A 45,094-nucleotide genomic window follows, 5' to 3' on the forward strand; every position below is an offset into this window, starting at 1 on the left:
GATAACGCGGAAGTTTACCGATTGGCTTAGGATGATAATAAACAAGATGCCAAAGTATTTCCAGTAATTTTTTAGTGGCTTAGCCACTAGTGTAGGGTTTTCCATAGCTATCGCTTGGTCGATAGTGCGTGCTTGAGTGACTATGTGTGGCATGAGGACGAATAAAACCGTTGAGATGATAAGACCCACTATGGTGAAAGCTGCCAGTCCATGAGGACCTACTGTATAGGCAATAGAGCCTGCAAAGAGTGGGCCGATGGCAAAACCGGAGCTACCGCCGATGGCGAAGGTACCCATGGCTTTACCTTTTTTGCCACCTCCGAGGCGATTCATAATCTTCGCTCCTTCAGGGTGGAAGATAGAGGAGCCTACACCAGCTAAGGTAGCACAAACAAGTAAGCTTTCATAGGAGGTTACAAAACCCATGGCACCTGTGCTACAAGCAGAGAGCAGAACACCTAAGGCGATGAGCCGTGGCTGATTGATCTTGTCAGAGACATAACCTAATAATGGCTGTAACAATGAAGATAATGCTGTATTGGCTAATATGAGAAAGCCTGCTTGCTCTAAACTAAGTCCATAAGTGTAGATAAATAATGGCAAGAGGGCAGGTAATACACTTTGACAGGAGTCGTTAATCATATGACTCACCGTAATGAGATAAGGGTAATATTTTTTCATAGTAGTGGTCCCTTCGCAAAAAAGTTAGCGCTTTATATATTTTATATGGCAGAGGAGGAGGGATTTGAACCCCCGCGCCGGTTGCCCGACCTACCGCATTTCGAGTGCGGACCCTTCAGCCTCTTGGGTACTCCTCCGTGTTTTACGGCGCTCTTTAAAAAAGTCTTTCATGATTTGACTACATTCATCACCAAGGACCCCCGATGCTAATTCGGGTTCATGATTTAAACCAGGGTGAGAGAGTACATTGAAAAGAGACTCTACAGCGCCTCCTTTGTAATCACTTGCACCATATACAACACGGTCAATACGACTGTTGATGATGGCTCCAGCGCACATCGGACACGGCTCTATCGTAACATACAGGGTACAACCAGTCAACCGCCAGCGCTTGAGTACATCGCATGCTTCGCGGATGACGAGCACCTCTGCATGAGCCGTTGCATCGTGATCTAATTCGCGGCGATTATGGTGGCGTGAAATGATTGTATTGTTTTGAACTAAAATGGCGCCGATAGGAATTTCTCCTAGAGCATAAGCTTTGTGGGCCTCCTCTAGGGCAAAACCCATAAAATATTCATCACGGCTACGCTCATCCATATTTTTAATCTCTATAGGTGTAATGTTTTTTGTCATTCTCATACCTCTTAATGTATAATATCTTACATAAAGTCTATCATAGTGTGCGAAGTTATGCGAATAGATTGTGTGAGGGTATTATGGATATTATTTGGTATATATTTGATATGATTGGCACTATTGCCTTTGCTATCTCCGGAGCACTTGTTGGGGTGGCGCGGAGAATGGATATATTTGGTATGGCTGTATTGGCACTGGCCACGGCAATCGGTGGTGGAATTGTACGTGATGTTCTCTTGGGGTATTTTCCGCCGAATTCGTTACGCAATATTGTATATGTAACTGTGGTTATTTCCGTAACAATTATCGTATTTATTATCTATAACAGCCGTTATCGCAAGCATGCTATGGGCCCTCGTAGCCGAGCAAGCTATTTATTAGCCGATGCAGTCGGGTTGGCATCTTTTACTGTAACCGGAGCATCTGCAGGATTTAAACTATATCCTGAGTTGCCAATTTTCATTGTTTTATTAGGAACTATTACTGCTGTTGGTGGTGGTATTATCCGAGATATGCTGGCTCAACGGATTCCGTCTGTTTTAAAAGAAGATGTGTATGCTCTACCTAGTGTTATTGGGGGCATCGTTTATTACTTAATGGTTATTTCTAACTGGGTTGGAGAGGCTGTATATGGTGCGTTTACCGTTGTACTAGTTATCCGTTTACTAGCTATTAAATATAATTGGAGCTTACCCAAAGTGCGCTAAAGCTAAAGGCACTGCATTTGAGAAATAACAGGTAAATGATATAATTATACTATTAAGTATTTCATAAAAGTGTCAGAAAAAAAGAGTATTATATAAGAGTTAATTTTCGAGTCGAGAGTACTCGTGTACACAGAAGGAGATTTGCTTTATGACAAATAAATGGTTGAAAGTAGCATTAATGGTTACAGCCATTGCTACAGGTACATCCATCAAAATTGATGCAGAAACCGTATTATATGTACCTCAAGATGATCGTCCTGTAAGTTTGCAATATACAGTTGATACAGCTCGTGAGGCGGGTATGACTGTGTTGACACCACCTCAACACTTGATTTCTGGTAAGACGTACCAAGGTCAAGCTGATCAAATTATGGCTTGGGTAGAGCAAAATGCAGGTCGTGCTGATGTTATGGTATTAAGTACAGATACTCTTATTTATGGAGGTCTTGTAGATTCTCGTAAACATAATATTCCTCTTAGCACATTGCAAAATCGCTTGAAACGTATTGAAGGTTTAAAAGCGCGTAATAAAAATGTACGCATCTATGGATTTGGTACCGTAATGCGTTCCCCACGCGCGAGTGGTGGTGGTACTGAACCGGCCTACTATGCGGAATATGGCCCAACTATCTTCCAAATCGCTGCATTACAAGATAAATTAGATTCTGGCTCTTTAACGCAAGAAGAAACTCAAAAATTGATGAGCCTACAAGCCTCTGTTCCTGTGGAATACTTGCAAGACTGGTTTGACCGCCGTCAAAAAAATATGAAAATCAACAAAGAGTTGATTGATGAAACTCGCAGTGGTGTATTCGACTACTTTGCATTAGGTCATGATGATACATCTCAATTATCTCAATCCGCTCTAGAAGGTCGTTACCTTAACAAATATTCCAAGGATATTTCTGTTGAAAAATACGGTAGCTTCCCTGGTGCTGACCAACTTGGTCTCTTATTGATGGCGCGTTCCCGTACCGATGTGAGCACAGAAAAACCTACATTCTCCGTAATTTATCCACTCGGTGGCGGAGGTAAAACATTACCAGGTTACGAAGATCAAACGATTGATAAAACAATTGCTCAACACGTTGAGGCTGTAGGTGGCACGATGGTGACACAAGGTAAACCAACTGTATTATTGGCTGTTAATACACCTCTTACTACGAGTACAGGCGAGTCTGAAAACTTCGAAAACTTCCCAATGATCTCTAACTCTACAAATGCTTTCGTAGATCGCATTCAACAAGCTGTTGACTCTGGTGTGAACGTAAGCGTTGCAGATATTGCTTTCAATAATGGCGCAGATAATACATTGGTATCCGCTATGTATAAACGAGATTTGTTGTACAAAATCGGTGCGTATAATGGTTGGAATACAGCAAGTAACACAGTAGGTTACGCTATTGCTCAAGGATTATTGCTTAAATCTATGAGTCCAGAAGGTCATCGTGATATGTTGACGCAACAATATTTGGATAACTGGGCATATCAAGCAAATATCCGCAAAGATATTTATCGTATGCAAGATTCTATCAGAACAGACAATGTTCGTTACTCTGGTGAATTAAATGAACGTCTTGAAAGTTATTTAGGTGAACGCATTCAAGATTTCGCTGAAAAATACCTTAAAATCAATCCTCGTACAGTAAAAGCTACATTCCCATGGGGACGTCTATTTGAAACGGATATCACTGTTTATGACAAACCAGTGGTACCACTTGAAAAAGAATTACGCTTGAAACGAGAAGCTGAAGCAAAAGCTAAGGCTGAAGCAGAAGCTAAGGCTAAGGCAGAAGCGGCTGCTAAAGCAAATGGTCAGGCTGTACCAGCTCAACCGGCACAACCTGAAAAAGCTGCAACACCTCAACCCCCTACATCTACATCTCCGGTAGTTAAACAACCAGCTACAGAGTCTCAAGGTCCACGTGTGGTACCGACACCTGCAGTGGCACCTGGTCAATAGTGAATAGGCAATGGCTATGAAAAAAGCGTTTTTACCGGAAATTACTTATATGCGAGGCCTCTGTATGCTCGGTGTTATCGGCATTCATGTAGGATCTTACGCATTGCAAAATCCTTTTGTAAATTTAGAACTCATCAGCGTGTTAGAAATTCTCTCTCGCTTTGGAGTGCCTGCGTTTTTCTTCCTCTCTGCATTTGGCTTGTTTTATCATACCTCGGTAGAGGGACCATTCTCATATAAGGAATTTATGCACCGCCGCATTCAGGTGGTGCTATTTCCATATATTACGTGGTCCATCTTTTACTTGCTATATACAGGGATGACAGCTCATAACCTTGGCAATTTACATCCAGGGCCGTTGGCGATAAATCTACTCTTTGGTACCTCTATGTATCATCTATATTTTATGGTTATTTTGCTATGGTTCTACGTGATGATGCCATTATGGCGGGCCATGGTGAAAGTCATCTTAAAACGGCCTGTATTTTGGTTGGTGTTACTATTTGTCATCCAAGTTGGTATCGATTATGTTTCGTCTTACATGCTTGGCCGTTGGGTAACAGAAAATCTAAGCAATCAGCCAGTTCTTAAATATCTTTTTGATATGCGACTCAACTATTGGGTTATTCATTATGTGTGGATTTTCCTTTTAGGTGCCGTATGTGCTGAACGATATGAACCCGTCTGCGAATATATGTGGCGTTATCGTTACCTTTTAGGCGTCAGCGCGGTAAGCTCCATATTGTTGATGCTTGGCTCCTATTACTATGTCATGGACGTATGGCATTACACTGTGTTAGAAGCAATTTACACGGTACATCAAATGAGTCCTATGGGCGTTCTTTATACAGGATTGGGAACGATGTTTAGTTTGTTCCTATTCCAAAGGCTACCTATGAATGTGACGATGGAGTCCATTTGGTCTGAGATAGGCGATAAATCGTATGGTATTTATTTATCACATCCATTTTGGTTGTTAATCATTTCGGGTGTGATGGCTAAATATAATCTCTTGTATACGGTGTCCAACGTGTTAATTATGTATATTATGGCGTTGGGATTATCCTATTTGTCTACGGTGGCTCTTAATTATATGCCTAAATCTATCCGTAAATTTATACTGGGGCATTAGTCTAGTATGGGAACTATTGTATAGAGAAACCTAATTGGTACTAGTACTCTAATGGTGTACCTAGTTTTAGTTATTTCTGTAGTGCTGATTTAGTATTAAAATAATATTTGTTATACATCCGCTAGGATATAGTTTTTAACTATGGTATCCTAGCGGATTTTTGTATATCGAATTAATATCTTTCACAAAGTAAAGTGTGAAAATTTGAAAGTAATTGTGTTATAATAAGTCCATGATGATTACCACTTGATAGAGTAACGAAATAGAAAAAGAGGTGCTCCTATGCAAGAATTAACATATTTTAACGGTGAATTCGTCGAACCAGGTGCCAAAGTTATCAGCATTGATGACCGTGGCTATTTATTTGGTGACTCTGTATATGAAGTTGTTCGCGTCGTAAAAGGCCGTTGCTTCGCTTTGTCTTACCACCAAGATCGCTTGTATCGCTCTATGCGTGAAATGGATATCCCTGTAAAAATGACCCCTGATGATTTGACAGAATTGCACGAAATTTTGATCGAGCAAAGTGAAATCAAAGAGGGCTATATTTATTTACAAATCTCTCGTGGTGTAGCACCACGTCATCATGCTTATGATCGCTCTAAATTAGAACCACAAATGCTTATGTCTATCCGTACCTTGGATTTAGATGAAGTCAATAAATTGGGTGAAGGTGTAAAAGCGATAGCTTTGCCTGATGAACGTTGGGAACATGTAGATATTAAGACCACTAACTTGATCCCGAATATTTTGGCGCAAACAAAAGCAGAAAAGAAATTTGCCTATACAGCCATCTTGTTCCGTGATGGCATTTGTACAGAGGGCGCTACATCTAATGTGTTTGCTGTTAAAGATGGTATCTTGTACACGCATCCAGCGGATAATCATATCTTAAAAGGTATTACGCGCCAAATGATCTTAACCCGTGTAGCACCATCTTTAGGTATTACCATTATTGAGAAAGAATTTGACCGCACCTTTGTAGATGAAGCGGACGAACTATTCTTTACCGATACAATTGGTGGTGTCATCCCAATTACTAAGCTAGACAGAAATCCAGTATCTGGTGGTAAACCAGGTGCTATTACACTTCGTCTACGCGAAGCACTAGAAAAATTGATGGAAGAAGGACTACCTTGATAGATAAGCTGCTTTCATCAAATGTTAAACATTTACCTTAAGAAAGGAAATTATTTTGATACAATTAGAACACATTAGTAAAGTCTATGAAGGCGCTACTCGTGTGGAAGCGTTGAAAGATATTAGCCTAAATGTGAAAGAAGGCGAAATCTTTGGCATTATCGGTCAATCCGGTGCCGGTAAATCCACATTGATTCGTTGCATCAATATGCTCGAAGCACCTACATCTGGCTCTGTTATCGTAAATGGTACAGATTTAACAACACTTAGCAAATCTGATTTGCGTAAAGCGCGCAAAGATATTGGCATGATTTTCCAACATTTTAACCTATTGTCCTCTCGTACCGTATATGACAATGTGGCATTTCCGTTGGAATTACAAGGAATGAGCAAATCTGAAATCAAGGAACGCATTACGCCAATTCTTGATATCGTAGGCCTTACAGACCGGATGAACAACTATCCATCTCAATTGTCTGGTGGTCAAAAACAACGTGTTGGTATTGCTCGTGCTTTAGCGTCTAATCCAAAGGTTCTCCTTTGTGACGAAGCTACATCTGCCCTTGATCCTCAAACAACAGATTCTATTTTGAAATTGTTGAAAAATATTAACGAGAAGATGGGGCTCACTATTGTGCTCATTACACATGAGATGCACGTTATCCGTGAAATCTGTGATCGCGTGGCGGTTATTGAAGGCGGCATAATACTTGAAGAAGGTAGCACGGTTGAAGTATTCACACATCCTCGCGAAAATACGACAAAAGAGTTTATTAGCTCTGTAGTGAGTGATAACTTACCTCCAGAAGCATTGGAACACTTGGAATTACATGATCAATGGATTGCAGGGACAGCACCTTTAGTGCGCCTCAAATTTACAGGACAAGCAACAGATGAGCCTGTAGTAGCAGGCCTTGTGAGACGCTTTAATTTAGATGTAAGCATCCTTTTTGGCGGCATTGATTACATCCAAAATACGAGCGTTGGTCGCCTCATCGTTATCTTGAATGGTGACCCAGAAAATGCGCAAGAAGGTTTGGACTACATCAAAACGTTACCAATTGAAAGCGAGGTGATCGGTTATGTCAGAGCAAATCATTAATCTACTCATAACTGGTACCCTTGATACATTGCAAATGACGATAATTTCTACTGTAATGGCAATGTTATTAGGTATTCCTCTTGGTGTTGTTCTGGTTGTTACTTCTAAAGGTCATATCTTGGAAAATGTAACACTCAATAAAGTATTGGGTGCCATTGTCAATGCAACGCGTTCTGTACCTTTCATCATCTTGATGGTTGCTATCATTCCGTTTACTCGTATGGTGGTAGGTACATCCATTGGTACAACTGCAGCATGCGTGCCGTTGACCATTGCGGCAATTCCATTTTTGGCACGCCTTGTAGAAACGTCTATTAAGGACATCAATTTTGGCGTTATCGAGGCGGCTCAATCCATGGGGGCAAGCCCATTACAAATCATTTGGAAAGTATTATTACCAGAAGCATTGCCAACAATTATTGACAATGTAACGGTTCTTATCGTTAACCTCATCGGTTACTCTGCGATGGCTGGTGCTATTGGTGGTGGTGGCCTTGGGGATATTGCTATCCGATATGGTTACCAACGTTTCCAAGCCGATATTATGATCACTACAATCATCATCTTGATTGTATTGGTACAAGTTGTACAAATGATTGGTGATGCTTGGTCTAAAGCGATGAATAAGAAGTAGGAGGATCCTATGAGTATCAATGAAAAATTGAGAAGTCAACAAAATGACGAATTGTTCACCGCCATTTTAACGCTTGAAAATACAGAGGAATGCTATGCATTTTTTGAAGATATCTGTACGATTAACGAATTAAAAGCATTATCTCAACGCTTACAAGTAGCAAAAATGCTTCGCGCAGGGGATAGCTATGAGAAAATCGTAGAAGAAACAGGTGCGAGTACTGCAACGATTAGTCGTGTAAAGCGCTGTTTAGTATATGGTGCAGATGGTTATACATTGGCTCTCGATCGTCTAGGTGCAAAATAAAATAAATTAGCATGACAACGGTGGCCTTTGGCGACCGTTGATGTGCTATCTGTAGGAGGTTTATTATGGAGTGGCTCATTACGGTAACAGGTTTACCATTTGATATCCTTATACTCGTTTTACTCGCCGTAGCTGGTGCGTTTGCTGGCTTTGTAGACTCCATTGTAGGCGGGGGAGGCCTCATTTCTGTACCTGCCATGTTATTAACAAATCTTCCACCTAGTGTGGCTCTAGGCAGTAATAAATTATCCAGTATCTTTGGTGCTGGCAGTGCATCGATTACATTTTTGAGAAATCACATGGTTGATTTTTCCCTAGTTCGTAAATTACTGCCTTTTACCTTTGTGGGTTCTATGCTTGGTACCTTGGCGGTTGTTTCTTTACCACCGCTATATGTAAAGCCTATTATTATCATATTACTTGTTTGTGTAACACTCTTTGTGGTGTTCAAAAAAGACTGGGGTGAAATCAATCGTACATCTCAGGTAGCAGGAAAAGCGCTATATATTTGTATGGCTTTTGCTCTTGGCATTGGTATATATGACGGCTTTATTGGTCCTGGTACAGGTACATTTCTGATTATGGGCTTTATCTTTACAGGCTTTGATTTTTTACATGCATCTGCTAATGCAAAAATATTGAATTTTACTAGTAATTTGGCGTCTTTATTGGTATTTTTATATTTAGGACACGTCAATGTTAAGTATGGCCTTGCCACCGGGGCGGGTCAAATTATTGGCGCTTATGTAGGATCGCACCTCGCCATTGCAAAAGGCTCATCTTTGGTGCGAGTTGTATTCTTGTCGGTAACGACAGTTATGTTGTTGAAATTAGTCTATGACTATGTTTCAACTTTATAGGAGGGCAAGGTATGCCTCATAAAAGTGATGTACAAGTGGCATTGATCAGTGGTGGTACATCGGGTATTGGATTTGCTACGGCAAAGCTTTTACTCAAAGAAGGTTGGTGTGTAGTCATCAATGGTAGAAATGAAAAAGTTGGTCAAAAGGCTAAAACTAAGCTACGTCGTTATTCATCTAAGGTACAATATATTCAAGGTGATGTATCTAAAATTGAGGATTGTCAGCGAATTGTAAAAGAAACAGTAGATTTGTTTGGTGGAGTGTCTGCTCTTGTAACAGCTGCAGGCTACTATGAAGAAGAGTTGCTAGCTGATGTTACAGAGGCAGCTTTTGATGAAATGTTTGGGACTAATGTAAAAGGTACTGTATTCTTATGTCAAGCGGCGCTTCCCTATTTACGATCATCAAAGGGCAGTATTGTAACAATCGCTAGTGATGCAGGTTTACAAGGTAATGTAGCGTGTTCTGTATATGGTGCATCAAAGGGGGCTGTAGTGAGCTTTACAAAATCTCTATCCCTTGAAATGGCACCTCACAGTGTTCGTGTAAACTGTGTGTGTCCTGGTGATGTAGATACATCATTAGTGGACAAACAGATTGCTAATGCCAATCAAGATGCGGCAGCTGCAAAGGCTGAAATGGGCCAACATTACCCACTAGGTCGCATTGCTAAGCCCCATGAAATTGGCGAAGTAATTGTATTTTTGTTGAGTAATAAGGCTTCTTTTGTGACAGGTGCAGCATGGACAATCGATGGGGGACTCACAAGTTGGTAATATAGAAAATATTAGAAGCTGTTATATATGGATAATTAGAAAAATTCATTTCACTTCTATCAATAGAATGGTATAATAATACTAATAATAAGACCTATAGTTGGTTCACAACAAAGGAGAATACTTATGGCAGAATATAATGGCGTAACACTTGAGCCACTTATGGATGGATCTCAAGATCGTGACTATCAAGTTGAACAATTTATTTTCTGGGGGGCAGGTCGTGCGGCAGCATTGGCATTATCCTCTAAATTCAGCAGTGTCGCTTTGTGCGCCAATGCTACGTACATGGTAACTCGTATTGCTCATCTTTATGACGTAGAATTGCAAGCTGGTGCTGTAGTTGGTTTAGTAGGTGGTCTTAGCACAGCTGTAGGTACAGCTGCAGTATCCCTTCTAATTCCAATTAAAGCTGTTCGCGTTCCTGTAGCTATCGGTTTAACTTATGCTATTGGTAAAATTGCAAATATTTGGATTCAAGATGGTATGCCTTCTGATATCGAACGTTACAAACCGATGGTTGCTGAATTCCTTGAAAATGGTAAAGCTATTGCTTCTGAAATCGTTCGTGATGCAAGTGCTAGTATTCCATTCACTCAAGGTCAACGTGACGTATGGGCTGGGATTGCTAATGAAACAGGTCTTGCTAAAGAATCTTTAAAGCAAGTTTACGAAGAAAAAGTAACACCTGCCATCAATAAATGGAATAATGAAACAAAATATCAAATTCATGATAACGCAGCAGAAGTTGTAGCAAAGGTTTCTGATGCAGCGAAAGAAAAACTTGATTCTGCTAAAGAAGGTATTGAAGTAGCTAAAGAATTCGCAAAAGGTGGTGTAGAAGTAGCAAAAGCTTCTGCACAGGTAGCAGTAGAAACTGCAAAAACTAAAGCTTCTGATGCTGTAGAGACAGCAAAAGATGTTGCTACAAACACTGTTAACACAGCGAAAGATAAAATTGGCGGTTTGCGTAAATAAACGCTGAAGGATTATTATTACTATGAATCCATTTAAGATTATTAAATATGGTAAGTATTTTAGCGAATCAAGATTTTTAGGGTTTCTTGGTCGATATGGTAAGAAACTTGCCTTTGTACAACAAGCAGTAACCTTGTTCCTTTGTTTTCGCGACAAGGACACTCCCAAATATGTAAAAGCGGTCATTGCAGGTGCCTTAGGATATTTGGTATTACCTATTGATATTGTACCGGATACGATTGCTGTATTAGGTTGGGTAGATGATGTGGCAGTACTCGGATTAGCCTTTAAGATTGCGAATCGTTATATCAAAACGAGTCATCAAGAAGAGGCAAAAAAATTCTTTCCATTTGGTAGCAGTCGCTAACTTTTACCATTTTAGGCAGTTTGATCCATAGTGATTGAACTGCCTTTATTTATTTGACACACTAAAGTAATAGATATAGAATAAAAATTGTATACTATTTAAAAAGGACAGAATTTATGCATATTGCTTCAGTAAATGTACGATTTTATGAAACTGATATGATGGGGATTGCTCACCATAGTAATCATTTTAGATGGTTTGAAATGGCGCGCATTGAATTCCTTCGTAAGATCGGTGTCACTTTGTGGGATATGATGAATGAGGATATTGTATTTCCCATCATGAATGTATCTTGCAATTATAAAGAACCTGCGAATTTCGATGATGAACTTCACATCGAAACGTATTTGGTTAAGATGACGAGGGCTCAAATGGTGTTTCGCTATCGCATGCGCCGTGCTAGTGATGGTGCAATACTTGCTACGGGGGAAACTAAGAACGCCTTTATGTCAAAATTAACAGGAAAAATTGTGCGATTAGACGATACTTTCTATCTGCCTATGTTAGCAGCTGTTGAGGAGATGCCGCATGAGTAATGTACAACAATTGCCTATCGGTGTATTTGACTCTGGTGTAGGCGGACTATCTGTGTTAAAGGTATTACAAGAACAATTTCCTAACGAAGATTTTATCTATATCGGTGATAATGCGAATAATCCTGTAGGTAATCGCAGTGATGATGAAATCACTTATTTAGCGTGCCGTATTGCGGAGACGCTAGAAAAGCAGCCTGTTAAGTTGATGGTGATTGCTTGTAACACCTTCACCGTTGTGGCTCTTGATGCGGTACGTGAACTTGTATCTGTGCCAGTTATTGGTGTATCACAAGGTGTAAAAACAGCTATTAATAAAAGTAAAAGCAAGACTATCGGTATTATGGCGACCGTGGCCACTGTAAATAGTCATATTCATAAGCATGTGGCTTTAGAAGTTGATCATGAGGTTTTTGTTTGGGAACAACCTTGTCCAGAGTTGGCGGGGCTTATTGAACAAGGTCATTTAGATGATTACTTTGTTCGTGAAGTATGCAAGGATTATTTAGAACCTTTATTATCTCGAGAAATTGAGGTTGTTGTTTTGGGGTGTACTCATTTTCCATTTGTACAACCTTTACTAGAGGAACTAACATCGTGTCGCATTCAGTTCATTGATCCTGCTTTTGAAACAAGTGAATTGGTTCGTCACAGACTAGAGAGTAAAAATCTTTTCAATCATCAAGATACTGTAGGCACCGTGACATTGTATTTTACAAAGGATGTCGAACTTGGTGATACGTTGAGTGCATCCTTCCTTGATACAAGCCGTCGTACCATTGAACATATTACATTATAAAGGAGATACCCTATGTGGTTTTATAACATCCTCAGTGCAGTAATAGCTATTATTGTGGCTGTTGCAGCTCTGTACTTATTATTCCGTTTGTTTGTGTTGAAACAAGGTAATGAAAATATTGTCTTATTAGCGAAACGGGCAACGAACTTCCAAGTGTCTGATCGTAGTTTTGAGTCCATTACTTTGTTCTGTGATATACCATTTGTAAATAAAGGGCGCCAATTGGGCACAATAATGGACTTATTTCCACGTCCATTATTACCGGAAGAACATTTTGATGCCGTTAAAGTAAATGCTTGGGCTATGGATATTAATCGTCCGCGTCAAGATGGATATTTTGAAGCTATAATTATCAAACCACGCAAAGGTGGCACAATTCGTGTATATGTTACATTAACAGGTAAAACTGGCAATATTCGAGAAGATATTAAGGGATTCCCTTATATGGACATCGATATTTACTACCAAATCGTAGGCCGGACAGACTATCATATTGATAAACAGCGTATTCGTTTGACTGCTGAAGAAGTTCAAGCAGCAATGGTTCAATAAGGAGGCATAACAATGGCAGAATTAGAGTTAGTATGTGTGCCAACACGTATCCTTACAGATAATGATGACATCGTTGATGCTATCGTTGAATTTGGCGGACATAATATTGGACCTGAAGATATCGTATGCGTTGCTGAATCTGTAGTAGCTATTACGCAAGGTCGTTTTACACGTCCTGAAGAGCTAAATGTGTGCTGGCAAGCTCGTTTAATTAATCGTTTTATCCATCCAGATGGATCCATGGCATCTATTTATGGTATGCAATCGGCTATGAATTTGGATGGTAAATGGAAGGTATTAGGTGCTTTTATTTTAGGCGCTATTGCTAAAATTTTCCGTAAACCAGGGGTATTCTATGCAATTGCTCGGGCTGCATCCTTAACAGATGATGTAACGGGGACTATGCCTCCATTTGATAAGCACATTGTATTTGGTCCAAAGGATCCGGATAAAGTGGCTGAGAAAATTGTATCTCGCACTGGTTGTTACGGTGCCGTTGTAGCTGATGTTAATGATTTGAAACGGTCCGCTATTTTAGGTACAAGTCGTGGAATTGACGCTAAAAAAATTGCACAATTGTTGATTGATAATCCATTTGGTAACGATAGTCAAATGACTCCGATTGTTATCATCAAAAATTACGCATCTGTATCTGGTAAATAACAGAAGGCTGTACTCATCACATAGAGATGGGTACAGCTTTTTTATATAATGAGCCTGAATATGGACTATACGCAGATTTGAATAGGGATTGCATATTAGATCAAATAGAGAGTATATGGTAGCTTAAATGGAGTTTTCTTTACTACGTTTTGAGTTTGTATGGATTCTTTATTAATACTAAAAGGAGGTTATATGTTACTAGGGTTAGACGTAGGTGGAACTTTTACCGATGCGGTTATCATTGATGCCCATCGTGTAGTGGCAACTGCGAAGAGGCGGACTACAAAGGATAATCTAATGAATGGTATAGGTGAGGCCTTAGATGCGGTTTTGGAGGGCTATGATACATCAAATATTGAACAAGTAACCTTATCTACTACCGTGGTGACAAATACCATCGTAGAAGCGAAGGAGCAAGTAGTAGATCTCTATGTGATTACAGGTCCAGGCCGTAATGTAGATGATATATTCCCCGTGGAACCTATATATCTTCAAGGTTATACAGATCATAGAGGTATCGTTGTAGAGCGTACCCCTGCTGATGCTGTACGTGGTATAGCCAACATGGTTCAAGCACGTAGTGGTACCGATTTGGCTGCTGTGTCCGCTAAATTTGGGGTGCGGAATCCTCAAGAAGAACTATCTATTACAGAGGAATTGAAAAATACGTATCATACAATTTCTAATGGCAGTTTATTAAGTGGTTCTTTAAATTTCCCTCGTCGTACTATTAGTGCTTATTTTAATAGCGCTGTGACACCCGTATTTACGGTGTTTAAGAAAAATGTTGAAGATGCTCTCAGTGCACGGAATATATTGGCTCCACTTCACATTTTAAAGGCCGATGGTGGTTCTCTACCTATGGAGCATATGGTGAGTCGTCCAGTAGAGACTGCCTTTACAGGCCCTGCTGCAACAGTTCTTGGACTATCGGCTCTCGGCGTTATAGGTAATAAGCATACAGTGGCTCTAGATATTGGGGGTACTACAACGGATATATCCCTTTGGAAGCATGGTAAACCATTGATGACAAAAAATGGTGTATCTATCCGTGAGTATCCAAGTGCAGTGCGATCCTTCGCCGTTACTTCCGTCGGTATTGGTGGGGAATCTGTAATTCGCCTTAAAAATGGTAATCTTACCGTAGGTCCTGAACGAGTGGGACCATCAGTGGCTCTAGGTGGGATAGAACCTACCTTGGGGGATGCACTTATCGTGCTCGGTCATGCAAACTATGGTGACTTTAATCTGGCATCACGAGCTTTACAAGATTTAGCGGATGCTATACAGGCTACATTACGATCTAATAATGTAAATACTTCAAATAATCAATTAACTCTTATTAAGACTGCCTCTGATGTAGCACGACTAATCGTAGAAAAAGCGTTGCAAACGATTCAACATGGTATTAACGAGGTCGTAAAAGTAGAAAATAAACGACCTATTTATGTGGTAGCAGATATTGTAAATCCTGATGTATTTGTACCAGAACATATCGTTGTGGTAGGGGGCACAGCACCAAGTTTAGGTCCGAGTATCGGGGAGTATCTAGAGTTACCTGTTACGATTCCTGAGAATGCTGCCGTAGCAAATGCTATAGGCGCTGCACTAGCTTTATCTACCATCGAACTCACTGTTCATGTAGACACAAAACGTCGGTTGCTAGTCATTCCTGAATTAGGTGTTAAACAACAAAAATGTACTTTGAAACGAGCGGAACAAGTTGTGGAACGAGCAAAAGAAACTCTTAGTGAAGAGGCGATACGTTTAGGTTTAGATACGGTGCAAGAGATAGAGGTCATTAGCATTGAGGATTTCCCTGTAGTAGAGGGATGGCAATCTATGGAGCGTTTAATTACTGTGAAAGTACAACTGGCGGCGGGGGTGAAACACTATGTGGAATAAAGGACTATCCTATCGAGAGCGTCATGGTATTCTGAATATGGATACTAAACAGGATGAGGCTACGAGCTCTACTATTAATAAAGCTAAATATCATCACAGTTTAGGCCTTGTCTTTTTCCCTGCTTTTGACTGGAAAATTTCTGAAACACATCCTGAACGACAAGAGCGTTTACTCTATACGCGAGATCAAATCGTAGAGGAAGGTTTATTAGATATACCCAATATTAGAGAATATAATCCAATAGTAGCGGATTGGGATACAATAGAGCGAGTTCACGTTGGCGCTCCAGATTTAGAGTCTTGGGTGACGGAAGCCCATCGTGTATCTGCTGGAGGTGCTATTGCGGCAGCTGATGCGGTCATACGTGGTGAAGTAGATCGTGCCTTTGCGTTAGTAAGACCACCAGGTCACCATGCGATGGCTATGGTTCATGGTATTCGTGGCTTCTGTACGATTAATATTGAAGCCGTTATGATTCAACACATACGTCAAACTTATGGAATCAAACGCGTTGCCGTAGTAGATACCGATGTACACCATGGTGATGGTTCTCAAGATGTGTTTTACCATGATCCTGATACGTTGTATATTAGCTTCCATCAAGATGGACGTACTTTATATCCTGGCACAGGATTTATGGATGAATTTGGTGGACCTCAGGCCATCGGTGGTAATATAGATATTCCACTACCGCCAGGTACCGGTGACGAAGGCTTGATGAAGGTCATGCGTGAGCTTGTATTGCCTATCCTTGAAGAGTTTGATCCAGATATTGTCATTAATTCGGCTGGGCAAGATAATCACTTTAGTGATCCGTTGGCTAATATGCAGGTAACTGCAAAGGGCTATGCAGAGCTAGTCGATTTATTACAAGCAGATATAGCAGTCTTAGAAGGAGGCTATTCCGTACAGGAAGCATTACCATACGTGAATACAGGTATCATTTTATCCATGGCAGGCCTTGATTACAGTAAGGTCGTAGAACCTGCCTTTGACCCTGTTAAATATAAGCAAAGTCAAAGTGTAACAAATTATATAGATGAGCTTATCGCTAAGTGGAAGGTACAATGGGCTAATCGATATCGTATAGCAGAAGAAGAACGTGCTGGTGTAGGTGATATTTGGTCAAATCGTTACAATGTGTATTACGATGAAACGGGCGTACAAGAGGAGCGCCTTGAAAGGGTGCGCATGTACGAAGACAAGGTAGGCTGGCATAGCGTGCTTTCACGAGGACAATACGGCCCGTATGGGCCGCAAAGCGTATATGCTATGTTCATCCCTTGGCAAGCAGATGAAGGGACGCGTCAAGATGCTATTGTAGAAGCAAAACGAGCTAAAGCAGAAGGGGGAGCCAGCCGTTACGTTGTGGTAGATCCACTCGGTGACGGACAATATGAATTATAATGTTAATCTCCGTAAATAATAATGCGAGTTATCATGTTAGAATCGTAAATTATAATATGATTCATAATGCTGAAAAATAGAAAAACTATGATATAATATAAGAAATAACGCCCCTTTGTGTAAGGGGCGTTCTAATATTTAGTTTTAGAATGGCGAGGTTCCTATGCGCAGCGATAATAGAACAGCGGGTCAATTGCGACCTATTAAAATAACACGGAATTTTACAGAGTTTGCAGAAGGTTCTGTACTTATTGAGTGTGGTAAGACCAAGGTTATCTGTACAGCTACTGTTGAAGATTCTGTGCCACGCTGGCTAAAAGGTTCTGGGCAAGGATGGGTAACTGCGGAATACTCATTATTGCCACGTTCTACGCAAACTCGCGTGAGCCGTGAGGCTGCAAAGGGAAAACAAACAGGACGGACTGTAGAAATTCAACGCCTTATCAGTCGTGCATTGCGTGCTGTTGTAGACCTTGAAGCATTAGGAGAACGTTCTATCACTATCGACTGCGATGTGATTCAAGCGGATGGCGGTACACGAACAGCATCTATTACAGGTGCCTTTGTAGCCCTCGTTGATGCGGTGGACTTCACCTTTGGCGGAACTGGCAAATTTCCAATTACTGACTTCTGTGCAGCCATCTCCGTAGGCATTGGTCCTGAAGGTCCCATTACGGACCTTTGTTACGAAGAGGATAGTGCCGCCATTGTAGATATGAATGTAGTCCGTACCGGTTCTGGTAATATGGTTGAAGTACAAGGTACAGGTGAACACGGTATATTTAATCGTGATGAGCTCAACGCTTTACTTGATTTAGCAGAGGCTGCTACAGATGAGCTTATGGCTAAACAACGTGAAGTACTTGGTGCGACAGCAGATAAAGTAGGTAAAGAGTATCCTACAGCTCCGGAGGTATAAAATGGAACAAATTGTGCTTGCTACAGGCAATAAAGGAAAAATTCGTGAGTTTTCTGAGGCTTTTTCCCATTTATCTATCGATTGTGTACCTGTAAAAGCTGTGATTTCCATTGAGGAGCCTGAGGAAACTGGTACAACCTTTATGGAAAATGCTCTGTTGAAGGCTCGTTACTATGCGAAGGCTACGAATCGCCCATGCCTTGCTGATGATTCTGGCATTACTGTCGATGTCCTCAATGGTGCACCAGGTGTATATTCTGCGCGTTATGCAGGTCGTCATGGTGATGACAATGCAAACAACGAGAAGTTAATTCGTGAACTACAAGGGAAAAGTAACCGTACAGGTCATTATGTATGCGCTTTAGCGCTTGTTTATCCTGATGGCCGAGAAGTTACTGCGGAAGGCTATTGTGATGGACTCGTTCAAGATGAGCCAAAAGGGGAGAATGGCTTTGGCTATGATCCGTACTTCTATGTGCCTGAGTTTAAAAAGACGATGGCAGAGCTAAGTATAGAAGAGAAAGAAACGATTAGTCATCGTGGCCGTGCATTACGTGAATTAATTAACAAACTTTGATATTTTCGAACTATATGGTATAGTTCATATAAATATATAATATAGTGGCATTAGAGATTAAATACAATGAAACGAATTGGCATTTTAAGTGACACTCATGGGTATCTAGAGGATATCGACCTCGTCTTGGCTGCTACCGCTGATCAAGACATTGATATGTGGCTTCATGCTGGCGATTTTGGAGATGACGCACGCTATATGCAGGAACATACTGATATTCCTGTATATGCTGTGCGTGGGAACAACGACCGGGTGCAACCGCTTGAACCACGAGAGCAATTAATTCCTCTTGAAGATACCTATATTTACATGACACATGGTCATGAGGTATCATATTATAATCGAATACAAAAACTGATTGAGTTAGGAACTGACATGGGTGCGCGACTCATCGTGTCCGGTCATAGCCATCATCATGGGGAGGTTCGTGCCCGTGATGCGGTATTTGTAAATCCTGGTAGTATTTCTTTGGCTCGTGATCGCTCCGGTGGTACCTTTGCCATCGTTACCTACGATAATGGACAGTTTGATGTAGAGTTTGTGTATAAACAAGATATTGTTTAGTTATATGGTGAAAGCTTCGGTTTTGAAACTTTCAAAAGGAATAATAAGTCTATGCATGGAAAGGGTTATGACATATCATGGATACACCAGTTAAAGCAAAGCCTAAAATGAAGTTATATGGTTTTAACAATCTCACGAAAACATTGAGTTTTAATATTTATGATATTTGTTATACTCGTACGGAAGAAGAGAAAAAACAATACATTCAGTACATTGATGAAGTATACAATGCGGATCGTTTAACGGCTATTTTGACGGAAGTTAGCCATATCATCGGCGCCAATATCCTTAATGTAGCGAAACAAGATTATGATCCACAAGGTGCTTCTGTTACGATTTTAATTTCTGAAGAGGAAATTGAAAAAGAAGATGTAGTTATGCATTTAGATAAATCGCATCTTACTGTACATACGTATCCTGAAAGCCATCCGCACAAAGGGATTAGTACATTCCGTGCCGACATTGAAGTGTCTACATGTGGACAAATCTCTCCGCTAAATGCACTTAATTATTTAATTCAAAGTTTTGACTCTGATATTCTTACCTTGGATTATCATGTACGTGGCTTTACTCGGGACGTGTCTGGTAAGAAAATTTATATTGATCATCGCATCAATTCTATTCAAAATTACATCAGTGCAAAAACTCGCAACATGTACAACATGATTGATGTAAATGTATATCAAGAAAATATTTTCCATACAAAGATGATGTTAAAAGAATTTGATTTAGATAATTATCTCTTTGGCATCACTGAGTCAGAGTTGAGCGATCGTGAAATCAAGCAAATTAAACATCAATTAAAACAAGAAATGATGGAAATCTTCTATGGACGCAATTTGCCATCTGTAAAAGCTTAAAGACAGCTTTTATAACATTGATGTGACAGCTTTTATCGTATAATACGAAGATAGATTTGAAGTAGATAAGCTTTATATGGTTTATCTACTTTTTTATAATTTACTTTATTACTACGGGAGCTTAATCTTTATTACTACGGGAGCTTAATGATAGTTGTTTTTAAAAAATTCAAAAAACTATATCGAAAAAACTTGAATTATGATTTAGCATTTTGTATAATACAATTAGTTAAAGGTATAAATTACCGACTCTAAAGAGTCCGAGTGTATCCACAAAGGAGAATTGTTATGGACGTACGTGAATTAGCTGTACAAAAAAAACGTGAATTAAAAGGTTTCCTTACTGTAGGAACAAAATATGAATTAAAAGACGCTCATGATTTATCTGTAGCTTACACACCAGGTGTAGCAGAACCATGTTTGCGTATTAAAGATAATGAAGCAGAATCCTTCGAATTAACTTGCCGTTCCAACATGGTTGCCGTTGTATCTGACGGTACTCGTGTACTTGGTCTTGGTGATATTGGCGCTGCAGCAGCATTGCCAGTAATGGAAGGTAAATCCTTATTGTTCAAAAAATTCGGTGATGTAGACTGCATTCCATTGGTTGTAGATACAAAAGATGCTGATACATTGATCAACACAGTAAAATTGTTGCAAAAAAACTTTGCTGGTATTAATTTAGAAGATATTTCCTCTCCTAAATGTTATGAAGTTGAAAATCGTTTGAAAGCAGAATTAGAAATTCCTGTATTCCACGATGACCAACATGGTACTGCTATCGCATGTTTAGCTGGTGTAAAAGGCGCTCTTCGTTTGGTTAAAAAGGATTTAGCTACTGCTAAAATCGTTGTAAACGGTGCTGGTGCGGCGGGTGCTAATATTGCTCGCTTATTATACCTTGCAGGTGCTCGTGATATTACATTGTTGGTATCCTCTGGCGTATTGCATAAAGACTACAAACGTCTTGACTCTTTACAAGCTGAATTAATCGATTTACTTAAACTTGAAGAAAAACATGGCGATTTGGCTGAAAATGCTAAAGGTGCTGATATTCTTCTTGGTGTATCTGCAGCAGGTGCTTTTACAAAAGAAATTTTGGAAAGCTTAGCTGACGATGCAATTGTATTTGCAATGGCTAACCCTAACCCAGAAGCAACATATGCTGATATGAAAGCTGCTGGTATCCGTGTTGCTGGTACAGGTCGTTCCGACGCTCCTAACCAAATCAACAACGTAGCAGTATTCCCAGGCGTATTCCGCGGTGCTATCGACGTTCGTGCGTCTCAAATCACTGATGAAATGAAATTAGCTGCTGCTGACGCTTTGGCTCACTTGATTCCTGATAGTGAATTGAACGAAGAAAACGTAATGCCATCCGTATTCGATCCTCGCGTAGCTCCAGCTGTTGCTAAAGCAGTTGCTGAAGTTGCTGTAAAACAAGGTATTGCTAAAAATCCTCAAGCAATAGAAGATGGTAGCTACGAAGGTTAATTTATTTGCTTTACTAGCATTTTATAATTTTATATAACCATAGAACAATACAACATGCACCTCGAAAGGGGTGCATGTTTTTATATGATCGATTAAGTATATGATTGGCTTTATACTATTAGGGCGAATAATCTATAGATTAAAATGATATAGAGGCGTAGGCGTATAGGATAATAGAAGTAAGGATAGATATATATTAAAGAATGTATTAATGTATCAGTAAAAAAATTAATGAAGTTGTAAAAAAGTACTTGTCACTAGTTTCTATCAATGATATAATAATTTTCGTTGCAGAGCGATACTCAAGAGAGTAAGAACTCAGCAAGAGTAGTGGTTGACATCAACTACCGGGTTTGCTATAATAGCAAAGTAATTAATGACGGGGCATAGCGCAGTTTGGTAGCGCACCTGGCTTGGGACCAGGGGGTCGCAGGTTCGAATCCTGCTGCTCCGACCATTTTTTATTTGCGGGTGTAGCTCAATGGTAGAGCCCCAGCCTTCCAAGCTGGTCGCGAGGGTTCGATTCCCTTCACCCGCTCCATTTTTTTTTGCCTTTTTTAGGGTATACTAAGATAGGGTGTAGTTGACGATACATAGTACATAATTTATACTATAATAGATAATTATATAGGTAATCCACATGGTTCAGTAGCTCAGTTGGATAGAGCAACGGCCTTCTAAGCCGTGGGTCGGGGGTTCGAATCCCTCCTGGATCACCAAAGAAATAAGCGGATAGTTCGTAATGAGCTATCCGTTTTTGTTTGCGTTTTTAGCATAGTTACACATAAAAAAACTGTAAAAAGATAAACCTGTATTAAAAATGAATAAAATTTCATAAACTAATATATGAATGAGTAAAATAATGTACTTATAAGATGGTATAAGTCTAAAAAAGAATTAAAATAATACTATAAACACTGGATTTTTGTATGATGATAAAGCATGAATGAAAAATGAATTTATCTTGATTGTTATATTGATGATTTTATATAATTATAAATATTATGGTTAATTATAAGCTTTCATATGTAAGTATGAGGTTTTATAAATGGATATCTAGGTTATAGTTGTAATAGGAGTGTTTCATGAATAAGATTTTCAAGGTGATTTGGAGTAAAAGCAAAGAGTGTTATGTAGTTGTGTCTGAGATAGCAAATAACTATAGTGCTAAAAAGGCTGTATTGACTAGTGTTTTTGCTGTGTTGACGGTAACTGGTGGTGCAGCTCATGTTATGGGGGCGACTTTACCGTCGGAGCTAACAGACAAAGGCTCTATTAAAATCGGTCAGTATGCAACTACAAGTAATATGTCTAGTATAGTTATAGGGACTAGCAGTCAATTTAGAACTTCTTCAGTTGATGGGTATAGGGCAATTGGTATTGGCTCTGGGATTATTGCTAGTGGTAATAATAGTGTTTCTATCGGTGGACATTCTCGAGCAACAGAAGATCAGGCAATTGCTATTGGGGGTGCGTCTGATGATAGTGGTGCTAAAGCGACTGGTTCTCAATCTATTGCTATCGGTGGTAATACTGTAGCTAGTGGGGATTCCTCTATTGTAGTAGGTGGTGATGACGTAGAGGTTGCATTCGCTAGAACTGTAACTTATACAGATATTAACACTGGACAAGCTAAAACGGGGACATTGAGACAGGCATCTATTGATTTGGCGAATATCCAATTGCCTCAATATATCACCGCTACAGCTAGTCATGCAGGGACTGCCATTGGGATGAAAACTAAAGCTGGTGACTTGGGTCTTTCTCTCGGCATGGGGGCGGATTCCGCTACTCGCCTAGATGGTAAGGCTGGTAATGTAGTTAACGCTATCGCTATTGGTGCCGGTGCAAAAGCTAATCGGGATAACTCCATTGCAATCGGTGGTGGTGCTAATACTGATGCAGCGGGTGTAGCACAAACAAGCTATACTATGAGTAATGGAGATACGGTTAACTGGGCCGGTGGTGAAAATGTGTTGCCTGGTGACGTGGTATCATTCGGTGCTCCTGGTTATGAACGTCAGCTTAAAAATGTAGCTCCTGGTATTGTCAGTGCAACTTCTACAGATGCGGTGAATGGCTCTCAGTTATATGCAATAGCTGAGAAGACTTTATCTAAATATATTTCTATTAAATCTGATTTGGCTGGAAATAAATCTAATAAAGGTGCAGAAGCAACTGATTCTATGGCTATAGGTCCGGATGCTTCTACAACAACTGCTGCTACTAAAGGGACTGCTTTAGGTACCGGTGCAACTGTTACTGTAGCGAATGGTGTAGCTGTAGGTTCACAGTCTAAAGCAAGCACAGCTAGCGGTGTAGCAGGCTATAATGTAAATGACTCTAGAACCGATAAATATGGATCTTTATCCGGTAAAGCATTGACATCTACTTTAGGTGCCTTTGCTGTAGGTAATGAGACTAATACACGTCAAATCACAGGTGTGGCTGCTGGTACAGCTGATACAGATGCTGTAAATGTGGCACAGTTAAAGAGTGTGAATTTGAAAGTAGCTGGAGATACTGGTACAGGTGATGTTAATCTTGCTAATAGTACTTTAAATATTAAAGGTGCTGGTCTTGCTAAAACGACTGCATCTGGTAAAGATGTAACAGTAACTGTGACAGAAAAAGCAGTTAAACAAGAAGCTGTTAAAGCGGTTGCAATGGCGGCAGCGGATCCTAATGGTCCAATTACTGTGACACCTGAGCTTAGTGCGGACAAAGATACAGCAACTTACAAAGTTGGTATCGATCCAACTAAAGTAGCAGAGACTACTAACTTGACCTATAAGGATAATGATGGTGCAGATAAGACCGTTACATTAAAGAAAGGCTTGAACTTTAAGAACGGTACTATGACGACTGCTACTACTGCTGCAGATGGGGTAGTAACTGTTGATATCAATGATGATACAAAGGCTAAAATCAATAATGCGGCAACAAATAAGCTAGATAACCTTACAGCAGATGGTGAACAAAAGGTTAAAAGCCTATCTGCATGGAAGGTAAAGGCTAATAACAGTAATGCTGAAACAGTAACAGGTGGAGATACCGTTACATTTAATGATGGTTCTAATATCGCTATTACACAAAATGGCAAGACATTTACTGTAGCGACTAAAAATGATGTAAACTTTAATACTGTAACAGCTACGACAAAGGTGACAACACCTGCAGTTGAAGGGCTTACAAATACGTCTTGGACACCTGGTACTACAACCCCTGTTAGTGGCCGTGCGGCAACAGAAGATCAATTGAAAGCCGTTGATACACAAGTAGCGACAAATAAAGATGATATTGCTACGAATAAGGCTAATATCAATAAAAATAAGGACAATATTGCAAAGAATGCGGACAATATCACGAAAAATGCTACAGAAATTGCCACAAATAAAGGTAATATTGCAACCAATACGGCAGCTTTGGCTCGTAAAATCTCTTTAGGTGGTAATACTGGTAGCACAACAGAAAAATCCTTAAGTACAGGAGATGTGAAGTTTAATGTAAAAGGTGCAGGCCTTGTAACGACTTCTGCAGCCGGTGATGATGTAACAGTAACCGTGACAGAAAAAGCAGTTAAACAAGAAGCTGTTAAAGCGGTTACAATGGCAGCGGCGGATCCTAATGGTGCGATTACTGTGACACCTGAACTTAGCGCGGACAAAGATACAGCAACTTACAAAGTTGGTATCGATCCAACTAAAGTAGCTGAGACTATTAACTTGACCTATAAGGATAATGATGGTGCAGATAAGACCGTTACATTAAAAAAAGGTTTGAACTTTAAGAATGGTACTATGACGACTGCTACTACTGCTGCAGATGGGTTAGTAACTGTTGATATCAATGATGATACAAAGGCTAAAATCAATAATGCGGCAACGAATAAGCTAGATAACCTTACACCAGAAGGTGAACAAAAGGTTAAGAGCTTGTCTGCTTGGAAAGTGAAAGCTAACAATGATAATGCTGAGACAGTAACAGGTGGAGATACCGTTACATTTAATGATGGTTCTAATATCGCTATTACACAAAATGGCAAGACCTTTACTGTGGCGACTAAAAATGATGTAAACTTTAATACTGTAACAGCTACGACAAAGGTGACAACACCTGCGGTAGAAGGACTTACTAATACGTCCTGGACACCTGGTACGACAACTCCTGTTAGTGGTCGTGCGGCAACAGAAGATCAATTGAAAGCCGTTGATACACAAGTAGCAACAAATAAAGATGATATTGCTAAAAATAAGGCTAATATCGATAAGAACAAGGATAATATTGCAAAGAATGCGGATAATATCACGAAAAATGCTACAGAAATTGCCACAAATAAAGGTAATATTGCAACCAATACGCAGAACATTGCAACTAATACGGCAGCCTTGGCTCGTAAGATTTCCTTAGGTGGCGATACAGGTAATACAACAGAGAAATCCTTGAGTACAGGTGATGTGAAGTTTAATGTAAAAGGTGCGGGCCTTGTAACGACTTCTGCAGCTGGTGATGATGTAACAGTAACTGTGACAGAAAAAGCAGTTAAACAAGAAGCTGTTAAAGCGGTTACAATGGCAGCAGCGGATCCTAATGGTCCGATTACAGTGACACCTGAGCTTAGCGCGGACAAAGATACAGCAACTTACAAAATTGGGATCGATCCAACTAAGGTAGCAGAATCTACTATCCTGACTTATAAGGATAATGATGGTGCAGATAAGACCGTTACATTAAAGAAAGGTTTGAACTTTAAAAACGGTACTATGACGACTGCTACTACTGCTGCAGATGGGGTAGTAACTGTTGATATCAATGATGATACAAAGGCTAAAATCAATAATGCCGCAACGAATAAGCTAGATAACCTTACACCGGAAGGCGAACAAAAGGTTAAGACCTTAGCAACATGGAATGTCGCTACTGCTGCTGATGGTGGAACTCATTCCGGTGATTCAACTAGTACTGTAACAGGCTCTGATACAGTGACTTTTAAAGCAGGTAATAACCTAAATGTAAATCAAACTGGTAGAGATATTATATTCTCCTTAAATAAAGAGATTTCTGATATGACTAGTTTAGGTCTCACGAATCCGGATGGTGCAAAGGCAACTATTAAGACTGGAAAAGGGGACGCTCATGTAGGTGAAACAGGCCAAGCGGATCGCATCGTTTATACTAATGCAGCTGGTACTGAAGAACAGGTAGCAACATTAAAAGACGGTTTGCAATTCAGTGGCGATAATAATCCTGAAGTTATTAATAAGACATTGAATCAAAAGTTAGAAGTTATTGGCGGTGCTGACGCAGCGAAATTGTCCGATAACAATATCGGTGTTAATGCAAAAGACGGTAAGTTGCACGTGCAATTGTCTAAAGAATTGAATGACTTGACTAGTGCTCAATTCAAAAACGGTAATGCTGTATCCACTATCAGTGGTGAAGGCACGACTGTGACAGACGGTACGAATACAGCTCAATACGGTCCTAAAGGTATGACCATTAATCCAGGTGCGAATGAAATATCTCTTACCGATAAAGGCTTAAACAATGGTGGTAAAGTCATCTCCAATGTAGCGAGCGGTGGTACAGTTGAGACAAATGCGGCGAACATCGGTGATGTGAAGAAAGCGGCAGCAGCATCCAAAACGACAGTATCTGTTAATAAGAAAGATACAGAAACTCCGAATTTGGTGCTAGAAGAAACTGTAGATCCTACTGATGGTCATACAAATTACGATATCAAGTTGGCAAATAAAGTTAACTTAGGAAATGATAAGGTTGTGCTTGATGGTGCAGATGGTACTGTTAAGGCAAAAGGTAATATTACATCCGAAGGTACTGTAGAAGGTAAAGACCTTAAAGCGGGTGATGTAACTGTTAACAAGGACAACAAAGGTACTGTGAACGGTTTATCGAATAAGACTTGGACTCGTGGACAGGCTCCTGTGAGCGGTCAAGCAGCGACAGAAGACCAAATCCAAGCGGTAGATACTCGTGTGATGGCCGTAGAAGATAAGGTAGCGGACTTCGGCTGGTTGGCGAAGAGCAGTGCTACAGGTACAGGCCAAGCGACAGGCAATAATGCGGCGACTAAGGTTGGGGACAAAACGGAAGTAGAATTCCGTGCCGGCGATAACCTCACTATTGACCAAACAGGCACTACTTTCACGTATTCCTTGAATAAAAACATGACAGGTCTTGAAAGTGTATCCGTAGGCGATGTGGCAAATGATAAACCGGGCGTTGTATTGAGCGGTGCTGACGGCACTATGGGTGTACGTGGTAAAGATGGTGCGAATGCATCTATTACAGCGGCTAAAGGTGCTGACGGCTTGACAGGTACTGGTGCTGGTAAAGATCGTATCGTTTATGAAACGAAAGACGCTAACGGTAATCCTGTTAAAGAAACCGTAGCAACAATGAACGATGGTTTACATTTCGCTGGCGATAACGGAAATACAGTTATCGATAAGACATTGAATGAAAAACTCGAAATCGTTGGTGGTGCTGATGCAGCGAAATTGTCCGATAACAATATCGGTGTCAATGCGAAAGACGGTAAGTTGCATGTACAGTTAGCTAAAGAATTGAATGACTTGACTAGTGCACAATTCAAAAATGGTAATGCTGTATCCACTATCAGTGGAGAGGGCACGACTGTGACAGACGGTACTAATACTACGAAGTATGGACCTAAAGGCATGACCATTAATCCTGGTGCTAACGAAATATCTCTTACTGATAAAGGTTTAAACAATGGTGGTAAAGTTATCTCCAATGTAGCGAGCGGTGGTGATGTTGATACGAATGCGGCGAACATAGGTGATGTGAAGAAAGCGGCTGCAGCATCTAAAACGACAGTATCTGTTAATAAGAAGAATACAGAAACTCCGAATTTGGTACTAGAAGAAACTGTAGATGCTGCTGATGGTCATACAAATTACGATATCAAGTTGGCGGATAAAGTTAACTTGGGCAATGGTAATATCGTTCTTGACGGAACTGATGGTAGCATCAAGACTAAAGGCAATATTACATCCGAAGGTACTGTAGAAGGTAAAGACCTCAAAGCGGGCGATGTAACTGTTAACAAGGACAATAAAGGTACTGTGAACGGTTTATCCAATAAGACATGGACTCGTGGGCAGGCTCCTGTAAGCGGTCAAGCAGCGACAGAAGACCAAATCCAAGCGGTAGATACTCGTGTTATCGCTGTAGAAGATAAGGTAGCGGACTTCGGTTGGTTGGCGAAGAGCAGTGCTACAGGTACAGGTCAAGCAACAGGTAATAACACAGCCACTAAAGTTGGGGACAAAACGGAAGTAGAATTCCGTGCCGGTGATAACCTCACTATTGACCAAACAGGTACAACTTTCACATATTCCTTGAATAAGAATATGACAGGTCTTGAAAGTGTATCCGTAGGCGATGTGGCAAACGATAAACCGGGCGTTGTATTGAACGGTGCTGACGGCACTATGGGCGTACGTGGTAAAGATGGTGCGAATGCATCTATTACAGCGGCTAAAGGTGCTGACGGCTTGACAGGTACTGGTGCTGGTAAAGATCGTATCGTTTATGAAACGAAAGATGCTAACGGCAATCCTGTAAAAGAAACCGTAGCGACTATGAATGACGGCTTGCATTTCGCTGGTGATAACGGAAATACAGTTATCGACAAGACATTGAATCAAAAACTTGAAATTGTTGGTGGTGCTGACGCAGCGAAATTGACTGATAACAATATCGGCGTTAATGCAAAAGACGGCAAGTTGCAAGTACAATTAGCTAAAGATTTAAATGGTTTGTCCAGTGTAGAAGTGAAGGACGATAATGGCGGATCCACTGTTATGAAAGGTGACACTATTAAGAGCAAAGATGCAGCAGGAAATACTTCTGTTGTAAATGGCTCTGGCGTGACTATCACACCTGCTAATCCGCAAAATCCAAATGCTGGTACAGTGTCTTTAACTACTGAAGGCTTGAATAATGGCAACAATCAAATCAAGGGCGTTGCAGCTGGTACAGCAGATACAGATGCAGTTAACCTTGGTCAATTGAAAAAATCTAATGCTCAGCTTGCTAATGCAATTGCTAATGTTGAATCCGAAACACAACGAGTAGGCGCTCATGCGGCGGCTATGTCAGCGTTGAAACCAATTCAATATGATCCATTAGAACCAACTCAAGTGATGGCTGGATATGGTAACTATCGTGGTAAGAGTGCAGCAGCATTAGGTCTTGCTCATTATACTAATGAAGATACAATGTTCAACGTGGGTGTTTCCGTAGGTGGACGTCATAATATGATTAATGCCGGCTATACTCACAAGTTTGGTAACAGCGATGCCAAAAAAGCTGTACCAGAACGCTACAAAGGCGGTCCAATCAGCTCCATTTATGTGATGCAGGATGAAATGACCTCTTTGAAACAAGAGAATAGTAGACAGAAAGAAGTATTGGATAAACAACAAGCTGAAATCGAATCGTTGAAAGCTATGGTTAATAGTTTACTAGCAACTAAAGGTTAATAACTAAATATAGTAATTGAAACGATGATTTCGCTATAGCATTCTTGTAGTGTTATCCGATGTCGTAAAGGAAAAAGGTTCCGTAGGAAGTTGATGGACGACAAGCCTCAACTGAAATACGGAACCTTTTTTGTTGTTAGAATATAAGGTCAAAAATATTTTGAAAATTTATCTTTTGACCTATTGACTTTTTGACTTTTAAGGGTTATTATAATGTCATAGGGTAAATAAACCCAGTAAAAATAGTATTAGTCAAATAGTTAAACTCTATGATGTATGAGGGGGTAAAATATATGAACAACAACTTTAACAACTTTGGTAATGAATTTTCTAGCATGAATGATTTGTTTAATCAATTGATGGGTAATATGGGTGGTTATTCCACAGAACGACGCAGTTATAAGATTAATGGTCGTGAAGTAACTCCAGAGGAGTTTGCTTACTACCGTCAAACTGGTCGCTTACCATCTAATGAAGAAATGCAAGCTGCTCAAGCTGCACAACAAGGTAAAATTAAACAAGATGGGATTCTTGCTCGTTTGGGGACAAACTTAACTCAACAAGCTCGTGATGGTAAACTTGATCCTGTAATTGGTCGAAATAAAGAAATCCAAGAAACAGCAGAAATCTTGGCGCGTCGTACTAAAAACAATCCTGTACTTGTAGGTGATGCTGGTGTTGGTAAAACCGCAGTAGTAGAAGGCTTGGCACAAGCTATTGTAAATGGTGATGTTCCAGCAGCTATTAAAAATAAAGAAATCATTTCTATCGATATTTCCGGCTTGGAAGCTGGTACTCAATACCGTGGTTCTTTCGAAGAAAACATTCAAAACCTTATTAAAGAGGTAAAAGCCGCTGGCAATATTATCTTGTTCTTTGATGAAATTCACCAAATTTTGGGTGCTGGTTCCACCGGTGATGGTCAAGGCTCCAAAGGCTTGGCAGATATCTTGAAGCCTGCTTTGTCTCGTGGTGAAATGACAGTTATCGGTGCTACAACACAAGATGAATACCGTAATACAATCATGAAGAACGCAGCTCTCGCTCGTCGTTTCAATGAAGTAAAGGTAAACGCGCCATCTCCAGAGGATACTTTCAAAATCTTACAAGGCATTCGTCCATTATACGAAGCGCATCATAACATTGAATTGCCAGACGCCGTGTTGAAAGCCGCTGTAGATTATTCCGTACAATATATCCCGCAACGTAGCTTGCCAGATAAAGCTATCGACTTAATCGACGTAACGGCAGCTCATTTGGCGTCCCAACATCCTGTAACAGATATTAAAACTTTGGAAGCAGATATTGCTGATGCTAAAGCAAAACAAGAGGAATATGCTCAAAAAGAAGACTATGAATCTGCGATTAATGAAAAAATGCGTATTCAAAAGTTACAAGCAGAGCTTGATAACCATACAGAAAATCAAAAGGTAGTGGCTAAGGTTAACGATGTAGCAGAAGCCGTTGAAAGAATGACTGGTATCCCTGTATCTCAAATGGGTGCATCTGATATCGAGCGCTTGAAAGACATGAAATCTCGTTTAGAAGCTCATGTAATTGGTCAAGATAAAGCCGTAGAAGCTGTATCTAAAGCAATTCGTCGTAACCGCGCAGGCTTTGATGAAGGCAACCGTCCAATCGGTAGCTTCTTATTCGTAGGTCCTACAGGTGTTGGTAAGACAGAATTAGCTAAACAATTAGCTCTAGATATGTTCGGTAGCAAAGATGCAATCATTCGTTTGGATATGTCCGAATACAGTGATCGCACAGCCGTATCTAAATTAATTGGTGCTACAGCTGGTTATATTGGTTACGAAGATAACTCTAATACATTGACTGAACGCGTACGTCGTAATCCTTATTCCATCGTATTATTCGACGAAATCGAAAAAGCAGATCCTCAAGTTATTACATTACTTCTTCAAGTATTGGATGATGGTCGCTTAACAGATGGTCAAGGTAACACAGTAAACTTTAAAAATACCGTTATCATCGCTACATCCAATGCAGGTTTCGGTTATGGTAGTGACAATGATGATGAAAATAAAGTAGATGTAATGGAACGCATTGCTCCATTCTTCCGTCCAGAGTTCTTGAACCGTTTCAACGCAGTTATCGAGTTCAATCAATTGAGCAAAGAAGATTTGAAAAAAATTGTAGATTTGATGCTTGATCAAGTGAATAAAACTTTAGCTAAAAAAGACATCACTCTTGATGTAACAGATGCAGCTAAAGAATTGTTGATGGAACAAGGGTATGACAAAACTATGGGCGCTCGTCCATTACGTCGTGTTATCGAATCTGAAATCCGCGATAATGTAACTGACTTCTACTTGGATCACATCGATGCTAAACACTTGCTTGCTGATGTTAAGGATGGGCACATTGTAATCTCTGAAAAAGCAGATTCCGATGATAGTAAAGACCAAAATAAGGCTGAGAAATAAATAATAGATGTATAAGTGTCCGAATAATCATTTGACAAATCTGAATAAAGTAGTAATATTAAAAGCATAATTATATAGTGAGTATGCAAGGGAGCCTATTATATAGGCTGAGAAAGGGCTGCGAGCACCTGACCTTTATACCTGATCGGGATCATGCCCGCGTAGGAAGCACGCTAATACTTAATACGGGTATCGATCATTTTGTTCGATACCCGTTTTTGCATACCTAACTATATATGTCTTTTATATAGGAGGATGTAAAAATGTTTATGACACAATTGGAATCGGCTGTGGCTGGCGTAGTTACGAAGGAAATGAAAGTAGTCGCGGAAAAAGAATGTATGGATGAAGAGGTATTACGCTCCCTAGTGGCAGCAGGAAAGGTTGTTATCCCTTGTAACAAGCAGCATACTAGCATTTCGCCTGAGGGGATTGGTAAGCGTTTAAGAACAAAAGTCAATGTTAATTTGGGTACATCGAAAGACGTTACTGATTATGATAGTGAAATTGAAAAGGTTAATCGAGCCATTCGACTTGGAGCAGAGTCGATCATGGATCTTTCCACTCATGGTGACACTCGTATTTTTAGACGTAAATTAATCGAGACATCGCCAGTAATGATTGGTACGGTGCCTATCTATGATAGTGTCATTCATCATCAAAAAGATTTGGGTGAATTAACGGCTCAAGACTTCTTGGATACTATCCGATTACACGCTCAAGATGGTGTAGATTTTATTACTATCCACAGTGGTATTACGAGGAAAACAATAGATCAAATTAAGAATCATAAACGGATGCTTAATATTGTTAGCCGCGGAGGGAGTTTGGTATTTGCGTGGATGAGTATGACAGGCCATGAAAATCCATTCTATGAATACTTTGATGAAATCTTAAAGATTTGTAAAGAATATGATGTTACTTTGTCTTTAGGTGATGCTTGTCGTCCAGGTTGCTTGGCGGATGCAACTGATGTGTGCCAAATTGAAGAGCTTGTAAGGCTTGGTGAATTGGCAAAACGAGCGAAACAATATGGTGTACAAGCTATGATTGAAGGACCTGGGCATGTACCTTTACATCAAATACAAATGAATATGGAAATACAAGAGTCCTTGTGTGATGGAGCGCCATTCTATGTGTTGGGACCGCTCGTCACAGATATTGCTCCTGGGTATGACCATATTACAGCTGCCATTGGTGGGGCTGTAGCGGGTATGCATGGGGCGTCATTCTTGTGCTATGTTACACCAGCGGAACATTTAGCCTTACCAAATGCAGATGATGTAAAAGATGGGATTATGGCTTTTAAAATAGCGGCGCATGCTGCAGATATTGCTCGTGGTATTTCTAATGCAAGAGATATAGATGACACTATGGCTAAGGCACGTCAGGTTCTTGATTGGGAGGCACAATATGCTTGTGCCCTTGATCCTGAACGGGCTCGTTCTATTCGTGAAAGTAGAGCACCAGAGGAAGATCATAGTGAAACCTGTTCGATGTGCGGCAAGTTTTGTGCTGTACGCAGTATGAATAAAGCTTTACAAGAAGAATATATTGATATTTTATAAGCTTTTTCATATGGGAGGGCATGATGGATTTGATTGTTAATGGAGAGCTAAAGCATGTTGTAGGTAAGCAACTTCATTTGGTTCTTGATGAATTAGGCTATTCTGGTAAACACTTTGTAGTTGAGCTTAATGGCGAGATTCTTAGTAAGGAAGCATATACAACCACTAAATTAACGGCTGCTGATAGATTAGAGATTGTTAGCTTTGTAGGAGGTGGTTGATATGTTGGATTCATTTACTGTAGGTAATACAAGATTTTCTAGTCGCTTATTAGTAGGAACAGGGAAATATGCATCCTATAATTTGATGCGTGATGCATTGGTAGCATCGAAGTCAGACATTGTGACGGTTGCTCTTAGGCGAGCAGGTACAACACAAAGTGAAGAGGATATATTAAATTATATCCCTGATAGGATGCATTTATTACCGAATACATCGGGTGCCAGAAATGCAGACGAGGCTATACGTATTGCACGCATGGCAAGAGCGTTAGGCTGTGGTGATTTGATTAAGATTGAAGTCATTCAAGATCAAATGTATTTGATGCCCGATAATCTAGAGACTATTAAAGCTACTGAAGTGTTGGCAAAGGAAGGGTTTATCGTCTTTCCTTATATGAGTCCTAATTTGATGGATGCAAAACGACTAGTAGATGCTGGTGCTAGTTGTGTTATGCCCCTCGCTTCGCCTATTGGTAGCAATCGTGGACTTGAAGCAAAAGGATTGATAGAAATTTTAATCAACTCTATTGATGTGCCAATTATTGTTGATGCGGGAATAGGCAGACCTTCCGATGCAACAATAGCTATGGAAATGGGGGCTAGTGCGGTTCTTGTTAATACGGCTATTGCTACGAGCACAGATCCAGTAGGTATGGCAGAGGCTTTTTATCATGCTGTAGAGGCTGGACGGAAAGCATATCTAGCAAAATGTGCACCTAAGAAGTTTGTAGGCAGTGCATCTTCACCGTTAACTGGTTTCTTGCGAAAGTAAGGTGAGAATATGTCATTTTTAGATGTGCTTTCAAGAGTTTCTGACAAAGATATAGCTGAAACATTAGAGGTGATAACTGGTGATGAAATACTTTCAACACTCTCTAAACCTGCGTTAGCTATTGATGATGTACTTATTCTGTTATCACCTCAAGCCCTACCATATTTAGAAGATATGGCGCAGTTAGCTCATGAGCGGACGGTACAGCAATTTGGTTATACCATACAGCTGTTTACGCCTATGTACATTTCAAACTATTGCGACAATGGTTGTGTTTATTGTGGATATAGTCATCATAGTGGAATTGCCCGTGAAAAACTAAGCTTAAACGATATTGAGCTTGAAGCGAAAGCAATCGCTGAAACGGGATTAGAGCAAGTCTTGGTATTAACTGGCGAGTCTAAATCTTGCAGTCCACCGTCGTATATACAGGCCGCTGTAGAAAAATTGGTTCCTATTTTTAGTAGCGTTAGTATTGAGGTGTATTCGCTTACGCTGGAGGAATATAAAGGATTAGTCGCAGCTGGAGCAGATGGAATGACGATGTTCCAAGAGACATATAATCCGACTTTGTATGCGCAATTACATCCATTTGGGCCTAAGAGTGATTTTGCAAAGCGCATTGATACGCCTGAGTTGGCTTGTCAGGCTGGATTTAGAGTGGTCAATATTGGTGCTTTAATGGGCCTTGATGAATGGCGTAGAGAGGCATACAAGACGATGTTACATCTTAATTATCTTGTGCAACATTATCCAGATGTAGAATTATCTGTTTCCGTTCCAAGAATTCGACCTTGTGCAGTAGGTTATTCACCAAAATATCCTGTAGATGATACGGCATTAGTTCAATATATTTTAGCTTTGCGTCTTTTGTTTCCCCGTGTGGGAATTACACTTTCCTCTCGTGAAAGCAAGTACATGCGTGATAATCTGGTGAGACTGGGGATTACAAAACTTTCAGCTGACGTAACGACCTCTGTAGGGGGACATACAAAACAAGATGATTCTAGCCAATTTACAATCAGTGATAATCGCAGTGTAAGTGAAATGGCTGTAATGCTCGAAAATAATGGGTATCAACCCATTTATAAAGATTGGCAGACGCTATGAGGAGATATATGTATGGCTCATATGAATAATGAATTTGAAACGGCTATATCTCACTTCTATAGTCCTGAGGAGTTTCGTAAATTGCAGAATTCAGTAGTAGGTATTTTAGGTGCTGGCGGATTGGGATCCAATTGTGCTGTTAATCTTGTACGTAGTGGTATTCGAAATCTAATTGTTGCAGATTATGACATTGTAGAGCTAAGTAATTTAAATCGACAATACTATTTTTCGTGTCATGTAGGGCAGTATAAGGTAGAAGCATTACAAGATGTGTTAACTGCCATTAATTCAAATGTTATCGTTAAGATTTATAAGGATAAATTGACAACCGAAAATATATCTGAAATCTATAAAAAAGCCGATATTTTGATAGAAGCCTTTGATGCGGTAGAAGCTAAATCTATGTTTTTAGAGGCTGCAACCTCAGTAGATGTACCTAAAATCATGGTATCCGGATTGGCTGGAATAGGTAATTCCGATGGGTTACGAACTAAAAAGCTAGGTCGAAATTTATATATTGTTGGTGACGAGCATTCCGGTGTAGACAATGCCTATCCTTATGCACCACGTGTGGCTATTGCTGCTGCAAAACAGGCGGATCTAGCGTTATCACTTTTACTAGAAAAGACCATGTCTAATGAGGTGAAATAAGTGGACAGAAAAGATAAATTGACAGAGGCAATGAATGCTTGCCCTATATATGGAATTACGGGCGGTACTCGAGATGTGATTCCTCTTGTGAAAGACATGCTAAGTGCAGGGATACGAATTATTCAGTATCGTGAAAAGGGAAAAACGCCTATTCTGCGATATCAGGAGGCTATGATTTTGAGGCGGTTGACCTATGATTATCATGCTCTATTAATTATTGATGATTATGTTGATCTTGCGCTAGCTGTACATGCTGATGGTATTCATATTGGACAAGATGATTTGCCGCCTAATACGGTAAGACGGATTGTAGGGCCTAATATGTTGATTGGGTGGTCAACCCATAGTATATCCGACCTAAAGGCGGCAAACAGATATACGGGTGTTATAAATTACATTGGGGTAGGGCCTATTTTTTCTACACAGACAAAACCCAATGCTAATCCTGTAGGAATTTCTTATATATATTGGGCAAAGCAATTTAGTAAGTTTCCTATTGTTGCTATTGGGGGGATTAAAACGACAAATGCTGATATCGTTTGGCAAGCGCATCCCGATTTTATTTGTGCCGTTTCTGAAATAACAGAGTCGGACAATATACAAAATACGGTTTATGAGCTTATGACTGGATATAGTAGAGTCAGATAAAAAAATTGAGTTTACATACAAACCACAAGATTATAATCTTGTGGTTTTTTAGTTATAAAAGAATTTTGTATACATGATAAAAATCATTGCTAACACATCGATTTATTTAGTATAATCGTATCATTAAATTCGATATTCTATAGAATTTATAAAATAAATAAAGATGGAGAGGTAATAGTATATGTCTCATTATGTAGATTTAAATAGTGATTTAGGCGAAAGTTTTGGTAATTATACATTAGGCATGGATAGTGAAGTATTAAATCACGTAACAAGTGCTAATATTGCTTGTGGTTGGCACGCTGGAGATCCTCTTATTATGGAGGCGACTGTCCGCATATGTAAAGAAAAAGGAGTTGCCGTAGGGGCACATCCTGGTTATCCAGATTTGATGGGATTTGGTCGTCGTGCGATGGCAGTAAATCCTGCTGAGGCAAAAGCCTATATGATATACCAACTGGGCGCACTACAAGCTTTTTGTGATAGCCATGACCTTATTTTACAGCATATGAAGTTACACGGTGCCTTTTACAATACAGCTTGTGTTACACCTGTAATAGCTGATGCAATTTTAGATGGTTTACAAGCAGTAAATCCCAATATTGCGGCCATGGTATTGAGTGGTAGCTATATTGCTCAAGAGGCACAGCGACGAGGTATTCCTGTTATACAGGAAGTGTTTGCCGATCGTGGCTACACAGAGGAGGGAACATTGGTTCCTCGTACAGAAGTAGGTGCTTTCATCAAAGACCCACAAGAGGCTTTAGACCGAGTACTGATGATGGTTACAAAGGGGAAGGTTGTTACTAATACGGGGAAGACCATTGATATTGTGGCCGACTCCGTATGTGTTCATGGTGATAACCCAGAAGCGATAGCTTTTACAAGGTATATTCGGGATGGGCTTACAAAAGCTGGTGTAACGGTGGCAAATTTTCAACACCGATAACGCTATTAAATACATTAAAATAAATGCGTAATTAATACCAACAAAAAATGCAAATATAAGTATTAAAAGTAAGTATTACATGTAAGTATGAGCTTTAAGCAATAAGTATGGCATAGATTAATTATTATATGTGGAGGTTCCTATGAAACCAATTACAGGTAAAGCGAGTTTCTCTGTCCTATTAGGGGCAGCTTTCTTAATGGCCACGTCTTCCATTGGACCTGGCTTTATGTTACAAACGGCAGCATTTACAAATGAGCTAAAAGCAGACTTTGCATTTGCTATTGTTGTATCAGTTATTTTCTCTATTATTGCACAGCTTAATGTGTGGACGATTATTGGCGTATCCCAAATGCGTGGTCAAGATATTGCGAATAAGGTATTGCCAGGCCTTGGTTATATAGTGGCATTTTTAATTTCCCTTGGTGGCTTGGCCTTTAATATCGGTAATATTGGTGGTGCTTCTATGGGCCTCAATATTATATTTGGTATCGACACAACAACAGCGGCCGCTATTAGCGGTATCTTGGGTATCTTACTATTTACATCTAAGAAGATGGGTGGTGTTTTAGATAATACGGCTAAAGTACTCGGTACTGTTATGCTTGTTCTTATCGCTTACGTAGCCCTTTCAACAAATCCTCCAGTAGGGACAGCAGTAACTCATGCGATAGTACCTACGAATTATCCGTGGCTTGCTACGATAACTCTTATTGGAGGTACCGTAGGTGGATATATAACATTCTCTGGTGGTCACCGCCTCATTGATGCTGGTATTACAGGTCAAGAGCATTTAAAAGATGTACGTCGTGCAGCAATTATGGGAATGTCTGTAGATGCATTAGTTCGAGTGTTATTGTTCTTAGCCGTTTTAGGTGTAGTATCCATGGGCTTTGTGCTAGATTCTAAAGACCCAGCAGGCTCTGCGTTTCTTCTCGGCGCTGGTGAAATCGGACATAAATTATTTGGTATAGTGTTCTTCTGTGCTGCATTGACCTCTGTAGTAGGGGCTGCCTACACATCAGTATCCTTCTTAAAAACATTATTTAAGATTGTAGAGCGAAATGAAAAATTGACTATTATGGCGTTTATTTTTATTTCTACATGTATCTTAATCTTTATTGGTAAACCAGCATCTCTATTGATTTTAGCGGGCTCTGTAAACGGTCTAATCTTGCCTGTTACGTTGGCAGTTATGCTCGTTGCTACTCATAAATCCGAAATCGTAGGGGCATACAAACACAATAAACTTTTATATTATACAGGGTGGATTGTAGTGCTCGTAACATCTTACATTGGTGTTACATCTTTAAAAGGCATTGCTAAGTTACTAGGTTAATTAATTATCTGTGAAAGCACCATTACGTTCGGCTTGAATGTGATGGTCCTTTCTAGTTATAGCAGGAGGTACATATGAAACCTACAATTTCACCTGTAGGGGATTGCGCTATCTCTATTGATTTTGGTCAAGTAATCGATCCAAAGATTAATCGACAAATCCGACAAGTTATAGAGCAGATTAAAGTCTTACAGCTAGATGGAATTATTGAACTAGTTCCTACATACTGTGCATTGCTTGTTCAATATGATGCAATGGTGTATACGTATTCAGACATTTGTAGAATTCTTGATCCTATATTACAAGAATCTGTAACAGACAGCGTAATTGAACGTGTTATGATTGTTGAAATACCTACCGTATATGGTGGTGAGTTTGGTCCAGATTTAGGCTTTATAGCCTCTCATAATCATATAAGTGAAGATGAGGTCGTATCCATTCATAGTGGTACAGATTATTTAGTTTATATGCTAGGCTTTATTCCTGGATTTACCTATTTAGGAGGGATGGACCCACGCATTGCAACGCCGCGGTTGTCTTCACCAAGAACTTTGATTCCTGCCGGTTCTGTAGGTATTGCAGGGGAACAGACTGGTACATATCCATCAGATTCTCCAGGGGGCTGGCAGATTATTGGACGCACACCTTTGACTATGTATGACATGTCTAAAAAGCAAGCTGCCCTATTAAGGGCAGGGGACTACGTTCGTTATGTGCCTATCGATGAAAACGAATTCCATAGGATTAAATCCTTGGGTATGGAATATATTCCATCTATATATGAAATAGAAAGTGGTGATTTGCGTGGATATAAATGAGTTTCAGCGTGCTTTAATCTGCGTAGATGCTCCGGGTATGTATACAACGATTCAAGATGTAGGGCGTATTGGCTTTCAACAATATGGTATGCCTGTGGCAGGTCCTATGGATAGTGAAAGCTATCTATTGGGACAGGCTCTAGTAGGAAACAAGGAACCTCTAGGTGCTTTAGAATGTACCGTGTTACCTCCTACGCTAATTGTTCAAGGCACATGTATTGTTGCTTTTACAGGGGCCGACATGCACCCAACCATTAACAATGTAGTCGTGCCTCGATATATACCTTTTATTTGTCACGACGGGGATATTATTTCTGGTGGCTTTAGCCAATGTGGCGTGCGTATGTATATTGCTTTCTCTGGTGGTATTGATGTTCGCACTATTAACGGTAGCGTATCCACTCATACAAAGGCTAACATAGGTGGTTTTGAGGGGCGTCCATTACAAGCGGGCGATCAATTTGGCATTAAAGCATTTACTAGAGACGAAGTGCATGTGTGCGACTTCTATGGTAGTCATAACTTATTCAATACTGCCTTATATAACCGCGGCGGTCGTGAGTGTCACGAACCTTTGCGTGTTGTTCTTGGGAATCAAGCAAAGTATTTTACAGAAAAAGGGATCAAGACTTTTGGGAGTAAAATATATACGTTGACTGTGCAATGTGATCGCATGGGCTTCCGCTTAGATGGTCCTGTCATAGAGCATATAGAGAGTGCGGATATTATTTCCGATGGAGCTGTTTTTGGTTCTATTCAAGTTCCGTCAGATGGCAATCCTATAGTGCTCATGGCAGATCGGCAAACAACAGGTGGCTATACAAAGATTGGTACTGTGATTACGGCAGATTTACCTAGGTTAAGCCAATTGCCAGTAGGGGACGGAATTCATTTTGACATTATATCTGTTGAAGAAGCACAAGAAATATATCGTACCTATATGAGACGCTTACATAAGCGAATACAATTAGCACACGAACAAAGTTTATATGTTTTTAAAGTAAGTTAATTAGATTCCTTGTTTAATTATATAAACTAGTAATAAAGCTATTTCGTAGATTGTTATTTCTATGAGATAGCTTTTTATTATGTAATATAAGATGAACTCGATTAAATGTTGATAAAAATTGAAGCATAATAATCTAAAAGCAATACATGATACGTTAAATGCTGTATAACAAGATAATAGTGATCTATAAGAGGCTTAACTTAATCGATAATAATCTGAGCATATTTTTTTTGAAAGGTGTAGTAACTCAATCACTGATTAAGGGAGGACACATAAAGTTTTATAAAAATTTAATGAATTGATTATGTCTATAGTGATGACATGTAACTAAGTCCATAATATCTAGTTAAACACAAGTTTTTTTAGTACATATAATCTCATAAACGAAATTTAAATAATTGATTATGAGTTTATATTCATTTTATCTCTTCTGTATGGTATAAAATAATCCCGTATTTTATATGATTATGTGATATGAATCACCATAAAACGCATTGCTACGCTATTTTTGTGATACTTATAATCATGAAAAATAAATGAAAATGCTTGATAGTGTATTAAAGGTTTTGATATACTTAACATATTGAAAATATTGAAATTCTCATATGATTTACCATATGAAGAAGCATAGAGGGAGCATTAATATAGTTTATAGGAGAAAATATGAATAAGATTTTCAAAGTGGTTTGGAGCAAATCAAAAAATTGTTACGTAGTAGTATCTGAGTTCGCTAAGAATAATAGCGGAAAAAAGAAAATTATTGTAGCAACTATCTTTGCTGCATTAGCAATGTCTAGTGCTAGCATTTCTATGGCGTCAAATGATGTGCCTGCTGGCTTGCCTGCTTCAGCAGTAGGGTTGGGGCCAAGTGCTTCTGTTACTGGAGACAAAGCTGTAGGTTTTGGTTATAAAGCAGCTGCTGCTGGCGGAAATTCTGTTGTTATTGGTTCTAACGCTAGTGTTGCTACTGGTAGTCCACAAGGGATCGCTATTGGTGGTGGTAACTATAATAATGAAGGTGCAAGAGTAATTGGGGAGCAAGCAATCGCCATCGGGGGAAATACATTAGCCAAAGGCCACTCTTCTATTGTTATTGGTGGCGATGATGTAGTTAAAGCTGATGGTATAAAAGTTATTTACACTACAAGTGATGGAGCGACTCAAACTGGGGACTTGCGTAGTGCTGTTCAAAGTTTAACTGGCTTTGATATGAGAACCCCAATGTATACAATGGCGACGGCTGGCGAATCCGGTATCACATTAGGGATGAAAGGTCAGTCTGGTAATGTGGGAATTGCCATTGGTACTGGTGCAAATGCAAAGGATCGTTTAGCAGGAACTGCTACTGGCGCTACTGGTCAACAAAATGATGATGTAACAAATGCTATTGCTATTGGTACAGGGGCTAGGGCAAATCGCGATAATGCTATTGCTCTTGGTGGCGGTTCTAATACTGATATAGGTGGATCAAAACAATCTAGCTATACATTGCCGAATGGCACTGTTGCTTCTTGGGCTGGTGGCGATAAAACATTACCAGGTGATATTGTATCCTTTGGTTCTGCAGGTTATGAACGTCAATTAAAACACGTGGCTCCTGGTGAAGTAAGTGCAACTTCTACAGATGCAATTAATGGTTCTCAGCTTAGTGCTCTCGTAGACCAAGTCACTTATAAATACATATCTATAAAATCAACTGATGCTGGTAATAAAGATAATACTGGTGCTACAGCACCTAATTCTATTGCTATTGGTCCCAATGCCGCGACAGATGCATCTGCGAGTCGTTCTGTAGCTGTTGGTGATGGCGCTAGAGGTAAAGTAGTAGATGGTGTAGCTGTTGGTTCAAAATCTATAGCTGATATTGCTTCAGGCGTAGCGGGATATAATGTTAATGCTAGTCGTACAGATATATATGCTGGTTTAAGTGGTGCTGCCCTAACATCTAAATTAGGTGGTGTTGCTGTTGGTACGACAAACCAAACACGTCAAATTAATTATGTTGCTGCAGGTACTGCTGATACAGATGCAGTAAACGTGGCACAGTTAAAGAGTGTTAATCTAGCTTTTACAGGTGATACTGGTACAGGCGATGTAAACCTTGCTAATAGTAAATTAGCTGTAAATGGTGATAATACATACATTAGTACTACAGCTAATGGTAAGAAAATTACAGTTTCTGGTAAAAAGCAAGATATCACGGTAGCAAATGGTAGCGCTACAGCGACTGCTGGTATGGCGGATTCTGCTAATGTAGCTAATGCAATTAACCAAGCTATTGATCAAAACAAATACGGTTGGAACCTTTCTGCTAATGGCGAAGCTATACCAGTAGCCGTTGAAAAAGGAAATACAGTAGATTTTTCTGGTGACGATAATGTTACGGTTGCTAGAAATGATAAGAAAATCTCTGTAGCCTTGAAGAAAGATCTTTCTAAATTAAACAGTGCATCTTTCAATAATGCTGGCGGTAATGAAACTGTAAAAATTGATGGTGACAAAGGTATCAATGCTGGGAATTTGAATGTTACGAATGTAGCAGATGGTATCGCTGATAAAGATGCTGTTAATGTATCTCAATTGAAAAAAGTTGACGATAAAGCTGAAGCTAACAAAACTGCTATTGATACAAATAAAACTGCAATCGCTAAAAATGTAGGTGATATTGCAACAAACAAGGCTGACATTGCCACCAATAAAGATAATATTGCGACGAACAAACAAAAAATTGCCGACAATAAAACTGCAATAGATAAAAATACTGGTGATATTGCAACGAATAAGGCTGACATTGCCACCAATAAAGACGATATTGCAACGAACAAGCAAAAAATTGCCGACAATAAAACTGCAATTGATAAAAATACAGCTGATATTGCTACAAACAAAACGGATATTGCTACCAATAAGGACAATATTGCTGCGAACAAGCAAAAAATAGCTGACAATAAAACTGCAATTGATAAAAATACTGGTGACATTGCTACAAACAAAGCTGAGATTGCAACTAATAAGGATAACATTGCAACCAATAAAGCTAACATCGACAAAAACACGACAGCTATCGCTCGTAAGATTTCTTTAGGTGGTAACTCTGGCTCTACCGATGAAAAATCCTTGAGCACAGGTGATGTGAAATTTAACGTAAAAGGGGAAAATGGTCTTACTACTGTTGCTAATGGCGATGATGTGACTGTTAAACTCGATGATGCAACTAAAAGTAAAGTCGACAATGCAGCTGATCGAGACTTGAGTAATTTGACTCCTGACGGTAAGCAACAAGTTAAGGCTTTAGCCGCTTGGAATGTAGTAGCTAATAATGAAACGGCTGAAAAGGTTGAGGGTGGTAACACTGTTAAATTCATCGATGGTGATAACATTTCCATTACTCAAAATGGTAAAGACTTTACCATTTCCACTAAGAAAGATGTAACTTTTGATACGGTAACTGCTAATCAAACGATTACAG

At 39.7% G+C, this 45,094-nt stretch carries 37 protein-coding genes, 4 tRNA genes and 1 riboswitch (1 of these 42 running past the window's edge); of the genes, 38 read left to right on the top strand and 3 right to left on the bottom strand.

Features of this window, described 5'->3' with window-relative positions:
• From AAA071_RS09170 to tadA, 3 genes are all read right to left on the bottom strand, one after another.
• Nucleotides 1-681 carry the 5' portion of an MFS transporter gene (locus AAA071_RS09170; protein WP_004693625.1) on the bottom strand. The gene continues 507 nt to the left of window position 1, outside the view, so the window shows 681 of its 1,188 coding nt (coding positions 1-681); its start codon is at nucleotides 679-681; its stop codon lies off the left edge, out of view.
• Between the two features lie 46 nt (nucleotides 682-727).
• Nucleotides 728-818 (bottom strand) — tRNA-Ser (locus tag AAA071_RS09175).
• Nucleotides 772-1,317 carry a tRNA adenosine(34) deaminase TadA gene (gene tadA / locus AAA071_RS09180; protein WP_004693623.1) on the bottom strand — a complete coding sequence of 182 codons (546 nt, stop codon included), beginning with the start codon at nucleotides 1,315-1,317 and terminating at the stop codon, nucleotides 772-774. Before tadA ends, AAA071_RS09175 begins: the two co-directional genes overlap by 47 nt.
• Nucleotides 1,318-1,400: 83 nt before the next feature.
• Between tadA and AAA071_RS09185 the strand changes: the two genes are divergently transcribed.
• The 38 genes from AAA071_RS09185 to AAA071_RS09370 all read left to right on the top strand — a co-directional run.
• Nucleotides 1,401-2,027: a trimeric intracellular cation channel family protein gene (locus AAA071_RS09185; RefSeq protein WP_004693621.1), complete on the top strand. Its 627-nt coding sequence runs from the start codon at nucleotides 1,401-1,403 to the stop codon at nucleotides 2,025-2,027.
• Between the two features lie 148 nt (nucleotides 2,028-2,175).
• A complete protein-coding gene (locus tag AAA071_RS09190; RefSeq protein ID WP_278470473.1) occupies nucleotides 2,176-3,990 on the top strand; it encodes a DUF4127 family protein in 1,815 nt (604 codons plus the stop codon).
• A 10-nt stretch (nucleotides 3,991-4,000) separates the two neighbouring features.
• Nucleotides 4,001-5,122, top strand: a complete 1,122-nt coding sequence (locus tag AAA071_RS09195) for an acyltransferase (RefSeq protein WP_221741310.1) — start codon at nucleotides 4,001-4,003, stop codon at nucleotides 5,120-5,122.
• Between the two features lie 282 nt (nucleotides 5,123-5,404).
• Complete coding sequence (locus AAA071_RS09200) at nucleotides 5,405-6,262, top strand: aminotransferase class IV (RefSeq protein WP_008602746.1); 858 nt, start codon at nucleotides 5,405-5,407, stop codon at nucleotides 6,260-6,262.
• A gap of 55 nt (nucleotides 6,263-6,317) precedes the next feature.
• A complete protein-coding gene (locus tag AAA071_RS09205; protein WP_039965347.1) occupies nucleotides 6,318-7,364 on the top strand; it encodes a methionine ABC transporter ATP-binding protein in 1,047 nt (348 codons plus the stop codon).
• Nucleotides 7,345-7,998, top strand: coding sequence for a methionine ABC transporter permease (locus AAA071_RS09210; protein ID WP_316581491.1), 654 nt, complete (start codon nucleotides 7,345-7,347; stop codon nucleotides 7,996-7,998). Before AAA071_RS09205 ends, AAA071_RS09210 begins: the two co-directional genes overlap by 20 nt.
• Nucleotides 7,999-8,007: 9 nt before the next feature.
• Nucleotides 8,008-8,304 carry a YerC/YecD family TrpR-related protein gene (locus AAA071_RS09215; RefSeq protein ID WP_004693609.1) on the top strand — a complete coding sequence of 99 codons (297 nt, stop codon included), beginning with the start codon at nucleotides 8,008-8,010 and terminating at the stop codon, nucleotides 8,302-8,304.
• Nucleotides 8,305-8,369: 65 nt separating this feature from the next.
• Nucleotides 8,370-9,164 (top strand): TSUP family transporter, encoded by a 795-nt coding sequence (locus tag AAA071_RS09220; RefSeq protein WP_316581492.1) that lies wholly within the window; start codon nucleotides 8,370-8,372, stop codon nucleotides 9,162-9,164.
• Between the two features lie 11 nt (nucleotides 9,165-9,175).
• Nucleotides 9,176-9,943, top strand: coding sequence for an SDR family NAD(P)-dependent oxidoreductase (locus tag AAA071_RS09225; RefSeq protein ID WP_021147817.1), 768 nt, complete (start codon nucleotides 9,176-9,178; stop codon nucleotides 9,941-9,943).
• A gap of 126 nt (nucleotides 9,944-10,069) precedes the next feature.
• A complete protein-coding gene (locus AAA071_RS09230) occupies nucleotides 10,070-10,921 on the top strand; it encodes a hypothetical protein (protein WP_077708199.1) in 852 nt (283 codons plus the stop codon).
• Nucleotides 10,922-10,943: 22 nt separating this feature from the next.
• The gene (locus AAA071_RS09235; protein ID WP_012863982.1) at nucleotides 10,944-11,288 is read left to right on the top strand and encodes a YkvA family protein; all 345 of its coding nucleotides are present in this window, start codon (nucleotides 10,944-10,946) and stop codon (nucleotides 11,286-11,288) included.
• A gap of 116 nt (nucleotides 11,289-11,404) precedes the next feature.
• On the top strand, nucleotides 11,405-11,824 hold the full coding sequence (locus AAA071_RS09240; protein ID WP_012863983.1) for an acyl-CoA thioesterase: 420 nt from the start codon (nucleotides 11,405-11,407) through the stop codon (nucleotides 11,822-11,824).
• The gene (gene murI / locus AAA071_RS09245; RefSeq protein WP_012863984.1) at nucleotides 11,817-12,620 is read left to right on the top strand and encodes a glutamate racemase; all 804 of its coding nucleotides are present in this window, start codon (nucleotides 11,817-11,819) and stop codon (nucleotides 12,618-12,620) included. Before AAA071_RS09240 ends, murI begins: the two co-directional genes overlap by 8 nt.
• Before the next feature lie 12 nt (nucleotides 12,621-12,632).
• Nucleotides 12,633-13,172 (top strand): hypothetical protein, encoded by a 540-nt coding sequence (locus AAA071_RS09250; RefSeq protein WP_004693598.1) that lies wholly within the window; start codon nucleotides 12,633-12,635, stop codon nucleotides 13,170-13,172.
• Nucleotides 13,173-13,184: 12 nt separating this feature from the next.
• A complete protein-coding gene (locus AAA071_RS09255; protein ID WP_004693597.1) occupies nucleotides 13,185-13,835 on the top strand; it encodes a coenzyme F420-0:L-glutamate ligase in 651 nt (216 codons plus the stop codon).
• A 192-nt stretch (nucleotides 13,836-14,027) separates the two neighbouring features.
• Nucleotides 14,028-15,740 carry a hydantoinase/oxoprolinase family protein gene (locus AAA071_RS09260; protein WP_278466847.1) on the top strand — a complete coding sequence of 571 codons (1,713 nt, stop codon included), beginning with the start codon at nucleotides 14,028-14,030 and terminating at the stop codon, nucleotides 15,738-15,740.
• Nucleotides 15,730-17,148: a histone deacetylase family protein gene (locus AAA071_RS09265; RefSeq protein ID WP_038125832.1), complete on the top strand. Its 1,419-nt coding sequence runs from the start codon at nucleotides 15,730-15,732 to the stop codon at nucleotides 17,146-17,148. Before AAA071_RS09260 ends, AAA071_RS09265 begins: the two co-directional genes overlap by 11 nt.
• A gap of 163 nt (nucleotides 17,149-17,311) precedes the next feature.
• Nucleotides 17,312-18,067, top strand: coding sequence for a ribonuclease PH (gene rph, locus AAA071_RS09270; RefSeq protein WP_302132462.1), 756 nt, complete (start codon nucleotides 17,312-17,314; stop codon nucleotides 18,065-18,067).
• 1 nt (nucleotide 18,068) lies between these two features.
• Nucleotides 18,069-18,644 (top strand): XTP/dITP diphosphatase, encoded by a 576-nt coding sequence (locus tag AAA071_RS09275; protein WP_004693587.1) that lies wholly within the window; start codon nucleotides 18,069-18,071, stop codon nucleotides 18,642-18,644.
• Between the two features lie 66 nt (nucleotides 18,645-18,710).
• Nucleotides 18,711-19,208 (top strand): metallophosphoesterase family protein, encoded by a 498-nt coding sequence (locus tag AAA071_RS09280; RefSeq protein ID WP_004693585.1) that lies wholly within the window; start codon nucleotides 18,711-18,713, stop codon nucleotides 19,206-19,208.
• A 77-nt stretch (nucleotides 19,209-19,285) separates the two neighbouring features.
• Nucleotides 19,286-20,068, top strand: coding sequence for an adenosylmethionine decarboxylase (speD, locus tag AAA071_RS09285; protein ID WP_008715652.1), 783 nt, complete (start codon nucleotides 19,286-19,288; stop codon nucleotides 20,066-20,068).
• Nucleotides 20,069-20,356: 288 nt separating this feature from the next.
• Nucleotides 20,357-21,562 carry an NAD(P)-dependent malic enzyme gene (locus tag AAA071_RS09290; protein WP_004693580.1) on the top strand — a complete coding sequence of 402 codons (1,206 nt, stop codon included), beginning with the start codon at nucleotides 20,357-20,359 and terminating at the stop codon, nucleotides 21,560-21,562.
• Nucleotides 21,563-21,942: 380 nt separating this feature from the next.
• Nucleotides 21,943-22,019, top strand: a tRNA-Pro gene (locus AAA071_RS09295).
• Nucleotides 22,020-22,029: 10 nt separating this feature from the next.
• A tRNA-Gly gene (locus AAA071_RS09300) sits at nucleotides 22,030-22,103 on the top strand.
• A gap of 101 nt (nucleotides 22,104-22,204) precedes the next feature.
• Nucleotides 22,205-22,281: transfer RNA gene (locus AAA071_RS09305), tRNA-Arg, on the top strand.
• A 366-nt stretch (nucleotides 22,282-22,647) separates the two neighbouring features.
• Complete coding sequence (locus AAA071_RS09310; protein WP_349234144.1) at nucleotides 22,648-30,093, top strand: YadA-like family protein; 7,446 nt, start codon at nucleotides 22,648-22,650, stop codon at nucleotides 30,091-30,093.
• Nucleotides 30,094-30,386: 293 nt separating this feature from the next.
• Nucleotides 30,387-32,540, top strand: a complete 2,154-nt coding sequence (locus AAA071_RS09315; protein WP_302132464.1) for an ATP-dependent Clp protease ATP-binding subunit — start codon at nucleotides 30,387-30,389, stop codon at nucleotides 32,538-32,540.
• Nucleotides 32,541-32,617: 77 nt separating this feature from the next.
• A riboswitch (TPP riboswitch) is annotated at nucleotides 32,618-32,725 on the top strand.
• A 78-nt stretch (nucleotides 32,726-32,803) separates the two neighbouring features.
• A complete protein-coding gene (thiC, locus tag AAA071_RS09320) occupies nucleotides 32,804-34,108 on the top strand; it encodes a phosphomethylpyrimidine synthase ThiC (protein ID WP_302132465.1) in 1,305 nt (434 codons plus the stop codon).
• Between the two features lie 20 nt (nucleotides 34,109-34,128).
• Entirely contained in the window at nucleotides 34,129-34,329 is a 201-nt protein-coding gene (gene thiS, locus AAA071_RS09325; RefSeq protein ID WP_302132466.1) for a sulfur carrier protein ThiS, read from the top strand.
• Nucleotide 34,330: 1 nt separating this feature from the next.
• A complete protein-coding gene (locus tag AAA071_RS09330) occupies nucleotides 34,331-35,101 on the top strand; it encodes a thiazole synthase (protein WP_302132467.1) in 771 nt (256 codons plus the stop codon).
• Nucleotides 35,102-35,110: 9 nt separating this feature from the next.
• Nucleotides 35,111-36,211, top strand: coding sequence for a 2-iminoacetate synthase ThiH (thiH, locus tag AAA071_RS09335; protein WP_302132468.1), 1,101 nt, complete (start codon nucleotides 35,111-35,113; stop codon nucleotides 36,209-36,211).
• A 12-nt stretch (nucleotides 36,212-36,223) separates the two neighbouring features.
• Entirely contained in the window at nucleotides 36,224-36,862 is a 639-nt protein-coding gene (gene thiF, locus AAA071_RS09340; RefSeq protein ID WP_302132469.1) for a sulfur carrier protein ThiS adenylyltransferase ThiF, read from the top strand.
• On the top strand, nucleotides 36,863-37,510 hold the full coding sequence (gene thiE, locus AAA071_RS09345; RefSeq protein WP_302132470.1) for a thiamine phosphate synthase: 648 nt from the start codon (nucleotides 36,863-36,865) through the stop codon (nucleotides 37,508-37,510). It begins immediately after the preceding gene.
• Nucleotides 37,511-37,691: 181 nt separating this feature from the next.
• Nucleotides 37,692-38,459 carry a LamB/YcsF family protein gene (locus tag AAA071_RS09350; RefSeq protein ID WP_302132471.1) on the top strand — a complete coding sequence of 256 codons (768 nt, stop codon included), beginning with the start codon at nucleotides 37,692-37,694 and terminating at the stop codon, nucleotides 38,457-38,459.
• Between the two features lie 142 nt (nucleotides 38,460-38,601).
• Nucleotides 38,602-39,798: an NRAMP family divalent metal transporter gene (locus tag AAA071_RS09355; protein WP_302132472.1), complete on the top strand. Its 1,197-nt coding sequence runs from the start codon at nucleotides 38,602-38,604 to the stop codon at nucleotides 39,796-39,798.
• 74 nt (nucleotides 39,799-39,872) lie between these two features.
• On the top strand, nucleotides 39,873-40,616 hold the full coding sequence (pxpB, locus tag AAA071_RS09360) for a 5-oxoprolinase subunit PxpB (protein WP_287510962.1): 744 nt from the start codon (nucleotides 39,873-39,875) through the stop codon (nucleotides 40,614-40,616).
• 37 nt (nucleotides 40,617-40,653) lie between these two features.
• Nucleotides 40,654-41,625: a 5-oxoprolinase subunit C family protein gene (locus AAA071_RS09365; RefSeq protein WP_399427239.1), complete on the top strand. Its 972-nt coding sequence runs from the start codon at nucleotides 40,654-40,656 to the stop codon at nucleotides 41,623-41,625.
• A 663-nt stretch (nucleotides 41,626-42,288) separates the two neighbouring features.
• On the top strand, nucleotides 42,289-45,094 hold a 2,806-nt coding region (locus AAA071_RS09370; RefSeq protein WP_349234145.1), incomplete at its 3' end, for an ESPR-type extended signal peptide-containing protein.

The sequence above is a fragment of the Veillonella parvula genome (genome assembly GCF_040097785.1).
GTDB lineage: Bacteria > Bacillota > Negativicutes > Veillonellales > Veillonellaceae > Veillonella > Veillonella parvula_D.

Bases quoted from the DNA above. Each gene is read 5' to 3' on its own strand.
- tadA (WP_004693623.1), bottom strand. From the start codon at position 1,317: ATGACAAAAAACATTACACCTATAGAGATTAAAAATATGGATGAGCGT.
- AAA071_RS09185 (WP_004693621.1), top strand. From the start codon at position 1,401: ATGGATATTATTTGGTATATATTTGATATGATTGGCACTATTGCCTTT.
- AAA071_RS09190 (WP_278470473.1), top strand. From the start codon at position 2,176: ATGACAAATAAATGGTTGAAAGTAGCATTAATGGTTACAGCCATTGCT.
- AAA071_RS09195 (WP_221741310.1), top strand. From the start codon at position 4,001: ATGGCTATGAAAAAAGCGTTTTTACCGGAAATTACTTATATGCGAGGC.
- AAA071_RS09200 (WP_008602746.1), top strand. From the start codon at position 5,405: ATGCAAGAATTAACATATTTTAACGGTGAATTCGTCGAACCAGGTGCC.
- AAA071_RS09210 (WP_316581491.1), top strand. From the start codon at position 7,345: ATGTCAGAGCAAATCATTAATCTACTCATAACTGGTACCCTTGATACA.
- AAA071_RS09215 (WP_004693609.1), top strand. From the start codon at position 8,008: ATGAGTATCAATGAAAAATTGAGAAGTCAACAAAATGACGAATTGTTC.
- AAA071_RS09220 (WP_316581492.1), top strand. From the start codon at position 8,370: ATGGAGTGGCTCATTACGGTAACAGGTTTACCATTTGATATCCTTATA.
- AAA071_RS09225 (WP_021147817.1), top strand. From the start codon at position 9,176: ATGCCTCATAAAAGTGATGTACAAGTGGCATTGATCAGTGGTGGTACA.
- AAA071_RS09230 (WP_077708199.1), top strand. From the start codon at position 10,070: ATGGCAGAATATAATGGCGTAACACTTGAGCCACTTATGGATGGATCT.
- AAA071_RS09235 (WP_012863982.1), top strand. From the start codon at position 10,944: ATGAATCCATTTAAGATTATTAAATATGGTAAGTATTTTAGCGAATCA.
- AAA071_RS09240 (WP_012863983.1), top strand. From the start codon at position 11,405: ATGCATATTGCTTCAGTAAATGTACGATTTTATGAAACTGATATGATG.
- murI (WP_012863984.1), top strand. From the start codon at position 11,817: ATGAGTAATGTACAACAATTGCCTATCGGTGTATTTGACTCTGGTGTA.
- AAA071_RS09250 (WP_004693598.1), top strand. From the start codon at position 12,633: ATGTGGTTTTATAACATCCTCAGTGCAGTAATAGCTATTATTGTGGCT.
- AAA071_RS09255 (WP_004693597.1), top strand. From the start codon at position 13,185: ATGGCAGAATTAGAGTTAGTATGTGTGCCAACACGTATCCTTACAGAT.
- AAA071_RS09260 (WP_278466847.1), top strand. From the start codon at position 14,028: ATGTTACTAGGGTTAGACGTAGGTGGAACTTTTACCGATGCGGTTATC.
- AAA071_RS09265 (WP_038125832.1), top strand. From the start codon at position 15,730: ATGTGGAATAAAGGACTATCCTATCGAGAGCGTCATGGTATTCTGAAT.
- rph (WP_302132462.1), top strand. From the start codon at position 17,312: ATGCGCAGCGATAATAGAACAGCGGGTCAATTGCGACCTATTAAAATA.
- AAA071_RS09275 (WP_004693587.1), top strand. From the start codon at position 18,069: ATGGAACAAATTGTGCTTGCTACAGGCAATAAAGGAAAAATTCGTGAG.
- AAA071_RS09280 (WP_004693585.1), top strand. From the start codon at position 18,711: ATGAAACGAATTGGCATTTTAAGTGACACTCATGGGTATCTAGAGGAT.
- speD (WP_008715652.1), top strand. From the start codon at position 19,286: ATGGATACACCAGTTAAAGCAAAGCCTAAAATGAAGTTATATGGTTTT.
- AAA071_RS09290 (WP_004693580.1), top strand. From the start codon at position 20,357: ATGGACGTACGTGAATTAGCTGTACAAAAAAAACGTGAATTAAAAGGT.
- AAA071_RS09310 (WP_349234144.1), top strand. From the start codon at position 22,648: ATGAATAAGATTTTCAAGGTGATTTGGAGTAAAAGCAAAGAGTGTTAT.
- AAA071_RS09315 (WP_302132464.1), top strand. From the start codon at position 30,387: ATGAACAACAACTTTAACAACTTTGGTAATGAATTTTCTAGCATGAAT.
- thiC (WP_302132465.1), top strand. From the start codon at position 32,804: ATGTTTATGACACAATTGGAATCGGCTGTGGCTGGCGTAGTTACGAAG.
- thiS (WP_302132466.1), top strand. From the start codon at position 34,129: ATGATGGATTTGATTGTTAATGGAGAGCTAAAGCATGTTGTAGGTAAG.
- AAA071_RS09330 (WP_302132467.1), top strand. From the start codon at position 34,331: ATGTTGGATTCATTTACTGTAGGTAATACAAGATTTTCTAGTCGCTTA.
- thiH (WP_302132468.1), top strand. From the start codon at position 35,111: ATGTCATTTTTAGATGTGCTTTCAAGAGTTTCTGACAAAGATATAGCT.
- thiF (WP_302132469.1), top strand. From the start codon at position 36,224: ATGGCTCATATGAATAATGAATTTGAAACGGCTATATCTCACTTCTAT.
- AAA071_RS09350 (WP_302132471.1), top strand. From the start codon at position 37,692: ATGTCTCATTATGTAGATTTAAATAGTGATTTAGGCGAAAGTTTTGGT.
- AAA071_RS09355 (WP_302132472.1), top strand. From the start codon at position 38,602: ATGAAACCAATTACAGGTAAAGCGAGTTTCTCTGTCCTATTAGGGGCA.
- pxpB (WP_287510962.1), top strand. From the start codon at position 39,873: ATGAAACCTACAATTTCACCTGTAGGGGATTGCGCTATCTCTATTGAT.
- AAA071_RS09365 (WP_399427239.1), top strand. From the start codon at position 40,654: ATGTATACAACGATTCAAGATGTAGGGCGTATTGGCTTTCAACAATAT.